We start from the raw sequence: 57110 nt of genomic DNA on the forward strand, positions 1-57110 counted from the left end.
TTTATGAACGCTGATAAACCAGGCATCAGGGTCCACAAAATAAAACTTGATGTACCAATTTTTAACTTTAATCACATGCACCGTGATCTCCTTGACCACATGGTGAGGCGATTCCGTGTGCATACTTCCATCGCTACTGGCAATCAGTGTCGCGACTTCGATCGCCGAAACCTTACCGAGAGCAAGCAAATTCTTCACATCAATATCGCCACGAGACTCATGCTGATAATTTCCGTTCCGTAGCGCACGCAAGATTTCTTTTTTTGCTGATCTATAACCCACAGGCACGCTTAATGTACGACATATTTCGTACAAAGTCCAATTCAATAAAGGGTGAATTATAGAAAAAAGGAATTAAGCTGCAGGAACCTTGTTTGAAGAAACTGAATGCAGGGTTGCTTCTGGAATGAACTGTCAACAACCTTCGGTTGGGGCTGGTTTGGATGCCACCGCAGAATCACCTTCCGCAGAACCAGCAGGTAAATAGGGTGTTTTGTCAGGGTGCAGTTTGAAAAACTTGCCCAGCAATTGCTGCCGGGTGTCGGGGTGGGCCGGGTCTTTGGGAATGCATTCAACCGGGCACACCACCACGCATTGTGGCTCGTCGAAATGCCCCACGCACTCGGTGCACTTGCCGGGGTCTATTTCATAAATTTCTTCACCCATGCTGATCGCGCCGTTCGGGCACTCGGGCTCGCACACGTCGCAATTGATGCACTCATCGGTGATGATTAAAGCCATATGTTCACTTTACTTGTTGATCACCTGCGGCGGGGTCAGCCCCAGCTTCTGGTTCAACCAATGTTCAACCGACGGAAACACAAACTTGCTGACATCGCCGCCCAGTGAAGCAATTTCACGCACGATAGTGCCGGAAATAAACTGGTACTGGTCCGATGGCGTCAGGAACATGGTTTCTACATCGGGCAGCAAATAGCGGTTCATGCCCGCCATTTGAAATTCGTACTCAAAATCGCTTACCGCACGCAAGCCGCGAATAATCACATTGGCGTTGTTGTCGCGCACAAAGTCTTTCAGCAAGCCGCGAAAACCCTTCACTTCGACATTGGGATAGTGGCTTAGCACTTCACGTGCAATTTGCACACGCTCGTCCATTGAAAAGAAAGGCTTCTTGTTGGGGCTGTCGGCCACACCAACCACCAGTTTGTCGAATATTTTTGCGCCGCGGCGCACCAAATCTTCATGACCACGGGTTAACGGGTCAAATGTTCCGGGATATACAGCAATGCGCATCGCTGATCTCCATATCAAAGGGTTTTATTCGCGTGATACTGCTCTATCCCCGCTTTGTATCACACAGCAGGCAGGGCAAACAAATGGGCATGCACTTGGCCTGCTTTTAAATGTCGCAAAGCATCAATTTCTTGAACATTCAACGCCTTGCACAGCACGGCCTCGTCAGCAAGCAGGTTTTCATGCCATTCGGCATACACCAGCCCCTCTGGTTTCAACACTGCTTTGATCAGCGGCAGGGTGGCCAGCATCAAATCGCTTCGAAAAGGGGGGTCTAGCGCCACCAGGTCGAATTGCTTGCCCCCACTGGCCAAGCGTTTCAGGCAAGTGAGCACGTCACTGGATTCAATTTGAATGGAAGGCGGGCTGCCCTCTGCGGCGAGCCATTTCGACAACAGGTAGGCTTTGTTCTGCTGCAACTGGGCGACCACTTGGCGGTTTTGCTCCACCAGTACCACCTGGCTTGCCCCGCGCGAGGCCGCCTCAAACCCCAAAGCACCCGTGCCTGCATACAAGTCGAGCACTTGCATGCCAGTGCAGTCTTGCCCCAACCAGTTAAACACGGTTTCACGCACCCGGTCGGGCGTTGGCCTTAGGCCCTCGACCGGCGCAATCGGCAGCAGGTGTCGGCGCCACACCCCGCCGATGATTCGTAACTTATTCAACGTGCTTACTCAGCCTTCTCACTCAGCCTTCTCACTCAGCCTTCTCACTCAACTTTTCCGCCCACCACCACGGTCACCAACTTGTCCGCTTTCACATGCTTGGCAAAGGCCTCGCGCGCGCTTTGAACAGTGACCTTTTCAATCTCGGCGGTCCAGTTGTCCAGGTAATCGAGAGGCATGTTGTGCAAGCCCATCATGGAGATATTGCCCAGCAACTTTCCATTGCTGTCGATTCGCAAGGGAAAGCCACCAATCAGGTTTTGTTTGGCTGCGTTCAGTTCTGCTTGTGTGGGGCCCTTCTCGATAAAATCCAGAATGGTTTTCCGCATAATTTGCACAGCTTGTGCAGTGGACTCTTTCTTGGTTTGCACGCCTGCCTGGAATGGGCCTGCATCGCCTGCTGGCATGAAGTAAGAATAGGCGCTATACGCCAAGCCACGCTTCTCACGAATTTCGTTCATCAAACGCGACACAAAACCACCGCCACCCAACACATGGTTGGCCACCAGCAAATCAAAGTAATCCGGTGCGCCACGGCGCATGGCGGGCAAGCCCATCAAAATATGGCTTTGGGCAGCCGGGTGGTCAATTTGAATGGTCTGGCCTTTCATGGCCGCCTGTAATTCTTGATAGTCGGCACCTCCCAAGGCGTTGCCTTGTAGCTCACCTTTGGGCAAGCCAGCGGTCAACTCATTGGCAAGTTTCTCAGCTTGTGCGCGGGTAATATTGCCCACCAGCGAAACCACCGCCTTGTTACCCAGGTAACGGGTTTTGTAAAACTGCTCCACATCGGCCAGGGTAATCGCCTTCAGGCTGGCTTCCGTGGTGTGCGTGCCGTATGGGTGATTCGGGTAAAGCGCTGTGGCAAATGCCCGGTCAGCCAAGGTGTCGGGCTTGGTCAAAGCCTCTTTCAGTCCAGCCACACTGCGTGCGGTTTCACGCGCCAGAATGTCGGCATTGAACACCGGCTTTTGCAGCACGGTTTTCATCAAGGAAATTGCTTTTGAGAACTCAGGCTCGGAGGTCAGTGTGCGCAATTGCACCCCGGCAGAATCGCTGCTGGCACCGCCGGAAAACTGTGCACCCGTGTCGGCAAAACCGTCTGCAATGTCATTCTCGGAAAGGCCTTCTGCACCACGACCAATCATGTCGCCGGTGGCGCTGGCCAGGCCTTCTTTGCCTTTGGGGTCAGCGCGGCTGCCCGCGGGGAAGTCCACCCGCACATCCAGCATGGGCAGCGCTTCAGCGCGCATGAACATCACTTTCGCACCACTGGCCGCAGTCCAGCTTTCAATCGGCAATGCGGCATTGGCAGGCGCTGCAAATACTGCTGCTGCGGTGGCACCCGCGGCAAACAAGCCGCGAATGAATACTTTGTTCTTGCTACTCAACATGGTTGTAAATCCCTGCATAACTTGTTGGTGCTCAATGAGTCAAACCCTTGGGCGGCGCGTCTTTCTTGTTCGGGTCGATCGGCAAGGGGAACAAGGTGCCCACGGTCAGCTGGTCTTGATCAAAGAATTTCTGCGCGGCGTACTGCACTTCCTTCGCAGTCACGGTTTTGATCTGCTCGATCATTCGGTCAATGTCGCCCACCTCAAAACCAATGGTCAGGTTCTGGCCAATTTCCACCGCCTGCCCGTACACGGAGTCGCGTTTGTACACCTGGCTGGCAATCAACTGCGCTTTCACGCGGGCCAGTTCTGCTTCGCTTACACCTTCATCAGCCACTTTCTTCACCTGGGCCAGTAAAGCCTTTTCCAACGCCTCTACGGTTTGGCCGGCGGCTGGCGAACCGTCCAGATAAAACAGCGAGGGGCCACGGCCTGTCATGTCGTAACTGGCACCCACCTGCAAAGCCACTTTCTGGTTTTGGACCAATTCGCGATTCAAACGCGCACCGGAATAACCATCCAGCACAGCACTCAACACGGCCAGTGAATACGCATCACGGTCTTTCAGCACATCAGTTAACTTGGGTACTTTAAAACCCATGATCAAATACGGGTTCTCGGCTGGTGCCTTCACTTGTACACGGCGTATTCCCTCTTGCTTGGGCTCTTCCTGCGGCTTACGCTCTTCCAGCTTCTTGGGTTTGACCTTGCCATAGGTTTTTTCAGCCATGGCTTTTACCTGCGCGGGTTGCACATCGCCCACCACCACCAGTACTGCATTCTGGGGTGTGTACCATGTGTCATACCATTTGCGTGCGTCCTTGTACGTCATGGCTTCAAGGTCGCTCATCCAGCCAATTACCGGTGTGCGCGTGGGGTTGGCCTGAAAAGCCGTGGCCATGAATGCCTCGTAAAGCTTGCCTGTGGCCTGGTCGTCGGTGCGGTAACGGCGTTCTTCCATCACCACCTTGATTTCTTTCTCAAACTCGCTTTCGCTGAGAATAAGATTGGCCATGCGGTCAGCTTCAAGCGCCATCACTTTGCTCAAGTCTTTGGCCTGAAGCTGCTGAAAATAAGCGGTGTAGTCACGGCTGGTGAACGCATTGTCGCGCCCACCCAGGGCCGCCACAGTTTCGGAAAACTCGCCCACTTTCAGGGTTTTGGTTTCTTTGAACATCATGTGCTCAAGCACGTGGGCCACACCGGTGGTGCCGTTGTACTCGTCCATCGAACCGGCCTTGTACCACACCATGTGCGCCACGGTGGGCGAACGGTGGTCTTCCTTCACCACCACACGCAAGCCGTTGTTCAGTTTGTATTCAGTCACATCGCCATCAGCGGCATTCGCCGCGTTGACCATCAGCAATTGAGCACTTGCAATCAGCAAAACGCCAGCAGCCAGTGCCGCCCAACGCCGATTCAGTTGAAAACCTGTTTTTATCATTCAAGACACCTTTTACAGCAAACGTCCGTTTTAACCTCAATGGTAGAATAAGTCATTCAACATCTCGCTGTCTGACAGTCGTTCACACCGCTTAGTTTCCTCAATTGGAGTTTTACATGCAGATTCCTGGGCAGAGACAGGACTGGCTTGGTCGTTTGAAATCGGGTTTGACCAAAACCCGTTCCGGCCTTACCTCCATGTTCACCGGCGAAAAGGTCGATGAAGCCTTTTTCGAAGAAATGGAAGAACGCCTGCTGCTGGCCGATTGCGGCTTGCCCGCCACCGAACTGCTGATGCAGAAAGTGCGCGACACGGTGTACCAGAAAGGCCTCACCCGGCCCGAAGACGTGCGCCTGGTGCTGCGCGATTCAGTGTTCGATTTGCTGCGCCCCCTGGAAACCAGCATGGGCGTAGACCGTGCCCGCCCATTGGTCATGATGGTGGTGGGTGTAAACGGCGCAGGCAAAACTACCAGCATCGGCAAACTGGCCAACCACTATGCTGAAATTGGTTATTCCGTTCTGTTGGCCGCTGGCGACACGTTTCGTGCAGCAGCCCGAGAACAACTGGATGTGTGGGCCCAACGCAGCAATGTCGATGTCATTTCTGCCGAGGGCAGCGACCCCGGCGCAGTGGCATTCGACTCAGTACAGGCCGGTATTTCACGAAACAAACACATCGTGATTTGCGACACCGCAGGCCGCCTGCCCACGCAGCTTCACCTCATGGAAGAGCTGAAAAAAATCAAGAAAGTACTGGGCAAAGCCAAGGTGGACGCACCCCACGAAATTGTGCTGGTGGTGGATGCCACCAATGGTCAAAACGCCTTGCAACAAATCAAGGCATTCAACGATGCACTTACACTGACCGCGCTGGTGGTCACCAAACTGGACGGCACGGCCAAAGGCGGAATCCTGGCAGCCATGAGCATGAGCACCCGCGTGCCAGTTGCCTTTATTGGCGTGGGCGAGAAGCTGGGCGACCTGCGCCCTTTCAGCCCCCGGGAATTCGCCAACGCCTTGGTTGGCATCGACACTGACGGAAACCAAACCGCATGATCCAATTCAAAAACGTCACTTTGAAGTACGGCACCCACGCCGCCTTGAAGGGCGTGAATTTTCAGCTACCCAAAGGTTCATTCACACTGCTGGAAGGCCATTCCGGCGCGGGCAAAAGCTCTATATTGCGATTGCTGGCCACGTTTGAACAACCCAGCAGTGGCGACATTTTGGTGGGCAAAAGCTCCATAGCACGCCTGAACCGGCGAGAACGTGCGCACTACCGGCGCAATGTGGGCTACACAGGCATGGACGTTGAACTGCTGCACAACCGCAGCTGCTTTGACAACGTGGCCCTGCCCCTGCGCGTGGTGGGCTTGAGCGATACCGACATTCAAAGCCGCGTGAAGGCCGCGCTGGCCCGCGTGGGCTTAAGCCACACCGACCGCATGCTGCCCAGTGAATTGTCGGGCGGGCAACAACTGCGTTTGCAAATTGCACGCGCGGTTGTTAATCGGCCAGCCCTAGTACTGGCCGACGAACCCACCGCCCAGCTCGATGATGAATCGGCCGCGCGCGTGGTGGGCTTGCTGGAAGAATTCAACCGCGCGGGAGTCACCATTATTGTGGCCACCCACGAGGCACACCGTTTTAACCGAGTAACACATCGTTTGAAACTGGGCGAAGGCGCAGTGTTGCCAGCACCCGCCGATTTGTCGCACAACGGTGGCCGCGAGGCAGGCGTGCAAACTTTTTCCAAAGACTTTCTGAACAAGGCCTACGGGGCTTGATCCACTTTTAAGAGACAACACATGCGTTGGTTACGTTTGCAGTGGTTTTCAATTTCTGCCGGTTTAAAGCTGTGGCTTGATGAACCACTTGGTCACCTGTTCAACGCCCTGGTACTTGCCATTGCATTGGCCATGCCCTGGACGATTGCACAGGGGTTAAGCGCGATTGTGCCCAGCATGGACCGTTGGGTGGGCGACCCTGAAATCAGCTTGTACTTCAAACCGGATGCCACACTTGATTCCGTAAAAAGTGCAGCCGCACAACTGAAGCGCGATTTCGATTTGGACAGCGTGAATATCGTCACGCCCGAGCAGGCCATGGAACGTTTGCGCACGCAAAGCCAAACACCCGATTTGGCGCAAGCCTTGCCTGAAAACCCCCTGCCCTACACCGTGGTGGTGGTGCTTGAAGTGGACGCCACCACCGACACCCAAGCCATAGAAGCAAAAATTGCGCAGTGGCAAAACTTCACAGGCGTGGAACATGTTCAATACGACGCGCAGTGGGTTCGCCGCCTTCAATCGGTATTGAACGGCACACAAATTATTGCCATGGCACTGGCTGTGTTGATTGCAGGCATGGTGTTGGTGGTTACCTTCAATACCGTGCGCTTGCAGCTGATTCGCAACCAGGCTGAAGTGCATGTGTTGAAATCGCTGGGGGCCACCGACACCGAAGTGGGCCGCCCCACCCTGTGGTGGTCAGTCAGCCTGGCGCTGGTCGCCTTTGGTTTGGCTTATGCCGTGGTAAGCGGTGCCATGGGCCTGGCCGACGATGCCGCCGGCACCTTCATTCGTGAATTTGATCGCGACTTCCGCTTTGAGCAACCCAGCGGCATTACCGCGCTGGGGCTGATTCTGGTGTGGGTGGTGCTGGTCATGGTGGGCGCTTGGGCTTCTGTGAAAAGCACAGTGCTGCGCATTCATTGAAACTGGCAAAGATATCCCTAACCACCTATATCACGACAAAGTTATACTTTTAGCATCACAAAACACGACAAAATTCGCATGTGTGCACAGTTAACTACTAAAAACGCGACAACTCTTGATAGCTCACTGATTCTTTACTCCGAGCTGAACTCCGCGCAAATTCGCGCTGTTCAGAGGCAATTGAAAGCCGGAAAACTCAAACTGGTCGCCAAAGGTATTGCAAGCAATTTGTCGGATACAAGCTGGCCTGCACTACTTGCACGTGAACGAATCAGAGTTGTTTCTGCCCTGTTTCCGAATTCAGTCGTATCGTTTCGCAGCGCTTTTAACGGCGGCTTGCCAGAGCAGGGACTACTGTACATTACATACACCAGCAACCGAAAAGTACAACTTCCCGGCTTACAAATAGTTGCAGTGAAAGGGCCCCCACCCCAACCCGGTGACATACCAATGCAAGGGCGGGCAATTTACTTTCCATCAGAGGCGAGGTGCCTGCTGGAAAATCTTTCACCTAGCCGAGGGACTTTCAAAAAAGCTGTTGGGCGCGAGGCGGTCGAATCTCGCTTGTTGACCCTATGCACTGCGCGCGGAGAACAGGCTCTTGCAACACTTCGGGAAGCAGCGCGTTCACTTGCTCAAGCACTGAAGCTGCCGAAGGAGTTCCTTGTTCTTGATTCGCTCATAGGCAGCATTCTAAAAACTCGCCTCTCTACACTGACCACGACCCAAGGGCGCGCACTCACAGCTGCGCTTCCTTACGATGCTGACAGGCTAGAGTTGTTTGAAAAACTGGCTGCTGCGTTGCGATCACAACCCTTGAAACAAGCTGAAGAAGCGGCATGCACGCCCGAAGCAATGATTCACTTTGCTTTTCTTGAATCGTACTTTTCCAATTTCATTGAAGGCACTGAATTTGATATTGAGGAAGCGCGCGAGATTGTACTCTTCGGCAAACCCATGTTGTCTCGCCCCAAAGACTCGCACGATATTCTTGGTGTATTTCGTCAAGCAGTGACCCCGGCCTGGATGCATCAAGTATTGGCCTCAGGCATTCCCGTCGAAACTCAACTTCGCAAACGGCATTGGGATCAAATGCAAGAACGGCCCGAGGTAGAGCCGGGAGAATTCAAGTTAAAGCGCAACCGTGCGGGCAATACCGAATTTGTCGAACCCCAGTTAGTACGCGGTACTCTGGTTCAGGGATCCATGTTGCTGCCCACTATTCCTGCAGGTCTTGCGCGCGCATTATTCACCATGTTTCTTGTGTCAGAAATTCATCCATTCAACGATGGTAATGGTCGCTTGGCAAGATTAGTCATGAACTCTGAATTGTCGGTAGTGGGTGCGTGTCGAATTATCATCCCTACGCTTTTCCGGGAGGAGTATTTAGACTGTCTGCGTGAATTAAGTCGCGAGGGAAATCCGATTCCGTTTATTTCGGCAATGCAGAGAATTCAAGCGTGGACCGCTGCTTTTGTCTACGATGATCTTGATGCAGTGATTGAAAAAATGAAAAGGTGCAACGCATTTGAGCGTTCACTTGTTCAACATCGCCTGCTTGATCCTCAGCAGGATCTCAATAATTGAGCACAAAGTTTCTAACACCTTTCGTCCACTCCGGTGGGTTTACGCGGAAGGTGTTCATTAACTTTGTGTTGTCCAACACCGAGTAAGCCGGGCGTTGTGCCGCAAAATTCATGTCGGCAGTTTTTACACGTTCAATGTTGGGCATGCGCTGAACAACGCCTTGCTTGTGTGCATGTTCAATCGCCAAACACGCATAGTCAAACCAGGTAGTTACCCCTGCCGCACTGGCGTGAAAAATTTCACCGCTGGGAATTTCAGAGGGAAAGTCGGGCAGAAAAGTGGGCGCCAACTTGCCCATGGTTTTGTAACGGTGCATGGCCACAACACCTGCCACGGTAAGCCCCAGTTCAGCCAGCCAGTTTGCGGGTGTTGGCGCACCAGTTTGGTCGTCAACCACCTTCAGTGTGTCTCGCTCTTGCGCGAGCTTGATCATGGTTCGGCAAAAGTTATTGCCACGCTGGCCGTACACCCAACCCGTGCGAAACACCACCCAATTCCCGCCCACTTCTTTCAGGTATTTTTCGCCTTCCAGTTTCGATTTCCCGTAAGCGCTGAGTGGGTTGGTGACCTCGGTTTCTGCGTAGGGCTTGCTGGCTTTTCCATCGAATACATAGTCGGTGCTGTAATGCACCAGCGCCACGCCCTGCTTTTTGCATTGCTCGGCCAAAATGCCCACTGCCTTTGCATTAATGGCGTGTGCAAGTTCAGTTTCGGTTTCTGCTTTTTCTACGTTGGTGTAGGCAGCAGCGTTGATAACTACGTCGGGGCGTACGTCTTTCAGGGCATTGATCAGGGTGTCGGGTTTGGCAAGGTCCGCTTTGTCGCGGCCGTAGCTGATGCAGGCGTCCATCGTTTCCATCAGAGCAGGCTTGGCATGTTGTCCGATGGTGTGACCAAGCTGGCCTTGTGCGCCAAGCACGAGTACGCGAATTCCCAAAGCGAAGTTCTCCTGAAAACTGTTGCGATAGTTTAACCGTATTGATTGCAGGCTTGCTTAACCGTTGGTTTGTTTGGCCCGATCGGCGCGAATTTCAATCTCTCGCCAGAAAACCTGTATTTCCCTTTTTGAGATTCACCCTGACTCACCTCGCTCGGCAAAAAAGCGAGCCGAGTCTCGGTGCCGCCTTCGGCCGACCGTGGCGGGTGAATTCAAACGGGCAGGTTTTCTTGAAGGCGAGGCGATCGAAACACCGCCGCCGATTGGGCTAAAACAATCACCTAGCAGCGGTTACTTCTGCAACCCATGCTTGGTTTGCCAAATACCACTGCACCGTTTTCCGAATGCCAGTCTCGAAAGTTTCAACCGGCTTCCACCCCAACTCGCGTTCAATTTTTCGCGCATCAATCGCGTATCGGCGATCATGCCCTGGGCGGTCGGTGACAAACGCAATTTGCGTTGAATACGAAATACCATCTGCTCGGGGTTGGAGTTCATCCAGCAAGTTGCAAATCAATTTCACCACGTCGATGTTGGCTTTTTCATTCCAGCCACCAATGTTGTAGGTTTCGCCCAGCATGCCGTTTTCAAGCACGGTGCGTATGCCGCGTGTGTGGTCTTCCACAAAAAGCCAGTCACGAATTTGCTGCCCATCGCCGTACACGGGCAACTGCTTTCCATTCAAGGCATTCATGATGCACAGCGGGATCAGCTTTTCCGGAAAGTGGTAAGGCCCGTAATTGTTGCTGCAATTGGTGGTTAGCACGGGCAAGCCATAGGTGTGGTGCCAGGCGCGCACAAGGTGGTCGCTGGCTGCTTTGCTGGCCGAGTAAGGGCTGTTGGGTTCGTAACGGTTGGTTTCAGGAAATGGGGCGTCTTTTGGTTTCAGCGTGCCGTATACCTCATCGGTACTCACATGTAAAAACCGAAAACCGGCCTTGGCCTCGCCTTGCAAACCATTCCAGTATTCGCGTGCGCATTCCAGCAAACGGTAGGTGCCTACCACATTGGTTTCAATAAATTCGCCCGGCCCAAGAATGGACCGGTCCACATGGCTTTCTGCGGCAAAGTTCAACACCGCGCGGGGTTTGTGTTTCTCAAAAATAGCGCGCACGGCATCTACATCGCCAATGGAGGCGTGTACAAATGTGTGCTCAGGTCGCTTCAATACCGGGCCCAGGGTGCTCAGGTGGCCGGCATAAGTCAAGGCGTCCAGGCTTACAACGGGCTCAACGCTGTGCTCAAAATGCTGGCGCACATAACATGAACCGATAAAACCTGCGGAGCCCGTAACAAGTAAAGTCATGATCTATCAGTAAATTGCTTAGAATAAAACCTGAACTAAAAAAATACACAATAAGTCACAATATCAATTGTGCAGATCAGGGCAGTATTTCAATTATCACAGGCATCAGCCAGCTTTTTAATTTATTAGGGACAGAACATGACTATCAATGGGAAACTCATCACACGCTTGGGCCTGATTGCAGCGGCCTCTTCACTGGCCGCCGCATGCGTGGCCGTAGTACCAACACCCAATAACAATGAAGGCAATACCGCTGAAAACAGCGGCACTTCAGCCACCCTGTGCAACATCGAAGGCAAGCAGGAACAAGATTTGTCGGACGGCACCACCAAAGCCAAGGTGACACAGTCTTGCGAAGAAACCGTCATTTACGTTGAAAACCAACACAAAGAGCACCCCAAACGTTGCCGCGTGCTGGTGGGCGCACAGCTGACCGAACTGTACATCATGCCCGGTGAAAACCGCACACTGACCCAAACCGGCCCTGTGGCACGCAACACAGTGCAAGTGGGTTGCATCAACGACTGGAACCGCACCAAGTAAGCACAGCGTAAGCCATGGTTAACTTTGGTTAAAAGTTGTCATTAACATTTCATGCTGATTTAACATTCCACTGTAACAACCTCGGTGAAATGGGAAATCAGTATGAAAACGGTCTTGTTGCTTGATGATGCGCGCTCCATTCGCAGTGTTTATGCGGAAGTAATTCGTCAAGCCGGGTTTGACGCCCAAACCGCATCCAGTGCCGAAGAAGGGTTGCAATACATTGTCGACCACGGCACACCCGACCTCATCGTGACTGACATCAATATGCCAGGCATCAGCGGCCTGGAGTTTTGTAAACGGGTGCGGCATGTGGCCAAGCACACGCCAATCATTGTCATGAGCGCCTTGTCTGACAAAGGTATGGTGGCCGAAGCAAAAACCGTAGGTGTTCAAGGCTGGATGTTAAAGCCCGTCGAGCCCGAGTATTTTCTCAACAAGCTGAGGTCAGTTCTAGGCGAGATTCAGGCTTTGTCCAGCTGACTGCGGGCCAATTCCACATTGCGTTCAGCGCCCAGCACATTGAGCAGCACGACAACGCGTTGATCACTTTTTTGGGATGCAATTTTGCCCATCATGCCTTCGAACGGGCCCTCGGCCACACGCACCTCACCACCTATTTCAAGCGCATTCAATTTCAGCAAATCGATCACGGAATCGGAGTCGACTTGATGTTGAATCAACTCAATCAACTCAACAGGCACCACTGAAGGTTTGCCGCCAAACTTCACCAAATCCACACAGCCTTTGGTTGAGCGCAGCTTGGAAAAATCGCTCACCCCCACCTCCAGGTGAATAAACATGTAGCGGGGAAAGAGGGGTTCAACTACCTGCACAGTGCCCTGCCCCGCCTTGCGCTTTTGCACACGGGCTTGCGGAAAAAATACCTGGTAGTTCTGGCGTTGCAGGTTTTCCAGCGCCACGGTTTCCTGGCGGGGCTTGGTGTACATCACATACCACTGGGCCATGGTGTTGCATTCTTCAAAATAAGGCACAGGCCGCATTCTAAACCCTTCAAAGCGCAGGATAAACAACAGTTTTGATAATTGATATTAGAAATGCGAGTCATTATCGTTTAGTATCCTGTCTTCATAAAAATTCCAAATCCACCACAGCAATCATCATGAAACTCAAACCTGTTGCACTGGCCATGCTTGGCCTGGGCCTGCCAGCTTTGGCCATCGCCCAAACCACCAACAATCAGCTCGAAGAAGTTGAGGTTCAAGCCCGCGAGCAAGGCAGCTACTCCAGTAACGCCGTGCAGGTGGGCACCTTCCGCGACACAGCACCCATTGATGTCCCGCTCACCGTGAACTCGGTCACCCGCGAGGTGCTGGATGCACAATCAGCCACCACCCTGTTCGGTGCACTGCGCAACACCGCCGGTGTTACCCGCTCGCAACTAAACGGCTCAACCTACGACAACATTGCCATTCGCGGCATTCTGGTAGAAAACCGCGGCAACTACCGCCTCAATGGTTCACTGCCCATTATCAATCTGGTCGATGTGCCCCTTGAAAACAAACAACAGGTGGAAGTGCTCAAGGGCGCATCCTCCCTGTATTACGGTTTCATTCCCCCCTCGGGCGTGGTGAATCTTGTTACAAAACGTGCGGGCAACAAACCTGTACTCAGCCTGAGCCAAAGTGTGAATGAACATGGCGGCGCCACCACCCACCTGGACTGGGGCCGCAAGTTTGGCGAGAACAACAACCAAGGCCTGCGCGTTAATTTGGTGAAGGGCGCTGAAGACATTGGCGTGAACAACTACAGCGGCGAACGCGAATTGGCCAGCATTGCCTACGACTGGAAAATCACCGATCGCTTAAGCTTTCGCTTCGATGTAGAACACTATGAGAAATCAGTCAGCGAGCAGGCCGCAATTGCGCTGCTGCCTGCAGTCAATGGCAGGGTAACCCTGCCCCCAGTGCCCGACAACAAAACCAACCTGGCTGGCGAATGGCAACAATACGATGCCAACGCACAAAACTACCTGGCTCGCGTGGACTATGTGTTGAGCGATTCTTGGGGAGTGTTGTTTGAAGCCGGTTACGCCGAAACCACTCGCGATCGTGCCTTTTCCCAATTCCAAAACTACGACCTGAACACCGGCGAGGGCGAGCTGCGAATTTTCTACAGCCGCGACCAACAATTCGACAACACCAACTACCGCGGTGAAGTTTACGGCGAAGTGGTCACTGGGCCAATTACGCACAACCTGTCTTTTGGCTACACCACCAACACCCGCGCCAGCAACACACCGGGCGTAACCGGCACACAAAGCCTGTTCAACCAAAACCTGTACAACCCCCGTGAAATTGCACCACAGAACGTAAGCTTAACAGGTGCATATTCCGCTGTAACCATTGATGACCAAGGCCTGTATGTATTTGACCGCATGCAGTTGGGTGAACTGTGGCAGGTATTGGCAGGCCTTCGCCGTGGCGACTACCGCACCGAAAACCTGAGTGTTCTGGCCGATGGTACACGCACTGTTCGTCTTTATAATGCACAAGAAACAACCCCTTCTCTGGCGGTAATGTACAAGCCACGCCAGGATGTGTCGTTGTACGCCAGCTATGTGGAAGGACTTGAGGAATCGGGGCAGGCACCTGCCAATGCGGCCAATGCATTCCAGTTGCTCGACCCCGCAGAATCAGAACAGCGTGAGGTGGGTGCCAAGTTCAATATTGGTCAAAACAGCTTGGCACAAATTGCCTATTTCGACATTGATCGTGCATCTACATTTTTACAACCCGCCCCAGCAGGCTCACCCCCCGGAACACCAGGTGTATTTGGCCTGAACGGCAAGGCGAATTACAGCGGGTTCGAGATGGCGTGGACCGGCGAATTGAACAAGCAACTTTCGATTGCCGCCTCAGCCTTGTTGATGGATGCGGAATTACAAAACGACGGCAACCCAGCCACTGTGGGGCGTGTGCCTGAAAACACCGCCGAAAAAACAGCCAGCCTGTTTGCGGAATACCGCTTGATCAGCATACCGGGCTTAAGCTTCAGTGGTGGTTTGTACTACACCGGCGAGCGCGCTGTGAACGATCAAAACCAGGCGTTTATTGGCGGCTACACCGTGGCCTCGCTGGGCGCACGTTACTCGACTGTAATTGGCAGTACGCCCACGCAGTTTCAGTTGGTGGTCGACAACCCCACCGACAAAAACTACTACAGCACCGCAGGCAACGGCTTGATTGGTGTGGGCACACCCCGAACCATCAAGGCGATTGTCAGCGTCGATTTGTAATCAACTCAAGCTTGTAAAAGCCATACCCTGTTCGTCTTTGGGCGACAGGGTTGGCTTTGCAACACCAGCCTGCTTCAATGGCCAATCAATGTTCAACACCGGGTCATTCCAGGCAAGGCAATGTTCGTGCTCGGGGCTGTGGTGCTCGGTCACCTGGTAACTGGTAATTGCGGTGTCGGTCAGCGTTAAAAAACCGTGTGCAAAACCAGGCGGTATCCACAGCTGAACATGGTTGGCGCTGCTTAATTCACAACCATACCACTGGCCAAATGTTTCCGAATTTTCACGCAGGTCCACGGCCACATCAAACACTGCACCGTGCACCACACGCACCAATTTGCCCTGTGCCTTGGGGGCAGTTTGCCAGTGCAGGCCGCGCAATACCCCGCGCCTTGAAAGCGATTCATTGGTTTGCACAAACTCGGGCTGAATGCCAGCCACCTGCTTGAAAGTTTTCGCGTTGAAGCTTTCAAAAAAAGTGGCCGCGTGCATCGGCGTGCACCGTGGGTGTTAGAAGCAATAAGCCTTTTAAAGGAGTAAGGTTACAATTCATGCATATCACCAATTAATTATTCCAGAATGATCCTAGAACTCAGCTCCTTCGACAATGCCATACTTCGACTCGATGAAGGTATTCAACGCTATCAGAAAGACATCACCGACACACAGATTCGGGATGGATTGATTCAACGCTTCGAATTCACGTATGAACTGAGTCACAAAATGCTGAAACGATTTCTTGAATCAACTTCTCCCAGCCCAGCCAACATTGATGAAATGGCTTTCCAAGACCTTATTCGCACCGGCAACGAACAGGGGCTGCTTTTGAGCGACTGGACACAGTGGAAAAAATACAGGGAGATGCGCTCGCGAACCAGCCACACCTACGATGAATCCGTAGCCCTGCTAGTGGTAGCCGAAATTCCAGCTTTTTTGCAAGAGGCCAGATTTCTGAATGCGCAACTTCACGCGAGAAACAAGTGAAGCTACAGGACAAAGAACTCGCCCTGATTCAAGAAATTCTCGGCGACATTGTTCCTCAATGTGAAGTGTGGGCTTTTGGTTCGAGAGTAAATGGCAACCCAAAACCATTCTCAGACCTTGACTTGGTCTTGATTGATCGCCAGGCCATTCCCTTAGGCACTCGTGCAAATTTGGCAGAGGCTTTTTCTGAATCAGACTTGCCCTGGAAAGTAGACCTGGTTGACTGGCACAGTATTTCGCCAGAGTTTCAGAAAATCATTCAAACAAATTACGAGCTTATTCAAAGCCCCGCCTCCAGCAAGCCCAGCAAGTAATCGCCATAACCGCTGTTGCGCAATGGCTTGGCCAGCGCAGCCAACTGTGCCGAAGTAATCCACTGGTTGCGCCACGCAATTTCTTCAGGGCAACTTACCTTTAAGCCTTGCCTGCGCTCAATGGTTTGAATGAAGTTGGCCGCGTCCAGCAAGCTGTCTGCGGTACCGGTATCCAGCCAGGCCTGCCCACGCCCCATGTGTTGAACTTCAAGCTGCCCCATGGTCAAGTAGGTTCGAATGACATCGGTGATTTCAAGCTCGCCTCGTGCTGAGGGTGTCAAGCCTTTGGCAATGGTAGCGGCCTGCCCGTCAAAGAAATACAAGCCGGTCACCGCCTGTTTGCTTTTGGGCTGCGCAGGTTTTTCTTCCACACCAATCACTGCACCCTCAGCATTCAATTCAAGCACGCCATAGGCTTGCGGGTTGGCCACGGAATACGCAAACACGGTGGCACCCTGTTTTTGCCCGTAGGCATATTGCATTTGCCGAACCAGGTTTTGACCATAAAACAGGTTGTCACCCAACACCAAGGCACAGGGCGCGCCCTGCAAAAAAGGTTCTGCCACAATCAGTGATTGCGCAACACCACCGGGTGTGGCCTGCACTGCATAATCAATTCGCATGCCCCAACGGCTGCCATCGCCCAGTAATTGTTCGAATCGCGGTGTGTCGTGCGGGGTTGAAATCACCAGCACCTCCCGTACACCTGCCAACATCAGCGTGCTCAGGGGGTAGTAAATCATGGGCTTGTCGTAAACGGGCAGCAGCTGCTTGCTCACAGCGGCAGTGGCCGGGTACAAGCGGGTGGCTTGCCCACCGGCCAACACAATGCCTTTGCGGTTCATGTTTTCACCTTGGTTAACCTTGCATGTTTCATATCTTATGTGAAGTAAGCCAGGAAAACCGCTGTGCACCTACAACAGCTTCGCCAACCTTGCCAAGGCATCCAGGCCTTTGCCCAACAGGCCTAGTTGTTCGCTCGGGACTTCCAGTTCAGCCAACTGCGTACGCATGGTTTTTACATGCCCAGCCAATTCGCCAAGTTCGCTTTTCGCCTTGGTGCTCAAAGCGGTATAGCGGGCATTCTCGGCGTTCACAAAGGCAAGGTAAGCAGCCGCCAAAACCTGTTGGTGTTGTTTGCGTTCCTCTACGCTTAACAGGTCTACATCAATCAAATACAAAGCCGAAAACACGGCATGCACATCGGTTTGCAAAGCTTCAAAATCACTGGGGGTCATGGGTGTTGCGCTCATTGTTGTTGGCTGCCTGAATGTTGGAATTGAGTTGATCAAAAACGCCCTGCAAATGCTCGAAACTGCCTTCTCCGCGCAGCACGTTCACCCAGGCCTGTTGCATATCGATGCTGGCTGCTTTGGCCTGCTCCAACAGTTCAATGGTGGGCACCTGCTTCGTGTGTTTCATCCAGGCGTTCTTCCAGGTTTCGCCCAGCTTTTTCTCTTCCACAAAGGGCTTCAATACTTTCTCGCGGTATTCAACCTGGCGGGCCAATTCCTCGCGTTGGGTAATCCACTGTATTTGTTCTTGCAAAATGTGCTGGTTCAACAACAAGGCGTGCGCCACGGGTTCTGCGCTGCGTTGCAATTCTTCGCGCACTTGCGCACTGTGCTTCCAACTGGCCACATGCCCAGCCAGGCCTGCCACCGCCTCTTTGCTTACGCGGGGTATACCACCCACATCAGGCGCTTTGTTCAATGCCTCTACCAGCTTTCGCAATGCCCGTGTGGTGCCGGTGCTGGTGTCTCCTTTGGCCAGTGCGCTTAGCTCGGCAAAATAAAGCGCCTGCGTGTCGAAGTATTCGCTGGTGGTTTGCAGCAAGGCCGCCCTTTGTTGCATGGCTTGTGTATGCACCAACAACGTTGCATGGTCGCGGGGTAAGTTCGGCAACAAGTCGGCGGTGAATTCAAGCGTGTGGTCTAGCGCAAAACTGTTTACTTTTTTCAGGGTGCTTGTGTACTGCTTCCCGGTGGTGGCCAAGCCATCCACCTGCAGGGGTGTTTTGCTGGCGCATGCTGCGGTCAGTACCAGTGCAACACACACCGCAAAGCGTGAAATTGATTGACGCAAAAAAACCTCCAGTGCCTGAAATCGAATGGGGCACCCAAGATACGTGGAAACTTTCCAGGGTGATAACCACTAATTTGGGTTACAAAAACTAGGGGTCACCCATTTAGACATTGCCTGCCAAGCGCATCACCACTTATGCTTAGGGCAAACTACTTATTGCTCTCTCTCATTGCTCTATTTATGAAAGCCGAAGACCCGCACCAACTCACCATTCTGCGAGAGCAAACCAAACTTCTGTTTGAGCACTTGCCTTTTGTTTTGTACGGTGTCATGGCTTCTTCAGCTGGCTTGGTTGCAGTGCTTTGGCACACTGGCCAGGGCAATGCGCTGCTGCTGTGGCTGTTGGCGGTGTACATGCTCACTGGTTTGCGCTGGTGGGTGCGCCGGCATTTCAACAAGCTGGGGGCACATTTCGACCCACAACACTGGATACAGGTAGCCGTTCAGTTCACTACGGCATCGGGTGTTTTATGGGGCTTCGCGGGGGTCGTGTTTTTCTCAACCGACCCCATGGTACTCATGGTACTGACCACTTTTTTGGCTGCCATGGTGGCGGGTGCAGTGTCCTCCCATGCCTGCCACACACCGGCTTACGCTGCGTTTGCACTGCCAGCCTCCATGCCTTTCATCGCTCGCTGTTTTTGGGAAAACACACCCTTCTTCTGGGTTCTGGGCAGCGTTGCCTTCGTGTATGTGTTGATCAACATCAACTATGGCCGTAACTTGCAGAACATGGTGATCCAGTCCATTCGTCTGCGATTTCAAAATGCAGAACTGATTAGTGAACTGACATTGCAAAAGCGTGTAGCAGAACAAGCCAGTGTGGCCAAAACCCGCTTTTTGGCTGCAGCCAGCCACGATCTTCGGCAGCCCGTGCAAGCCATCGAACTGTTGGTCGATGCACTGGGCGAAGACCTGGCCAACCACCCCAGCAAAGGTTTGCTGGATCGAATTCAGGAAGCAGGCTATGGCTTGCGCAACCTGCTGAATGCCTTGCTGGATTCCGCAAGAATAAACGCGGCTGCCATTACTGCCAAGCCACGCCACGTTCAGTTGGCCCCACTGCTTAAACGCATTTGCAATGAAATGGCCACCCAGGCACAACACAAAGGCCTTGATATTCGCGTGGCCAAAACCAAAGCTTGCGCCTACACTGACCCCGCCTTGCTTGAACTGATTGTTCGCAACTATGTAGAAAATGCGATCAAGTACACACCGGAGGGGCGTGTGCTGATTGGTTGCCGCAAACAGGGCGGGCACATCCGGATTGAAGTGCACGACACCGGTATTGGCATACCCGCCAGCGCACAAGAAACCGTGTTTCAAGAGTTCTACCAACTGGGCAACCCCGAGCGGGACAAAGCCAAAGGCTTGGGGCTGGGCTTGTACATTGCACACAGCCTGGGCAAATTGCTGAACCACGACATTGGCGTGAACTCTACCGTGGGCAAAGGCTCGATGTTTTATGTGACTGTGCCAGCAGGTAATGCCAGCCACTTGATGGATGAGCCCGGCCGCGTGCAAGCAGGCGGAAAAACCCCATTGACCGGCAAAACTGTGTTGTTGATTGACGATGACGATTTGGTACGCGCCAGCGTCACCGAAATGCTCAGCCGCTGGCAATGTTCAACCATTGCCGCAGAAGATGCGGAAACTGCCTTGCGTATACTCATGGCCCGGGGCCGAATGCCAGATGCAATTGTGGCTGACTACCGCCTGCGCAACAAAAGCACCGGCGTGCAAGCCATACAATCATTACAAGCACAACTTGGAAATGTACCCGCTGTAATATTGACCGGAGACACCGCACCCAGTCGAATTCAGGAGGCCAGAAACTCAGGCTTCCTGATTTTGCACAAACCGCTCAGTGGTGTGCAACTGCGAAGTACTTTGAGTGAATTGATGAGTACCCAAACCACGGGATAAAAATTAAGCGGGATAAAACTGAACGCCGTTTTTCAGAATATTTTTTTTCAAGGCTTCGTTTTCCAGTTTCTCAAAGTGAATGCAGTCAACTTTAAACACCAAGGGCAAAGCATCTATTTCATTCCACAGGGAATTAAAATTCGACTCGGTCATTGCGGACGCAACCACTGCAAGGTCGATATCACTGCCATCTTTAAAGTGACCCGAGGCACGCGAACCGAACAAATAGACCACTTCAATAGTCGGATATTTGGAGAATACAGTCCTCAACTGTTCAATTACCTGGCTCGACAAGCCATACCTCACAGTCAATTTTCACTCCAGCGCCGTACTTCACCGGCCAAATTCTGAAACATCGTGTCACCACGGTTTTTCACAAACTCGTACACCTGATCCGCCAGTTTCTCGTCGTAAGTATGGCTGGACAAATTCCGCATTCGTTGGGCCTCGCTCCAGGCGTTACCATCGTGTATCAGCCCCGCAACCAAAGCCTCTTTGAAAACATCACGGGGGTTCAGGGCCACAATACCCAACTCTTCAAGTCGCAATTTTAGTGTTTTCCAGGCCAGCTCCCAACAAAACTCGAAGCGTTGAATCACCGAATCTCGAATGAACGAATCCAGAGGCCGCTCACAAGCCTCGGTTAACCTCTGACTGGCTTTTAGAAAATCGGCTGATCTTTCATTCAAACGTTCCATATTTGCCCAATACCCTAAATACTCGCCCTGGTGGCTTTAATTCTAATTCAAGCCCGCCCGTACACATCGTCAAAACGCACAATGTCGTCTTCTTCGAGGTAGTCGCCACTTTGCACTTCAATCATCACGAGGTTCATTACGCCCGGGTTGACCAAGCGGTGTTTGTTTCCTGCGGGAATGTAGGTTGATTCATTCTTGCGCACCAAAAACACATTCTCGCCATTGGTGACCTCGGCAGTGCCACTGACCACGATCCAGTGTTCGCTTCGGTGGTGGTGCATTTGCAAACTAAGCGATGCACCCGGCTTCACTTCAATGCGTTTGATTTTGTAGCCTGCGGAATCTTCAAGCACAGTGTAGGTACCCCAAGGCCGGTGCACGGTGGGGTGAAAGTTCACCAGTTCACTGCCCTGCGCCTTCAAGGTTTCAACCACCTTTTTCACATCCTGATGGCGGCTTTTGTCAGCCACCAGCAAAGCGTCGGGCGTGTCCACAATCAACAGGTTCTCAACACCCAACGTGGCCACAGCCCGGTTACCCAAGCGCACGTGGGTGTTGCTGCTGTCAATTGAAATCAACTGGCCTTCGCCTTCCTGCTGTACCGTGTTGCCCTGCGTGTCGGGTGAGCATTGTTCAGCCAGGGCCGCCCAGCTGCCAATGTCGCTCCACTGAAAACTGGCGGCCACCACCGCCACATTGCTGGCCTTTTCCATCACTGCATAGTCAATGCTGATGTCGGGCAATCGTGCAAATGCATCTTTGTTGAAGGTAAACACGCTGCCGCTTGCCTTGGCGTTTTTGGTTTCCTTTGCACTGGCCCAAACAACACTCGCCTGGCTGGCCACGCTGGGCTCGTTGTTTTCGAGCGCCTGTAACAGGTCGCTTGCACGCAGCGCAAACATGCCGCCATTCCACACATACTGGCCACTGGCCAAATATTCCATGGCCACTTCAAATTTTGGTTTTTCAACAAAGCGCTGCACAGCAAATGCACCGTTGATTTCGTCGACAGGCGTACCTTGCTGAATGTAACCAAAACCAGTCTCGGGTGTGCTGGGCGTAATACCAAAACAAGTGAGCCAGCCCTTGCGTGCAGCGGCCACAGCTTGCTGCGCCACACGCACAAACTCAGCCACGGGATTGATTAAATGATCAGCGGGCAGCACCAACAACACCGGGTTTTCACCGGGGTAACGAGCCTGCGCCCACTGTGCAGCCAGTGCAATTGCAGGTGCGGTGTTGCGGCCTTGCGGCTCCAAAAGCTGGTGCAAAGCAATCCCACCACCTTCGCTTTTCAACACAGGCATGCATTCATCTTGCAGCAGGAATTGATAGCTCTCATTGCTCACCAACAACACATCGCTCGATTCAGCAGCTTTTGCAACAGAAGCAGCACGCCGCACGGTTTGCGCAATCAGGCTTTCAACACCTACTTTCAAAAAGGGCTTTGGAAAGTTTTTGCGTGACAAGGGCCAAAGGCGCGTGCCTGCGCCGCCGCATAGAATGACTGGGATTACTCGATTCGTTGGAGTCATTTTCAGTTCGATAAGTGTGATGCTGATTTACGGTTGATACTTTCGTTGATACATAGTAAAGCCACCCACAGTTTTGGTCGACCATGTGAACCCATTAACCTACCTATTGTTAACAAAAAAACCAGCCGCAGACACACAACGGCCCTACCCCACAATTGCGGGGGCCATGAAATATTTAAACATTTAATTAAAATCATTGTTCAAACTTTAACAAAACTTGTTTAAGCTACGAGTTAACCTGCGCTTGCTGATCGTTACACAGCAGGGCGGTAGCGTGCCAAAAACCCCAAAAAATGACTAGCCGACAAGCCAAATTACAAGAAGATACCTACTACCGCGTAATGCGGTTGCTGGAAGAAAACCCTGACCTTACACAACGCGAGCTAGCCCAAAAGCTGGGGGTTAGTGTGGGTGGGCTCAACTACTGCCTAAAAGCCCTGACTGAAAAAGGCTTGGTGAAAATGCAAAACTTTGCCAACAGCAAAAACAAGTTTGGCTATGTGTATGTACTTACACCCCGAGGTATTGCTGAAAAAGCGAGGCTCACCAGCAACTTTCTGAAAAGGAAAATGGAAGAATACGAGGCATTGAAGGCTGAAATTGAAATATTAAGGGTAGAAACCCTGAAAGCAACCTCTACATCCACAGTAAAAATGCAAAAAAACAACCCAGGACAACTCTAATGAAAACCGTTTTAGTCACAGGAGCGGATGGTTTCATCGGCTCTCACCTCACCGAGCTTCTCGTCAGGGAAGGCTATCGCGTTAAAGCCCTTTCTCAGTACAATTCCTTCAACTACTGGGGTTGGTTAGAGGACATCAACTGCCTGAAAGAGATTGAAGTGTTAAACGGTGATGTACGCGACCCTCACTACTGCAAGCACATAACCAAAAATGTAGATACCGTTTATCACCTAGCAGCGCTAATCGCAATTCCATATTCGTATGTCGCCCCCGACAGCTACGTAGACACCAACATCAAAGGCACCCTGAACATTTGCCAAGCTGCACTCGAAAACAACGTAAGCCGTGTTGTACATACCTCAACGAGTGAAGTGTATGGTACAGCGCAATATGTGCCTATCAATGAAAATCATCCGCTGCAACCACAGTCCCCGTACAGTGCATCGAAAATTGGTGCGGATGCCATGGCCATGAGTTTTTACAATGCCTTTGATTTACCGCTCACAATCGCCAGACCGTTCAATACCTATGGTCCAAGACAATCAGCACGTGCCGTTATCCCAACAATCATCACACAAATTGCCGCTGGCAAAAAACAGATCAAACTGGGTGATGTCTCCCCCACGCGCGACTTTAATTATGTCGCCGACACTTGCCGCGGTTTTCTCGACCTCGCCAACTCTGACAAAGCCATTGGGCAAACTGTCAACATCGGCTCAAATTACGAAATTACAGTCGGAGACACACTTAACTTGATTAAGGAACTCATGAACAGTGACGTTGAATTCATCACAGAAGAGCAACGAATTCGCCCCGGAAAATCAGAGGTACATCGGTTGTGGTGTGACAACACGACAATTCGAGAACTTACCGGATTTGAGCCCAAATACTCTATCCGTAAGGGACTAGAGGCAACGATTGAATGGTTCACCAAACCAGGTAATTTAGCCAAGTATAAAGCCGACATTTACAACGTCTAAAACACCATGTTTTCTCAGTTAGTGGAATTCATCCGCGCCAAGTACGAAACCAAGGAATTTATTCCGTTACATGCTCCGGTGTTTAATGGTCGGGAAGAAGAGTATGTGGTGGATACCATTCGTTCCACATTTGTTTCTAGCGTAGGCGCTTACGTTGACCGCTTTGAAAGTGATATGGCCAAGTACACAGGCGCCGAAAAGGCTACAGCTGTGGTCAACGGAACCGCAGCACTTCATACCGCGCTAATCTTGGCTGGTGTGCAACAAAACGATCTTGTACTTACCCAATCACTCACGTTTGTAGCCACCTGTAACGCAATCAGATATTGCGGTGCCGAGCCCGTGTTTCTCGATGTAGACCTTGACACCATGGGCTTAAGTCCGTTGGCCACAAGCCAATGGCTTGCAGACAACGCCCACCTTGATTCAGATGGTACTTGCAGATTGAAAGGAAGTCATCAAGCCATTCGCGCCTGCCTGCCAATGCACACATTTGGGCACCCGGTAAAACTTGATGAACTTATCGAAGTATGTAAGCAGTGGAATATTCACTTGATTGAAGACGCCGCTGAATCGTTGGGTAGCCTTTATAAAAGTAAACACACTGGTACTTTTGGTCTACTGGGAACGTTGAGTTTTAACGGGAACAAAGTAATGACCACCGGAGGAGGTGGCATGGTGCTAAGCAATGCTGAGCTTGGATTCAAAGCCAAGCATCTAACTACCACTGCAAAACGCGCTCATCCTTACGAGTTTTTTCATGATGAAGTAGCCTTTAATTACCGCATGCCCAATTTAAATGCGGCGTTGGGTTGCGCGCAGCTTGAAATGCTGAATACGTTCGTACAAGCCAAGCGAAAGCTTGCACAACAATACAAAAGCTTTTTGCAGCACAGCGAACTCAAGTTTTTTCAAGAGCCCAACGATTGCAAATCTAACTACTGGTTAAATGCCGTGATTTGTGAAGATAGAGCGCAGCGCGATGCGTTGCTGAAGGCTACAAATGAATGCGGGGTGATGACGCGCCCGATTTGGACATTAATGAACAAGCTTCCGATGTATCAGACCTGCAGATCAGATGGCCTCAATAATGCTAATTGGCTAGAGGCACGTGTCGTAAATCTGCCCAGCAGCGTAATTCAGGAGTTAGCTTAATGAGCAAAAGGATTGGAATCTTCGGCACGTCTGGCTTCGCTAGAGAAACTGCAGATATAGCCTACGACCAAGGCTTGAGCCCAGTTTATATTGCCCAAGACATATGTGATCTGGAATTGAACGCGAATATCGGAGAAATAATTCTCGAGACTGATCTTTACAAGTATAGAGACATGACTTACACAATTGGAATTGGAGAAAACTCTGTTCGAAAAAAACTAGCCTCGAAATATATGAGCTCCCTCAAGTTTGTAAACCTAATACACTCTAGCGCAACCTTTGGTCTCGGGCAGCGAGAGAGACTGGTTGACAGACAAGGCCTAATCATTTGTGCAGGCTCACGGTTTACCAACAACATTTGTATTGGGAATTTCAGCATCTTCAACCTGAACTGTACCGTAGGCCATGACACGATAATTGAAGATTACGTCAATATTGCCCCTGGGGCATGCATATCAGGCAATGTGCAAATTAAAAACTTGTCGTGGATTGGTACCGGGGCATCAATAAACCAAGGTGAAATTGATGAAAAACTCTGTATTGGCCCAAACACAATTATTGGCTCAGGCTCTGTGGTTGTAAAGACTTGTGAACCCGATGCGGTTTATGTTGGAATTCCTGCCAAGAGGATTAAATGAGAACACTAATAATCGCTGAAGCTGGAGTTAATCATAATGGGCAAATCGAACTAGCAAAACGGTTAATAGCCGAAGCTGCTCTTGCAGGAGCGGACCTCGTTAAATTTCAAAGTTTCATCACATCCAAAAGTATCTCGTTAAAAGCACCAAAAGCTGAATACCAAAAAGCCACGACTGCTGAGCGTGAAAGTCAATATGAAATGGTTAAAAAGCTTGAGCTTACGCGGGCTGATCACGAAATACTGATAGAAGAATGTCGTCGCTACAAAATTGGCTTTTTCTCAACCGCCTTCGATGAAGAAAGCTTTAATATGCTTCGAGAGCTGGGCATTGACCAAGTCAAGATACCTTCGGGAGAACTAACTAACCTTCCCCTCATTCGCTATATGACCCAATTTGGAATGCCAGTAATTTTATCGACTGGCATGGCCAATCTGGGTGAAATTGAAGCGACTATAGAAGCCATTGAAAAGGCTGGGACACCGAGATCAAGAATTACCGTACTTCATTGCAACACCGAATACCCTACCCCAATGGCTGACGTAAACCTACGCGCAATGGTTAATATGAAACGGGCCCTTGGTGTTGAAGTTGGGTACTCCGACCACACTCACGGCATCGAAATACCGATCGCTGCAGTTGCATTGGGAGCGCGAATCATCGAAAAACATTTCACGCTTGACCGTAACCTACCCGGCCCAGACCACAAAGCTAGCCTAGAACCCCATCAACTGAAGGCGATGATCGAGGGGATCAGGAATATAGAAGTTGCTTTAGGAGATGGAATAAAGCGCCCAAGCACCAGTGAATTTAAGAACAAACCTATTGCACGCAAATCTATTGTTGCCGCAAAAGAAATTAAAGCTGGCGACCTACTTACCGAAGACAATCTGGCAGTGAAACGGCCAGGTACTGGCATTAGCCCAATGCAATGGGACCTGGTGATCGGGAGAACAGCCAAGCGCAACTTTGGCATTGATGAGTTAATAGATCTATGACGCGAAAAGTATGCGTAGTAACAGGAACACGTGCCGAATTTGGTCTGTTGCGCTACCTTATGAATGATATTCAAAACGCACCCGGCCTTCAACTACAAACAATTGCAACTGGCATGCACCTGTCACCCGAATTCGGGCTTACCTATCGAGAAATAGAGGAGGCCGGTTTTCAGATAGACGCGAAAGTAGAAATGCTGCTAAGTGCCGACACCGCGGCTGCCATAACAAAGTCCATGGGCTTGGGTTTGATCGGTCTTGCCGATGCTTACGAACGACTTACACCCGACATAATAGTATTACTGGGTGATCGCTTCGAAATTTTTTCGGCTGCGGCTGCTGCTTTAATCGCCAGAATTCCGATTGCACATCTTCACGGCGGCGAGACAACTGAAGGTGCATTTGACGAAGCCATTCGCCATTCGATTACAAAAATGTCGCACCTTCACTTCGTGGCTGCCGAGGAATACCGGCGACGTGTTATTCAGCTCGGTGAATCTCCGGACAGGGTATTTAATGTTGGCGGGTTAGGGATTGACGCAATTAAACGCATCACATTGTTGAGCAAAGAGGAACTAGAAGCGAGTCTGGATTTCAAATTTCAAGCCCGCAACCTGCTAATTACCTTTCATCCGGCGACTCTTGACTCTGGTAGTTCAGCTCAACAAATGCAGGAACTGCTTAACGTACTGCACGAACTAAAAGACACTGGCTTGATTTTCACAATGCCCAACGCCGACACAGGCGGGCGCGAACTAGCCCAGATGGTCGACGACTTTGTATCTGTTCACTCTAATTCGCGAGTGTATTCATCGCTTGGACAACTCCGCTACTTGTCTTGCATGAAATATGTTGACGGGGTGGTTGGCAATTCATCGAGTGGCTTGGCAGAGGCCCCCAGCATGGGAATAGGTACAGTCAACATAGGGGACAGGCAGAAAGGAAGATTAGCAGCTTCGAGCGTTATCCATTGTGAACCCATCAGAACGAAGATCACTGATGCTGTCATTACGCTGTATAGCCCCGCCTTTAAGGAAAATCTTAGAAATACATTAAATCCTTACGGGCAAGGTGGAGCAATTCAAAAGATCATCGAGGTGCTTGATAAACATCCTCTGGAGAAGTTGATGAAAAAACATTTCCATAATCTACCGTACGAAAAAGATCAGAGTCCACAATGAATACCCACGAAATAAAAGCTTGGCGACATGCGCTACTTACCAACTCCGCAACGCTTCAAGAAGCTATCAGCAACCTTGACAAGGTTGCCATCAAAATAGTGCTTGTCGTCGATGGCAACGGTAGGTTGGAAGGTACTATTTCCGATGGAGATATTCGCCGTGGGCTACTACGAGGGCTAGACATGAGCAGCCCTATCACCACGGTCATCCACAGAAATCCCTTTGTCGTGCCGCCAGATATGGCGCGCGAAACCATCATTCAGTTAATGGTGGCGAACAAGATCCAACAGATTCCAGTGGTGGACGAAAACCGGCAGGTCACTGGATTACATCTTTGGGATCAGATCACCACTCAGCAGGCAAGACCCAACGTCATGGTAATTATGGCTGGCGGCAAGGGGACAAGGCTACGCCCCCATACAGAACATTGTCCGAAACCAATGCTTCCAGTAGGTAATAAACCTATGCTTGAACATATCATCGAGCGAGCCATGGCCAATGGATTCAGCCATTTCATTCTCGCTATTCACTACCTCGGCCACATGGTCGAAGACTATTTCGGTGACGGCGCAAAGATGAACGCACGTATCGAGTACATCCGAGAAAATTCACCTTTAGGAACCGCTGGAGCGCTTGGTCTTTTGACTCAACCACCAGAAGCGCCCTTTATTGTGACGAACGGCGACGTACTTACAGACATCAACTACGGAGAACTACTGGACTTTCACATCCGCCATCAGGCGGCAGCGACTATGGCAGTACGAACGCACGAATGGCAGCATCCTTTTGGGGTGGTACAAACTCAAGGGTTAGATATCATTGGCTTCGAAGAAAAGCCAATTGCGCGTACCCACATTAATGCTGGTATTTACGTACTATCACCTGAATCTTTGAATGTTCTTAACAGCAATGAGAGCTGTGATATGCCCACTCTGTTTGAACGATTGCAGGCCAGTAAGCAGCGGACTGTGGCATATCCAATGCACGAGCCTTGGCTAGATGTTGGGCGCCCTAGTGACTACGAAACCGCGCAACGCACGGGCAGCACCACATGAAACTATTAGCGCTTATTCCTGCCAGGGGCGGCTCCAAACGCATCCCAAACAAGAACATTCGGGAGTTGGGAGGTAAACCACTGATTACCTGGACCATTGACTCTGTGCGCGGCTTGCCTGAACTGGTAGATATTCTGGTGTCAACTGACAGCCCCGCCATTGCCGAGGCTGCCGTTGCAGCCGGTGCACTCGTGCCGTGGCTTAGGCCTGCTGAATTGGCAACCGACACAGCAACATCAATCGCAGTGTGCATGCACGCCCTAAACTGGTACGAGAAAGAGAAAGGCCCCATCGACGGGCTGCTGCTATTGCAGCCCACATCGCCCTTCCGCACCACCGCCAGCGTACGTAGCGCGATCGAGTTGTTCCAGAAGCACCCTCAAAGATCCATTGTGTCATTCTCGCCCGCCGAGTCGCATCCAATGTGGAGTTTCTATTTGGAAGATAACAATGTTCGACCATTCATGGAAAATACCAAAGAACAAACCAGATCACAGGATCTCACCCCAGCTTATGTACTGAATGGGGCCATATACCTAACCAGTCCAAATTACCTAAGACAACGGGAAAACTTTATCGGAAGCGATACTGTTCCATTAATAATTGAGAACCCAAAAGAAAATCTCGATATAGACACAGAGTGGGACTGGACACTAGCGGAGCACACACTTTCACAACAGAGATGACCATGTGACCGAGATGCGATTAACTTTTTTAAGATTAACAATTAGGCTCTAGAAAAAAATCCAATAATTACAAAACTCAACAAGCGGTCACATTTTCATAAAACAAACTTAGAATCTTTAAAACAAATTACAACACGAAGCCAAAGAACAAAAGAACGATGCATCAACCAAAACCTCAGTAAATATATCAATATGTAAGTCGTCTTGAAAATTTTTCGACTGAGTAGACTAACTAACTTATGCCAAAATTTGATTTTCTAGTAGTTTTTAGAAGGTGGGGCGTACAGCCACTTTTATGAGTTCATTTTCGCAAATGTTAAACTTTATGATGGAGGATATTCGCGTCACTCGCACGCGTCCCATCAAAGTCTGGTTCAATATGCCCTTGCGCGCTGTATTGGCCTATCGCTTTTACAGTCATATTTATCATGCTTGGTCACCTGTGTTGGCTTATATTCTACACAACCGCGCCAGATGCAAATACGGTGTTGATATTTACCCGCAGGCGCGAATAGGTCCGGGATTGTGCCTGGTACATCTTGGCGCTATTGTAGTTGGACCAGGCAGCGTGCTGGGCGATCGCGTCACCTTACAGTCCTGCGTAACTTTAGGACAAAAAGACCAGAATAGCGGTGAACCGACCCTAGGTTCGCATGTGTATGTTGGCACAGGAGCAAAGTTACTAGGTAACATCCACGTAGGGTCGGGGGCGGTAATTGGTGCGAATGCAGTGGTGCTCCACGATGTCCCGGACCAGCATATTGCGGTTGGAATTCCCGCCCGCTGTTTCCCCCGACAGCTAGAACCCGCAGAGCTATAGCGCATGTCCGGACGCTTGTTCAATCTCGGTTTGCGCATCGCATCGCTAGGCAGCAGATTTCTATTGGCTGTTTTGTTGGCAAAATCTATGCGGGTAGAAGACTTCGGTTTTTATGGTCTATTTGCCGCCGCGCTCACTTATCTAGTTTATGTAGTAGGACTCGATTTTTACACATACAACGTGCGAGATCTGGTCACAAGGCCTATGTCCACTTGGCGCCCACTGTTACGGGACCAGTGCTTAATTTATTCCATGACCTTCGCCCTCGTGTCGGCATGCGCTTTCTCATTTTGGGTAGCTGGTGTAATAAGCGGCAAGACTTTAATTTGGCTATTGCTGCTACTGGCTAGCGAACATATGGCACAGGAGCTAAACCGCCTTCTGATTATTTCAGGAAAAGTACTGCAATCCAGCATTGCGCTATTTATTCGTAGCGGGCTCTGGGTGCTGATATTAGCGGTATTGTGGATGACTAATCCAAATACCCCATTGCAGTTGTATCAGGTCTTTAGTCTTTGGTTATGCAGTAGCATTCTGGCCATCGTATTGTCACTATGGTGCATGCGTTCATTCTTGACCGATGACAATATAAATGTGCCAGTAGACTGGGTACGCTTGCGCACAGGTATACGAGTTTCCGCTATCTTTTTCGTCGGAACGTTAATGCTCAAGCTTTCTTCGTCAGCTGACCGTTTCTTAGTTGAGTATTTCGTCGACTTATCTGCCGTGGGCCCATATGTTTTATACGCCGGTTTAGCTGGGGCCATTGTTGCATTGGTTGATGCCGCTGTCGTGGTCTACGACTATCCCGGCCTAATTCGAGCTTGGCAGGCAGGCGACGAACAGCAATTCCAATCCTTGTACCGGGCTTTTTTACGCCGAGTAATGCTTTATGCTTTAGCTATTGCGACGGTGCTCGCGGTGTCATTAAATCCAGTGCTTGATTTTATCGACAAACAAGAGGTGCTTGAGGCCTGGCCACTGGCGATACCGCTAATTCTGGCTAATGTTCTATTGGCATTAGCCAACGTACCTCATTACGCACTGTATGCAGCGGGACAAGACCGCACCATCCTTACCGCGACAATTATCAGTACGACTGTTTTCCTACTTGCCGCCATAATGATGGGTCCGATGTTAGGGACTACTGCAATAGCTTGGTCATTTTTTCTCAGCTCCCTTGCAGTATTGCTTAGTAAAGCCACGCTATGGCGGAACATTCGGCGCAAGCATACCTGGACGATTACATCACTTCAATTTAACCAACTTTCCCATACGACTACCTAAACAAAATACGCCGGAAACAATGCAAAAGAAAAGAGTAGCAATTTTTGACTATTGGGCTTACTACAGCCCCCATCTTGAGGTGATGGCAGCCATTGCGCAACGCGAAGTGAGTGCGGGAGCTGACGTGCAATATTACGCCTGTGATGGCAGTCTGCTTGCCTGCGAGGTTGACCCTTGGGGAACTAAAATCGCATGCGTCAATTGTCGTAAGCGAATGGCCTGGGCAGCTAACACAATTGCACTAGAAAGGACCGCTGTGTCCTTACCTCCTTCCGGAGACTACAAGATTGAGAGTTCTCAATTGCAGTCACTTCAGACCTATCGCTACCGAGATGTTAACGTCGGCATGGGATGCGCCTCGTCTTATATTAGTCGCACGCGAGATCAAGAGATTACCCTTAATAGAGTCACCACTCCGCTACTCAAGAACCAACTCATTTCTTCAAAAATGATTGTTGATGCCTTAAATAATATATTCGATCAAAAAGCACCAGATACCGTATACCTTTTTAATGGTCGGGGTTTCATCAATCGCGCCATAATAGGTGTTTGTGATGCCCGCCAAATTCCTTACATTACTGTAGAGGTTGGCGCCAATGACGAACGCGTAGAAGAATACACCGCGTCACTTCCACATTCAATTTCAGCACGCACTCGCATGATGCAAAAATTGTGGCACTCAGCAGACACAAATGAAAAGTTTAGCGTTGCTTACTCGTTTTATGAACGCAAGCGCGCCGGTGATGTAACTAACGATCAATCATATGTTGCTCAACAGTCAAAAGGGCTTTTACCAAATTTGCCGCACGATAAGCCTGTTGTCGCAATCTTTAATTCCTCTGACGATGAGATTAAATCGATCGGTGACGAATGGAGTTTTAGCGCAGCTATTAATCAATACGAGGTTGTAGAGGCATTGCTGAAAGAAACTGCGAATCAAAGTGTATTTTTCATCATTCGTATGCATCCCAATTTGGCATCAGTGAGTGCCCCTTGGGTAAAAAACTGGGAGCGTATCAAAGATTACAACAATTGCCTTTATATCGAAGCGACATCACCGATCAGCAGCTACGAAGTACTGGATGTCGCTGATAAAGTATTGGTCTTTGGTTCGACAATTGGCGCCGAGGCAGTTGCTGCGGGGAAGCCCGTCATTCTTTATGGTAATTCGTACTATGAGCATTTGAATATTTGCTACCGCGCTACCGACCTTAAATGTCTAGTCGAGCTGTGTGGGCGGTCGCTCACACCGCTGGATCCAGAACCAGCACTAATGTACGCATATTTCCTGCTTCGTTCAGGGGTAGCACTTAAGGGTTTTACCGGAAACAAACAAGAGCAGGACTACCGCTTACTCGGCCACACAGTGCCGATTAGTCAGAACAGAGGCTGGCGAACAAAAGGAAGCCTGTTGTACGCCATGAACTGGTTAGGAAATCGATTAACTGAATGGCGAATCCGCAGATCGCTAAATCAAATGTAAATCTATTTGGTAAATAAACAGCTCAAAATGAAAATAACAGTATGAAATACTTAAAATTAGTAGCCACATCACACCATAAGTGGCAGGTCGAGCTGCGGAACGTTTATTTAAACAACAAGATTTAATAAGTTTATTACTAACAAGTAAAATTTTAAATTTCATCCAGAATCAACCGGTATAACTGGGTAAGAGATATTTGCTCAAGATTTAGAATTCAAAAAAATAAAATTTATAACCACTCTATAAAGACATTACAACTCATTCCCAACATCGAGACTGATTCAGCTGGAGTGAGCACAGAACCAAAACAAACAAACAAACAAACAATAACTACATCGAAAAATAATTAGAAAGAGCATTAAATATCTGATTGAGGTCAATTTTTTATCAAATATCTGTCAGTAATCTTAGCGATCACCCAAAGCGCTCACAAAAACGCTATTTTTTTATGCGTCTGCTTTAATCATTTTTTTAGGAATAGAACAGCAAGTTTTGTCAACTTATAGAATTACCCCTACATTTCTGCTAATCTCCTACTTAATCGCTGCAGTTTAAGGGCAACATGATTATTTATATTATTTTTTTTTTCCTACTTGCAATCCCCACTGTTGCGTTAACCCGCAGTCGCAGAGCTGCGTGGTACATGGCATTTCTAATCTTTCTGATTTCCGCTTTACGCTATAACGTAGGATGGGACTACGAAACCTATTTCGAGTGGGCGTTTAATGGCCTCAATTCATACATGGAAATGAGCATGGAGCCACTGTCAAAAGGGATGCTTGACATAGCGCTGTATAGTGGCGAACCACAAACATTTTTTGTGATGAGTTCGGCTGTAGTAGTTGGACTATTTTCTTACAGCTATATTAGGTGCAGCCCTTTACCGACATTAAGTATCTTAGGATTCTTCTGCCTACCACTACTTTTCCTCGTATCTCTAGCGATAGTTCGGCAAAGCATGGCAGCAGCCGTAGTTTTTTTTGCGTTAACAGTACTTGAAAAACGCCATATATCTGCATTAGTTCTACTTCTTCTAGCGGGATTACTGCACTATTCTGCATGGATTGCTTTACTCTTCTGGCCATTCCTTAGATGGTTTGAGCGCCCAGTCTCGACTACGTGGTACGTCGCAGCCATGGCGATTGGTCCAATGATCTCCACAATACTTGTGGGAATTATTGAACCATATTTACTCTTGTATTCAGGGCATCTTGAAAAAGATGGAACTTCGGGGTTACAGCTAATCCTACTCTACTACTTATTCGCTTTTTTAATACTTTATCTACGACACTGCTGTGCAACACTTCCGACACGTCAGCTTAATTTTTTTATGCTCGGTGTAGTTATGTTAGGTACAGGCGGAGTTATAAACGAAGTTGTCGGTCGTCTAGCGTATTATTTCTTACCTTTCGCAGCTCTATTACTCCCAGCCTGCATAGCGAAAATAAAACCTCATATATATGTTCGTTTATTAACATTAAGTACATTGGGAATTCTGCTAATCATGCAGATTTATATAGCTGGTCAGAACCCAGAAAAGGATCCCTATAGACCATATCAACTCTACCCTGGTTGGATTAGTTTATGAGCTTTCAAAGAAAAAATGCTAGACATTAAGCGCAATCTAATAATAGACACTACCAAGGCTTATGGAATAGTTCTCGTTGTAATCGGGCACGCACCTGGTATACCGGAATTATTAATATCATTAATTTACAGCTTTCACATGCCGCTGTTTTTCTTTATTTCCGGCTACCTACTAAGCAGCAATAGATTACGACTAGAATCGTGGAATGGTTGGCTCTGGCGTAGCGGCAAGACCCTGTTCTTGCCATGGCTCGTCTTTTATGTGCTCTCATGGGGTTATCAGCTAATGGCGTCCATAGTTCGTCAAGACTCACTAAAAGGCTTGCTGGACATGACACCTATAAGAGGGTTTATCTCGGGGACCAGTGAAAGCATGACAGTAAATCTGGTGCTTTGGTTTTTCCCCGCTTTGCTTCTAACGAGTGCTTCGTTTCGTCTTCTTTATCGAGCTATTGGAACGAAAGGTACATTAATAATTACAACTCTTCTAGCGTTAATATGGTTATATGGTAGTTCCATACTGAAATCTCGTTGGCTTTGGTCAGCAGATTGCGTGCCGATTGCTTTATTTTTCTATAGCTGGGGATTTACAATAGCAAGGTATGGAGATCGGATAGTGCTGCTTTTCAAACAGCATACACATCCTCTTTGGGGCGGAGCTTGGCTAAGCGGTCTTTTTTTCTTAGTTATGTTGAATGGTAGAGTCGACCTTAATGGGTTGAGTTGGGGGGAGCACCCACTGCTGTATTTACCAACAGCATTCTGGGGAATAGGAGGCTTATTGTGGCTAGCAACTCAAACGACACGATTCAACTATACAAATTGGTTATCGCAAAATAGTTTGATAATCTTTCCGCTACATCCACTACTTTTTGGAGGAATTACCGGATTTGGCATGAAGATTTTAAATTTGCCCACAGATTTTCAATACACCAATCCGGCAATCGGAATGATATATGTTATTTTAGCTCTGATGTTAGCCTATCCAGCTGCAAGTCTTCTGCGGCCACTTTTGATACGTTGACGCGCTCAAACCTTGATAAAAAAATTTTAAGTGATTAAATCTTAATATTTTTTAATTTCTTCTTTAATATATCACTCGAGCGTCTCGATCTAAACATTAAGATAATTTTATATTATGACTTCCAATATTTCATCCTTTCAAAATCAACCACCTGAGCGATTAAACTTGCAAGTTTTGTTTTTAACTACAGTAAGTTTTTCCGAGCACACGGGAGGTATTACATACTCACGAGCTATTCGTGATAATTTGACAAGTATTTGTACGGTTACAATGGCAACATTATCAGAACTTCAGCGAAACTCATCTCGCCTCGTTCGCTGGCGCCATGCATTACTCAAAACGCTACTCACCGGAATCCCTCCAAATGTTCTCTTTCATTCCGGAAATTTGACTGTTGCAGGCATGAACCTTATCGCTAAAAACTGGGATCTTATAATTATTGACCATCTAGAAAGTGCATACGCCTGTCGCTCCAGTAATTCACCTGTTGTTTACATATCGCACAACAGAGAGTCGACATTGATTTCCCAAAAGATTCCGAATGCACCAAGCTGGATTCAAAAAATATTAACAGCATGGATAGATCACTACGAAAAGAAAACTGTAAAAACAGTTAATGCCGTTATTACAATATCAAGTGACGAAGCTAATTGGTATAGATTATTCAATTCACTTGTAATCATATTGCCTCCTACCTTTAATTCAACAGTCACACCAGTTAAACCAAGAAAAGATGGCCGTCTACGGATTGGGTTTTTAGGGGGTAGTAAATGGAAACCAAACCGTGACGCGATGGAACTTTTATTGTTACATATACTGCCGCTTTCCCAGCGCCCAATCGAATTAGTAATTGCCGGTAGTGATTGGAGCATGCCATTGCTCCAATCACAACTTCAAAAATCCATTGGAGATGACCGAGTAGCGTTACGCTATATGGGGTACATTGATGATATAAATAAATTTTGGACAGATGTTGATGTTTTCGCCGCACCAATTGCCAACGGTGCCGGCGTTAACGTTAAGGTATGCGAAGCACTTTCAAACGCACGCCCAGTTATCGCCTATCCGCACGCCATGCGAGGACTGAAAGGTATCGATCAAAGCTTCGTATTTCTTGCTTCGAATCCAATCGAATTCGCACAAGCACTGGACTCTTTTGACTTCGCAGCAATCACAAATAATCCACCTCATGAATTTACGCCGTCGTATGCCAAAAGCAAATTATCAGATCTGCTTCAAACAATTATTAGTAGATTTTGAACATGCCGCGGTAGTCCGCCATCCTTTTTCAGTAATTCATCCCGTCCGCAACACTTCAAGTTTTTCAGAAGCTTGATCTGTTAACGATCTCCCTGAAATTGCCCCCTAAATGACAGTACCAGAGGTCTTTCTTAAACTTGGAATTTGGAACACATCTATGTTTACGACCATGAGTTCAGATGGCAAGTCCGAACGGGTCGAAGTGATTGCGGGTGTCCAGCGCCGTCGGCGCTTGACACCCTCCAAGAAGTTGGCTTTGGTTCAGGAAACATACTAAGCTAGTAAAACGGTTTCCTTTGTAGCCCGCGAAGCGGACATCACTGCAAGCCAGTTATTCCAATGGCGCAAAGAATATACCGAGTCGGCCCTGTAATACTGGGGCAAGTCCACTCCCTATTTCACAGTGGTTATCGGCTCGATTTAAATTAGTTGCAACATTTAAGAAATTAGGTTAGACCGACTATTTAGGTTTGCTTCTCCAACGGTAAACTATTTCAAAAACACTTGGTGGCAGCAATCTTATACTCGCTGAAATCAATGCAATGCATAAGTAAAAAGGCCTTTGGTAAAAAGGAAGAAGCTTTAACGAAAGATATTTAACCAAAAAATCACTTTTTGAATAATTAAATCCAACTCTTTTGAGAATCGAATTCTTATCTTGTCTGTATTTTACAAGGGAACTACTTATGTTTCCAAGTCGATAGCCATGAAGTAAGGCTCTTACCCAGAGATCATAATCCTCGGAAACACTCAGTGCAGTATTATATTTCAATTCTTTAAATAACCTAGCTTTTCCGAATGCTGACGGATTATGCATGGGACATCTTATCGCAGCCATCTTTCTTATGTCTGCATGACGATAAGGAACTCGACGTATACCTGTTACATCACCATTTGAATTAATTATCGATAAATCGCTACTGACAAGATCAAGATCATTGTCAATTAAAAAATTCAATTGCTGCCTGAGTCTACAAGGCATGGATATGTCATCGGAATCCATAATGGCGATATAGAACCCACGAGCAGCATCAATCCCGGCGTTCCTTGCTGTAGATGGCCCTGCATTTTTCAGAAGGTTTATTGTGATGGTATTATCTGGCAGGGACTCTAAGTACTCTTTTCTTATAGAATCCACTGGACCATCACAAACAATTAAAAGCTCGAATTCAACATATTTTTGACTTAGTATACTTTGAATGGCGATCTTCAAATGATCCAGCCTGTCGCCCTGATATGTTGCCATGACAACAGATATAAGTTTATTACTCATCTAATAATGCCAAAACCCCAAAAAATATACTCTTGTATTTTTTTTGAATATTTATTCACCAAATAATTACACAAAATCTAAGTTCAAAAATCGGAAGAAAACTTCTTCATAAAAATCCAAGCTGCAAGTTATTTAAAAAAATAACGATCAAATATCTAAAAATATCATTTAATAGATTTACTCTAGAGCCATGTAAACACTCAGTCGCCAACTATCATTAACAAAAGATGACCTTACATCTATAACTTTCAAAATAACACTATATTACAAATCCACAAGATCTCATTCGGCTAAAAATTCATTCATGTTACGTTTTCTTAACTGACCCAGGGCTTTAAACAAGCCTTCACAAAAAACAAGACGCGCAACTAGGCTTGGTTTAAATGTTCAACAAATAATTTGGTGCTTATGGTATGTTAACGCTGACTCAATTAGAGATTGGTGTGTCAATCTAATTGGCTGGTTTGAACTGTAGCATTCTCGGACTCCTTACACTAGTTTCTTCAAACAAACTCAGCGCCCTTCTCAACTTCGCCCCGCCATCTCGCGTTACCTGCACCCAGTTGAAGCTGGCATCACCCGGCACCGTGCTGGTAAACAGTGCATCAAACGGCACACGCAGGTAAATTCCCTTGTCAAAACTTCCCTCACCGAAATCCTCGGCGGATACATTGGTCTTCGTAGCGTATGCGCCAATGCGCACGCCGTTATCAAACACGCGAGAAAGATCAACTGTTACGCCTTTGTCACCTGCCAAATACTGGCCCACAGAAACGGTGGCCAGTATGTCTTCAAAGCCAGTGTCCACATAAGCCGTAACATGGCCTGTGTTCACGGTGTAGTTTCTAAAACCAAAGTCTTGTTCAAATGCGCGTTGCTTGACACGGTTAACGTCTACACCAAGCGCCCAGCGTGAATTCATGGGCGGTACAAGTACTCGCCCCCTACCCCACCAAACATGCTTTCAAGGTAGCCGCCGTACAGGCTGTAAAAATGGTTTTGCGAAAGCTGGCCCACGTGGTTTAACTGCAAGTTGCTTAGCTTGGTATCCGACGCGGTGGAGTATTCCCTGAAGTTGGTGCGCACCTGTGGCAAACGGCTTGTACCCCGCTGTGTAAATTTGTCAAAGGTGCCGCCAAGTACATGGTCAATTCTTCCGGTTACCCATGTGCTGTCGGTAAACTCTACTTCGCCTCGTGCGTACCCGGTAAACTGAAACAGGTAACCATTGGCACCGCCAAAAGTTTGCTCGTAACCCAAGCCCACGCCGCCGTTGTACCAGGGGTCGTAATCGGTGTGCACTGGCCTGTAGGCGTAGCTGTTCGGCTCTACAGCAGCCACCGGGTTGCTGTTGGTTTGTTCAACAGGTAACTCAGTTTTGTCGGCAGCCCATTGTTTGCGGTTTACTACGTGTTGAGCTACGTCTGCGCCACGGTTTTTGTAAGTGAAACTGAACCAGTTAATGCCTTCCGCCACGTTTTCATGAAGGGCTGCGGTGGCTTTGTCCACTGCCTTGGCCGGGTAGGTTACATCGGCATTCTTTACCGTTAGCTGTACTTCACTGCCACGCTGTTGGACACTTTCAACATTCCAGGTGGTTTGCTGCTCCACCAGTTTTAGCGTTTTTTCCCAATCAGTGCTTGTGGGGCGTGGGCCTTGGGTAACCACCACTGGTTTGGGGTCGGTAATTTTAGGTACGGCGTACTTGCTTACGTTTTCTTTGAACGACAAGGCAAAGCCCATTGTGTTGCCGCGCTGCACACTCACACTGAAGTCGATGTAATCGTTGATGCGATAAACCGCACCATAGTTAATGTTGCTGCTTTGGGCTTGGGGGTTGTTCAGGGGCTCGTTGGAATAATCGTTGCCGTCTACCTCAACTTTTAAAATCAAATCTTGCCAAGGGGTTTGCCATTCAACACCACCAAAAAGGGCTGCCTCGCCGCGGAAGTAGGCGCTGCTGTTCGCCTGGCCACCTGCCCCAACATCAGGCGCAGGCCGGGTATCGAATTCATCAGTGATAAACCCAAAAGGGTTTGAAATGCCGCCACCGGTGGCCATGTTGCCGAAGCCCAAGCCCAGAGTAAAGTCGAACTTTCCAGCACGTTTGTTGACCACAAAATATTCGCTGGAAAACAAGCCGGTTCCGCCGACATCCCTAAGGCCTAAGGCCACTTCAGGAACATAGGCAGTTTCGTCCAGCAGGCGTACCTTTAGGTCTACGCTTTTGTCCTGGTACTTGCGGTCGCCGCTGAAGGCATCTGAACCAAAACGGCGGTTGGTAATAATTGAGTACCGAAAACCGGCCTCCAGCCATTCAAAAGGCTGATAAATAAACGAGTAGCGCGAATACGGCTCAACCCTGCTGGCTGTAATGCTGATAGTGCCTTCCTCGGCCATGCGGGCGCTGGGCATTTGCAACAAACCTACGGTGCCCCAATCGCTACGAGTGGGGCGCACTGTGTAGTCAAAGGGAGTGTTGTTGGCTGCTATTGCATCCGCTGCAGGTGCTTTGACCACAGCAGCTTGAACTGCAGTGCTGGCAGGCTGATTGTAGGCCCCTTGTGTTTGTAAAAACTGCACCAACTGTAAGCTTTCTTGCTCAGCCCAGCCGCTGTTGCGCGCAGGTGCCCACACCCACGCACCGGGTTGTGGCAAGGTTTGCTCAGTTTGGTTCCACAGCCCTACATTGAGTTGGGTTACCTCACCACTGGGTTGAACAAGCCATGCTTGGTCAAAACCCTCGCCAAACTTGTACCAACTGCTTTTGGGGAAGCATTGTTCCAGGTAAGCAAGCACGCTTACCTCAGGTTTAAACTCAGCAATACATTGCCCCTTGGTACCTAATACTGCGATGGTGTTGCCCAAGGGCTGAAGTACCAATTGGTCATTGTTTTGCAGAATGGGGTCCAGGTTAATTTTACCGGCTAGCACGTGCCCGTCTTGGCTAGGCAGCAATTGCCGGCCCGTTACTGGTAAGCCATCAACCAATGGCTGCAAATAGGCGGGCACCTTGCTGGGGCCCATCACGGCCAGTTGGGTTATCAGCTGGGTTTTTTGCAATTCTTGCTTGCCGCGCAGGGCTGCGCGTTGCAACACCATGCCTTCAAGTTGCAGGGCTTGCCCCTGTGCATTGCGTGCTGTGCCAGGTAGCAATTGCTGGCGCATCAACAATTCAGAAAGGCGCTCACCCTGCTTGGGCGTGTAAAGGGTTTCGGCTTGGGCCCAACCCAAGTGGGTAATCAACAAAGCCAGGGCTGCGGTTGTTTTTAGTTTCATGGCTTGGGAATTGGGTTGGAGCGGTACAGCCATTCAATACATGTGGCTGAAGTAAGGCACTGGCTACCGTACACGGGGCTACCAGTGCTGGTAAATGCATGCAGGCTGTAAGGAATATCACTATCGGCTTGCGGTATTTCCTGAAACCACAACAGTGTTTGTTTCTCGTTTTTGGTGGCTTCAACAAGGCGTTTGCGCAGCACGCTATTCTTGGTATTCACCTGCGCTTGAGGAATTGGCGCAAACCTAAGTGCTACTGTTTTATTGAAAATTTGCTGATCGGGCTGGCTGTATGTTTTGCTGCTGGGCAGCTGCACACCTTGCAGGTTGGGCGCAGCCCAAGTGTACTGGGTGGAGCTAATGTAATTCTTAACACCAGTTAACCCCACCATGAACCGTTTTGGGTTCGCAGTAATTCGCGTTGCGAGTCGTACCAGGTTTGCACGGGGGGCTGCTGTTCTAGGGTAACCACGTAGCCAAGTACCATCATGGCTTGCGCACCCACGGTGTGCGCCTCCAAGTACTGTAAGTTTGGGTTCATTTCAAATTGCTCAAACCGATCGGGACTTGGCGAACCCACGGCCTGAATCATCTCGTAAGCAGCTTTGAAATTTGTAGTGCACGCACTTAAACCCACACAGGCCAGGGGAAATACCAGAAGTCGAATAATTTTCAGCACAATCGATGAGTATAAAAACACGATAACAACGGGCAAAAAAAAACGCCCCCATCAGGAGGCGTTTTTGTGTGCTGTGGCTTAGTTTGACTGAGAAACAGACACTGGGGCGTTATTGTCGTCGTTTGTAACGGCAACAACGGTAGCCAGGCCAACAGCAATACCCACTGCACCGGCCACACCCAAGCCACCAGCAGCAGCACCTGCACCGGCTGCGCCCGCACCGGCGCTTGCGCCAGAACCTGCACCAGCGCCGCCACCCGCACCACCAGCCTGGCCACCGGAAGCAGCCTCACCAGTAGCAGACTGTGCAATGGCTAAACCACTAAACGCCACCATGGAAATCATGGCCAAAAATTTCTTCATAACAATTCTCCCTAATTAAGGATTCTATAAACGCGCGTCTTTAGAAAATACATCAGATTTCACAATTGCGCTACCTTTAAAGGCTTGTTTTTGAACTAAAAACAACCCTACACCCTGTTTTGGTGGGGCACACCTTTATCGTTTAAAACTCCAGGCTTTCTTCAGCGCCTGGAAACCCTGCTGGCTGTTTTCATCGGCGGCGGCCTTGCGCATGGCAGCGCGCACGAATGCCAGTAACACGGCAAGGAAACCCGCAGCCAATACACTTAGCACCACAATCAAAGCGCGCTTGGGCTTGCTTTTGCGCTCGGGAACCGTAGCCACATCCAGCTGCTGCACATTGCCACCGTCTTTGGCTTCATCGACTTTGGCCAGCTCGAACTGCTTGGCCATAATTTCAAACACCGCTTCCTGGTACTTCACCTCGCGCAGGGCGCGAACATATTCCAACCCTTGTTCGGGCAAATTACCCGCCGACACCAAACCCAATTCACCACCAGTACCACCTTTGTCCAACTTTTTAAGCTCAGCACGCAGGCCATTCAACTCAGCTACCACCCGGCGGTAATCGGAATTCTCAGGGGTGGCAAAAGTGCGCATGGCACTAAGCTGCACCTCACGCTGCGCAATTTCAGCACGCAGGCGCGCCACTGCCTCAATAGTGGCCTCTGCCTGGCTTTTCAATTCCACCAAACCCGTGCGCTCTTGGGTTTCTTTCAGTTTTACCTCGGCGTTGGAAAGTTCTTCTTTGGCTTTGGCAAATTGATCTTCAAAAAACTGGCGACGTTGCTGGGCTTCGGTAACGGCCACACGAGTCATCAAGCTTTTCAGTACCTCGTAATAGGCATTGGCCATTTTGGCGGCCAACTCAGGGTCTTTGTCATCCACTTCAACGGTAATCAAGTTCGATTTTTTGTCGCTAGTTACGCGAACCACATTGTCTAAGGTGCGGTAAACATCTTCGCGAAGCTCGGCTTCGTAGTACTCCACCAAATTGAACTGATCAATAATTTGATCTTTCGCGCTGCGGCTTTGCAGCATGGCAATTACAGTGTCTGCCGTAGTACCCCCGGTACTAATGCCTGCCAGCCCTGCCAAACCACCCAGGCTGGCCAAGGCAGCCGCTGCCCCGCCGCCACCACTGTTTTGTGGAGGTAGCAGAGTGGTTTTTGCTGTAAATATCGGGGTTAAAAACAAACTAACCACAATGGCAGCAACGCCCACTACAAAAGGCAAACCGAATACCAGTTTTTTTTCTTCGCCCAGGGTGGTGGCAAGTTCGACCAAGCTTATTTCATCGTCGTCAAATTGCTCAGTTTGCCTGGGTTCCATGTGTGAATTCATACCTGCTTACCGTTAGTCTTGAATGGCATTAACAGCAGCCGCGCCAAGGCCAACCTGATAAAAAATTTGGGAAATATCGATCAAGGTTTTTGTGAGCGATACGCGCTCAAAGTCTTCAGGCACATAAATGGCGTCGCCCGGCAGGGCACGCTTGCCATACAAGCCGCTGACGAAGGGCACCCAGCCTTGTTGCGCACTGTCTACGGTGCCATTGGCTCGAATGACGAATATGGAGTCATCATCAGCGCCTTTCGCAGCACCACCGGCCATGCCCAAATAGTCGAATACCGTGTTGCCTGGCTTGAAAGCATATACGCCTTGGCTATACACCGACCCCAATACCGCCACCTGCCCGGGCAGGGATGGCACAGCCACGACGTCACCATCCACCAATTCAATGGGGGGAAGTTCGGCAATAGACTGTGCATCGGGTTTAACATCCAACACCACCCGGCCTTCCGGCTTCATTTTACGCAAGCGCTCCAGGTAGGCGCCCTGCACTTGAGCCTGCTTTTGGGCGTTTGCGGCATCAGCGGCCGAAATGGCCGATGCAGCGTTGCTCGCCTGTGCCGACACCAACATGCGCTCGGCCTGCTCCAAAGCCTTTTGCTTTTGTTGTTCCTGCTCAGCAGCAATGGCGCGCCGGTTCAGTTTGGTGCCAAACAGGTAAGCGTCTTCGGCAAGGCCACCTGCTTTCACAATCACATCACGCAGGGTTTCGCCGGGCGCAATTTGATAGTAACCAGGCGCTTTTACTTCCCCGGTTACCTTGATCAATGCCGTTTGGCGAGAGCGTGGAATTTGTGCATCGTTGGCACTGAAAATGGTTACCACATCGCCCGCTTGAAGTTGCATGTTTTGAGCGGGGTCGCCAGCCATGGCTTTTCGCAAATTAAAGGGAATCAGCCTGGTTTGAAGTTCTTGCCGATCAAGGCGCTCGATTACAGCGTATTCCCAGTTAATTTGCGCAAGCATAGAGGTAATGGTTTCCTCGACCACCTCAATTTTTTGCTCGCCCTCTTCACCCTGATCTGCCTTGTTAAAAAGCTTTGAATCGTCTTGATTTAGCTGGCCACGCAAATCGGGATCGCTAACCGATTTGCGGGCATCGGCTTTATTGAATTGCACCAAGGTGCCCTTCTTTTTGAAGTAGCTGTCTTGAATCAAGGCATCGGTGTTGGGGATCAAGTCGGCAATTCGCATACCTTCAAAGTAGGGGTAGCGCGCTGGCGCTGCCACATTCCCTTTCAAGGTAACTGCATTTGCGAATTCTCGCCTTGTTTGGAATACGGTGACAATATCGCCGTCTTGAAGCGTCGCTTGATTAAGGGCCCGGGTATAACTTAGTTGTTCGACGGCTCTGGGTGCTTTGGGGTTGTCAGTGTTAAACCCCTCAATCAGCACGGTGTCTTGCCGCAACAAGGTGCGGTCTACACCCGACATATCCAACACATCGGCCAGGTTTTCACCGGGTTTCAATTCAAAAATTGCAGCCGCAGGGCCCTCTACATTCAGGGCTACGCGTGCACCAGCCTGCGCAATAAACACAACATCGCCAGCGCGCAACTTGCGGTCTCCGTTCAATTCACCTTTGCGAAGTAAATCGTAAAGGTCAAACGTGGCCACAGTTTCGCCACCGCGTTTTAGTTGCACATTTCGAAAACTACCGTTAACGCCTGGCTGAGCAACAGAAAACACCACCGAGGCCAAGGTGCTGGTGCTGTTCACGGTGTGCAAACCTGGGGCAAGAGCCTGGCCAGCCACGTAAATATTAACCCCGCTTAGCTTGCCCAGCGTGGCGCTTAAGCTGAAGTTTTTGTAGTACTTGCCAATTTCAGCTTTCAGGAATTCGTCCAGATTACGTGCGCGCACACCTGCCACGGGAAAGGTTCCCACGGTTGGAATGGTGAGCTGACCGTCACGATCGACTGTGGCTGTGTGGTTCACATCAATGCCACCCCACACCCGCACCAAAATTTCATCACCCGCACTGATTTCATAATCCGCCGACACCTGGGCATTGTTTTCCCCGCCCACAGCGAATTCGGTTTTCAGGCTTTACTGCCGAATGGGTACAGCAACTTGCCGGTGTTTTCAAACACGAAACGCTGAAAACCGCTCAGTGGGCGCTTGGGAGCCGGCGAGGACTGATCGTTCAACGATTGACCGCCACCCGGTTGACCCTCCCGATTAGCACTCGACAACGCTGGGGTTGATTGACCCGGAAGTTGTTGAGCGCCGGTTGACTGGTTACCGACATTTAAACTTGCTGCGCCGCCTTGCTGAAGCTGAATGGCGCGCTGTTGTTCTTGAGGCAAATTAACAAAACCTGCAAGCCCCAACCCCTGTTGGGCCCAAGCAGAGGTAACAAAAACTGAGACGGCAAGAATACCCAGCAAACGGCCAGTGCGACCTAGCGTTAAACAATACATTGTGTATAACCTGATTGGTAGAGCAGTAAAGATTAGCAGAAACCTGCGTTAATTCAGGGCTTTGGCCTGTCGACGGAAGTAAATACTTAAACGCAGCATGCGCCGGTACATGCGCTGGTACACCACAAAGCTGATGACCAGCCACGCCACTACCATTCCAATGCTTTCAGGCCAGAATATGGCGCCCAACATGGGAATAAACGAATACACCCACAAAAAGGGTGACGTGTAGGCATTGCGCTTCCAGGCCGGGGCGCCCGGCATCAGCTTGCGACTGACCACACGACGGTAGATGAGGCTGTGAAGGTGGCTTGCATCGGGGCTGCCGGGGTTGTGCTTGCGTTTGCGGCTTGCGCGCCGGTATACACTGAACAAGGTTTCAATAAACGGGTAACCGCACACCAGCAACATGGCCCATGGGCTTACCTGGTCAGGGTTGCGAGTTGCCAACGCCACAGCCAACACAGCCACGTAGTAACCCAAAGTGTAAGCACCCGCATCGCCAAGGAATATATAACCACGGGGATAATTCACGGCCATAAAACCCAGCACCACGGCAGCACCCAACAAAGCCAAATTCAGCACTGCAGTGTCACCAACGCTGTAAGCAATAGACCCCAAGGTGAGCAGCATGAGCACTACCACACCACTGGCCAAGCCATTAAAACCATCGATAATGTTGACGCTGTTGGCGATGCCGGCAACCGCGAAAGCAGTGAACAACAAACCCACCGGGGCTAGCGCCAGAAACCAATCGAGACCAGGCACATCAACGCTGCTGACCCAATAACCTGTAATTACCGCAGCCAAGAAACCACTCAACATGGTAGCCAAAAGGCGGGCTTTGACTGAAACCCGCTTAGTAAAGTCTTCGAGCAAGCCCGCGGCAAATGCTGGAATTGCGCCAATAAGAATGAGTGTAAGCAAAGAAGCAGTGCCTTTGCTAAACCCATGGGGCAAGGCAAACCATACACCCAAAAAGCCAGTCAATAAGGCAATACCGCCAATTCGAGGGGTTGGCGCAGTGTGGAATTTTTGAACGCCACAAGTGCCGTCCATACTGATTGCACCGTGCCAGCGTTTGGTTGCAACAATAATTAAACTGGCCAGAAAGGAGCACACAAGCCCGCTAAATAATGCTGGCCAGAATATTTTGATGGCCTCGATGGTTTGCATGTTTATATCTGCTCTGTGATTGGTTTTGCCACGCAGAATCGAGGCAAAAAAACAAAAATACGCGTTCGTAAAAGCCAATAAATTTTCAGTAAGCGAATGCAATTGTATTCGAATCAGCCCGAATTGTGCACTTGCAGCATTTCAGCTTTATTAATTTTTACACCCTCTCGTCAAATACAAGACTGATTGTTAAATAATTTGTCATGTATTTGACGTGTTGTGCATATTACCTTGCAGCAACCATCGCGGATGCATTTTTGGTCCCCTGCAAATGCGGGGGACGTAACAATGACTACTACAAATTAATGAATGCGCCTGCGAAAGAAAATACCCAGCACCAGCATACGGCGGTAGAGCCGCACATAGGCCACAATGCTGAAAGCCAACCACACCAACACCATGCCCAGACTTTCAGGCCAGAACACAGCACCCAGCATGGGCACTGCGGCGTAAATCCACATAAGGGGCGACGTAGCGGCATTGCGCTGCCAGGCTGGCGCATAAGGCAACAACTTGCGGCTCACCACGCGGCGGTACACCAGGCTGTGCAGGTGGCTGGCGTCGGGTGTTCCGGGGTTGTGCCTGCGCTTGCGGGTGGTGCGGCGGTAAATGCTAAACAGCGTTTCAATTACCGGGTAGCCACACACCAACAGCATGGCCCATGGGCTTACGTCGATGGGGTTGCGCGTGGCCAGCATTACAGCCAGCATGGCCACGTAGTAGCCAAGGAAGTAGGCCCCAGCATCGCCCAAGAACAAGTGGCCCTTGGGGTAATTGATGAACAAAAAACCGAAGGTAACCGACACGCCCAGCAGGGCCAGTTGAATGATGACAAAGTCGTCGACCCGCCAGGCAATGGTGGCCAGCGTAAGCAGCATAAGCACCACCACGCCACCGGCCAAGCCGTTAAACCCATCCACAATATTCACGCTGTTGGCAATGCCACCCACTGCAAAGGCAGTGAAGATTAGGCCGATTGGGGCCATCGCCAGCAACAGGTCTATGCCCGGCACATTCACAAAACTGACCCAGTAACCAGTCAGCAAGGCTGCGATTAAACCGCTGGCAATAGTGGCTAGCAGGCGGGCTTTCACGCTAACGCGCTTGGTAACGTCTTCAGCCAAGCCAAAAGCAAAGGCCGGCAAAGCACCCAGCAACAGCAGGCCCAACAGGTGCTGGCGGTTGCTGCCCACCGGCAGGAAAGACCAGGCCGCAATTAAACCCACGGCCAGCGCGATACCGCCGATGCGGGGCGTTGGAATGGTGTGAAATTTCTGGATGCCCTGGGGGGCATCGAGTGTAAGGCGGCCATGCCACTTTTTAGTTAACACAATAAACAAGGCCACAAGAAAGCTACATAACAGCCCTACCATGGCCGAGGGCCAGTTCAGGCTTAGCGCCGCTGCTGTTTGCATGATGCTCCACACACATGAAACAGTGCTTGCGGGCGGGCAAGCACAATTTGATTGGATAAGTAAAAGCGCCCTAGAGGCGAATTGCTACAGGTAATATTTCGTAATTATTGCACCTGCTTCATGGCAGGTTTGTGACGACGCACCCTAACTGCAAGTATACGCCCGCCTTTATTACACGTGTTACAGCCTTTTGGATTCAGCTAGAGGCCATTGATTGCTAACGGGCGAGTGGAGAATTGGTTGGCAGGAGAATTGAATACCGCCACCGTATTGGCTTTCTAATAACCCTGAAACAAAAAGTCGAGAGCTGAAATGATCTTGATCTGGTCATCTACCAACGACACAACAGGTGTTTTTAGTACGCGTTTGGGTACTGCGCCCATTTTGGGCACTTCAAGCAAATACTCTTTCCCCATGATGGTGAGCACAGGGGTAAGCCTTGTGGGCAACTTGACGTTGGGGAAGTTATCCATGCTGCGCAAAGGAATAACCATGCGACTGTCCAGGCTATCGAATAAATCTGCCTGAACGTCCAATAAATACGGAGTGGTCAGCTTGTGGTTACCGGGGTTGGAGTACACATCAAAACGCGCCACTAGAAACTTCTCCATTGGTCCAATGGCAAACCCTCTTCCTCAACGATTGAGTTGTATGCAGCAATAAATTCAGAATGATCTTGCTTCCATCGGCGCTCTTGTTCTTTGCGAACCACTTCTCGAAGGTAGTTGTCGCAAACCTGAGAAATATTGATCCCCAAGGATTTGGCAGACTCCAAAACATCCGCGCTTAAGGTTAAGTTTGCCGCCCGCTTGCCCGATGTCCCGGGCCGGGAGGGAAGCTTGCGTTTGATCACGGTCATCGAAACCTCATGCGCATTATTGTATGCGTATATTTTAACCCTCATTTCTTCAAATGAAAACAAGCAGCAATAAGCTTGCGAAACTTACCGCCCCACTAGCTGAATGGCCTGTTTGGCCATGGTGTTGACCGACAGGTGCAGCAGGTTGAACACCCAGCGAATGGTGGCCACTGAGGCATCGGCCAATACATGGGTTGAGCGCCCCAGGTAAGCCATGATGGCGTTGAGCATGCCGGCCACCTCTTTGGCTTGTTTGTGGCTGGCCTGGGCGTAGCGTGCGAGTATTTCGGCCATTTGATCGAGCACCGTGAATGCGCCTGTGCCGTAATGGCCCACACTGAGAAGGCTTTGTGCGCCCAGGCGAGAAAGCATGTCGTGAATGGCTTTGTTGATCAGTTTAAGCAAACGCCCACTGAACATGGCCCCAGGCATTTTGGCGAGTTGTTCAAACTGCCCTGCTTCCTTGTTGTTGGCGGGGTACAGGGAGTTTTCCAGCTGCTGTTGTTTGCCTTGTGTAAGGCTTTGCATTTGCTTCCAGCTGCCGTTGACCATACTGCTATAGCCAATGGCAAGCTTGTGCTGCATAGGGTTGATTTTCAGCATGCCGCCTTCGAACAAGTAGGTGCCGTGCACATAGGGCGAGTGCACAAACGGATAAGTGGGCAGCATAGTGACGACATCGGCTTCATTGGCTACGCGGTACACATGGGCGGCTTTCATTTTCTTACTCAGGTGCTCGGCATACGGCACCATGCCCACGCGAGGAGCGGCCACCGTGTACAGGTAGGAATTCAGGCCCAGTTCGGCGCAAGCTGCTGCATTGAGGTTTGCCAGAGCGCCGCCCAGGCTGTGGCCCATACAGTGCACTGCGATGGGTTTGAAACCCAGATTTTGTTGTTTGATGAATTCGTTGAGCTGCTGCACATAGCTTTTAAAAGTGGTGTTGAAACCTTTGTGAATGGCGTGGCCTGTGGGACCGAGGGTTGGGATTGCGTTGATGTCGGTTCCGTAGTCTGCGCGTGAATTAGTAGTGCCACGGGTGGCGATAACAATTTCGCGGGAGCGACCACCGTTGAGTTGGGCCATGAAGCCAAAGCCGCTGGAGACGGGGGTGATGAGGCCGGAGGTGGCGGTGATGATTCGCAAACTATCAATATTTACGAAAGGCAACTCGATATCCAACTCTCTCCTAAGCAATACAGAATCCCCTTTCTTCGTGGTGTATGCATTCTTGGAAAGTTGAAAGATTTGGCCAGGATTAAGCTCATTCATATTGTTGTACTCCATTGTGTTTGCAGCGCACGATTCTTCCGTAAGAGTTTTGTTCGTACTTAGACAGATCGCACTCGATATTCAAAACTCCACCCTTGGCCTCAGTCCCGAGTTCAAAGTTTTGCTTTTGAAACGCCCAAAAGGTGTGAGGCTGACCGTCAAAATAAACCTCAAGAACTTGCGAAACATGGGGATTGGCAGACAACAAGTCAGGCCTTAAGAATCGGCGCTCAGCTACGGCTTGAAATTTAAAATGACCTTCTGAATCTGTTTGAACCTCGTCTTGATATTCGCCATTCTCGAACCCGCCACTTCGCAACAAGCGAGTTACCTTCAAATTGCCCAACGGCTTTCCCTGCCAATGAATGAAACCCTCGATGGGCGAGCAGTACACAATTTTTCTGAACACAAAGGCCTCCGAAGGAGCGGGAGTAAGGGGCAGCAGCAAGACCAGGGCGAACAAGATGCGGTACATGGTTGAAGCCTGCGCGTATTGAACAAACGAGCACGCTAGCACCGGGTGAAGCGGGAGGCAAAAACTAGGCTGGGTACGTAATCAGGATGGGGGGGTTGAATAATTTTGATTTTTTACCTTCATACTGCATATTTGATTGATTAATGATACATTAAGATTATAAAGTTCGATTTAACGATCATGAAAATTCCGCAAAACAAAGTTGTCACACCTGAACAAGCCATGGAAACTCAGGAAATTGGGCGAAAACTGGCGAGGCTACGGCTTGCACGCTCAATTACCCAGCTTGAGGCGGCCTCCCGGGCAGGTTTGTCCAGAAACACGGCTTACCGCCTGGAGAAAGGCGACCCCGGTATTGCACTGGGGCAGGTAATTCGCTACCTGCAAGCAATAAAACCTGGGGGTACTTTGCTTGATTTGCTTCAGGAAAACGACCCGGCTCTTGTCCGCCTGCAAGCGACAGAGCAAACACAACGCGTGCGCCCGAAAAACCTGAGCGAAGACGAACGCTATGACTTCTAAGGCGAACACCGAAAACCTGGTGGTATTTGCACACCTGAACCCGGAGGGCTTTGTACCAGCCGGGCTACTAACGATGACCGAAGCAGCAACCCAGTTGCTGGGCAGTGAATTCGGCTATGGACGCCGATATGTGCAACGGAGCAACAGCCTTGAAATTGACCCGGTCAGCCTGGGCCTTAACAACGATAACGCTGCGCTTGACCGCACACAGTTACCTGCCGGAAATTTGCCGTTGTTCGGGGGCATTCGCGATGCAGCCCCTGATTCCTGGGGGCGACGAGTAATTGAGGCCAAACTGAAGGTGCCAGCCAATAGCTTGCCGGAATCAAGGTACTTGTTGGAGGCCGGTTCGGACCGGGTGGGCGCTCTGGATGTGCGCCCAACTTTGGAGTCAGCCGAAGCGTTAAACCCTGTGCCAGTTACCCAGCTTCAGTATTTACTCGATGCTGCACAACGCATTGAACGGGGCGAACCCATACCCACAGCTTTGATGCCAATTTTTGATGCAGGCACTGCTTTGGGTGGCGCGCGCCCCAAAGCCAGCGTGCGAGAAGCGGATGGCGGATTATGGCTGGCCAAGTTTCCGGGCATGAATGATTCTGCGTTAATTCCCGAAATTGAAGCCGCTGCCCTGTACATGGCGCGGCATTGTGGAATGCGGGTGCCAACAACAAAAGTTGTCCAGATTGGCAAACAACCCGTGATGCTGATTGAACGGTTTGACCGTTACTGGGCAACTGTGGATAGTGGTACCGCCAGAAAAGAATACCGGCTCGGCTTTAACAGTGCCTTGACTTTGTTGGGCTGCACAGAGCAGGAAAATGGCGAGAAAAGTTACGCTGACATTGCACAGGCTATTCACAGGTATGTGGCGTTCAAATCGATTGCTGAAGACTGCGAAGAACTGTTTCGCAGAATGGTGTTCAATATTTTTGTAACCAACGACGATGATCACCTGCGCAACCATGGTTTTATTTTCAGCCCCGAATCAAGAGGCTGGCGCCTGAGCCCACTTTATGACGTAATGCCAAGGCCAACAGTAACTAATTCACAAACCCGCTACCAAAGTATTGGTGTGGGCGAACTGGGCACACTTTCAACGTTAGACAACGCACTTACCCAATGCCTTCGGTTTCGAATTCAGCCCGACAGGGCTTGCGCATTGATGAACGAGGTGTGGACTGTTGTACGGCAATGGAAGCAGTACTTTGAAGAGTTTGGCGTAAGCGCCAAAGCAATCGACCAGGCTACATTGGCCATGCGGCATATTGATGATGTGGCAAGCCCGGAATTGAAACGGAAAGTGTTGAAAGCAGATTGAAGTGCGTGACTTTCATAGGCTTTGGCGAGTGAGGCTTCGTTAATGACTCACCATTTGGATAGCCTGTTTGGCCATGGTGTTGACCGACAGGTGCAGCAGGTTGAACACCCAGCGAATGGTGGCCACTGAGGCGTCGGCCAATGCATAAGTTGAGCGGCCCAGGTAAGCCATGATAGCGTTGAGCATGCCCGCTACCTCTTTGGCCTGTTTGTGGCTGGCTTGGGCGTAGCGTGCGAGTATTTCGGCCATTTGATCGAGCACCGTGAATGCGCCTGTGCCGTAATGGCCCACACTGAGAAGGCTTTGTGCGCCCAGGCGTGCAAGCATGTCGTGAATGGCTTTGTTGATCAGTTTAAGCAAGCGCCCACTGAACATGGCACCGGGCATTTTGGCGAGTTGTTCAAACTGCCCTGCTTCCTTGTTGTTGGCAGGGTACAGGGAGTTTTCCAGCTGCTGTTGTTTGCCTTGGGTGAGGCTTTGCATTTGCTTCCAGCTGGCATTGACCATGCTGCCGTAGCCGTTGGCCAGCATGTGCTGCATTGGGTTGATTTTCAGCATGCCTCCCTCGAGCAGGTAAGTGCCGTGCACATAGGGAGAATGCACAAAGGGGTAGCAAGGCACCATGGTGACAATATCTGCCTCGTTGGCCACGCGGTACACATGGGCGGCTTTCATTTTTTTACTGAGGTGCTCGGCATACGGCACCATGCCCACGCGGGGAGCGGCCACCGTGTACAGGTAAGAATTCAGGCCCAGTTCAGCGCAGGCCGCCGCATTGAGGTTGGCTAGCGCGCCGCCCAGGCTGTGGCCCATGCAGTGCACTGCGGTGGGTTTGAAACCCAGGTTTTGTTGCCGGATGAATTCATTGAGCTGCTGCACATAGCTTTTGAAGGTGGTGCCAAAGCCTTTGTGAATGGCGTGGCCTGTGGGACCGAGGGTTGGGATTGCGTTGATGTCGGTTCCGTAGTCTGCGCGTGAATTAGTAGTTCCACGGGTGGCGATAACAATTTCACGGGAGCGACCACCGTTGAGTTGGGCCATGAAGCCAAAGCCGCTTGAAACTGGAGTGATGAGGCCAGAGGTGGCGGTGATTAACTTAAGAGAATTGAGATCAATGAACGGCATCGAAATCCCCAACTGATCTTTAAGCGCAATTGAGTCCCTACCTTTGGCTTTGTATGCGCCTTCAGAGAGCAAGTAAATTTGATTGGGTGTTAGCTGATTCATATTAGACATTCCCGTTGTGTTGACATCGGACGATTCGACCGTGGTCGTATTGCTCATAGGTAGACAGATCGCAATTTATTTTTATTACACCGTCTTTTGCTTCACTTCTTTCACCGAAGTCGTGCTTGGTGTATGACCAAATTGCATAGCGCTGCCCCTCGTGAAAAAGCCATACGAGCTGCGAAATATTAGGATTCGCCGACAACAAATCGGGCCTCAAAAACCTGCGTTCCTGAACAATTTCAAACTTGAACCGTCCGTCGCTGCCAGTCTTAGATGTGTCGCTGTATTTCCCACCCTCGAACCCACCGCTGTAGAGTTCTCGCGTTACAACTACGTTGGCCAGCGGCTTTCCCTGCCAATGAATAAAACCCTCGATAGGCGAGCAGTACACAATTTTTCTGAACACAAAGGCCTCCGAGGAAACGGGAGTAAGGGGCAGCAGCAATACCAGGGCAAACAAAATGCGGTACATGGTTGAAGCCTGCAAGTATTGAACAAACGAGCACGCTAGCACTGGCTGATGCGGGAGGCAAAAATACGGCTAGTTACGTAATCAGGATGGGGGTTATGTCGGCAGGTTGTTGCTTGAAAATACCTCACCAATTAAACTAGTTATATAACTAGTCATTAAGGGTAAATTTATGCAAACATGGCCCGTACAGGATGCAAAAGCCAGATTCAGTGAACTACTGGACACCTGCCTGCGTGATGGTCCACAAGCAGTAAGCAGGCGCGGCCAGGAACAAGCGGTTTTGGTACCCATGGCTGAATGGGTACGGCTGACCCAACAAAACCAGCCGGGCGTGAAAGATTTGCTACTGGCCGAGGAAGCGCGTACGGAATACCTTGTACCCCCGAGAGGGCAGCTGAAGCGCCGAAAAGCCACCAGACAGGAAGGCTGAACCATGTACCTTCTGGATACCAACGTTATTTCCGAACTACGAAAAGCAAAACCCCATGGAGCAGTGCTGGCGTGGATCAAGAACATTCCCGAGCATTTGCTTTACCTTAGCGCATTTACGCTGGCTGAAATTCAAAGCGGAATCGAGAGAACCAGAGAACAAGATGAGGGCAAAGCCGAGGAAATAGAGCTGTGGCTGAACAAATTGGAAGCCACGTTTAAGGTGCTACCCATGGATGCAAAATGCTTCCGAGTGTGGGCAAAATTAATGCACCGGGAAACAGACACAGCATTGGAAGATGCCATGATTGCCGCCACTGCCCTTGCCAACAAGTTAACGGTGGTAACCCGCAACACGAAAGACTTTACCCGGTTTGATGTGCCGCTGTTGAACCCATTTTCGAGTTAAAGGCTGGCCTTGAATGCAACACTGTGAGCAGCGAAGTAAAGCGGCAACACTTTTATGCGCCAATTAGTGCGGATGATTACATTTTTATGCGCGTAAAATTTTAAGCAACAAAAAGCCAAACGCTTGCTGTGCGCCCTAAAGCCTGATAATGTACACACCAATATGTACACACCTAGAGGTGTCAATGGCTTCACCTGTTTCTACTACTCGGGTTTTCAACAACGGCAACAGCCAAGCGGTGCGCATTCCCGCCGAGTTTCGCTTGAATACTGACCGGGTTCAAATTAGCCGCAATGAACACGGCGACCTTGTTATTCACCCCATACCTGCCGAGCGCGGGCAGGCTTTGTTGCAGGCACTGCAAGCTTTGGGTGAAGTTGACGAGCAATTTATCGCTGCACTGGAAGCCGAGCAGGAGGACAGCCAACCCATGCAAGATCGCGAGACGCTGTGATTTACTTGCTTGACACCAACATTCTGATTTACCTGATCAAAAATCAACCACCGACCATTGCGCAGAAAGTAAATTCGCTACCAACAGATGCAAAACTGGCCATGAGTTTTATTACCTGGGCTGAACTGTTGAAGGGTGCAGAGCGCAGCAACCGCAAGCCAGAAACCTTGCGCAGGCTTGATCAACTGGCCCAGCAGATCCATGTGATGTACCCGGGCGGCC

General features: G+C 49.9%; 60 protein-coding genes and 3 pseudogenes (2 of these 63 running past the window's edge). 31 read left to right on the forward strand and 32 right to left on the reverse strand.

Going from position 1 to position 57110, the window contains the following annotated elements; genetic code table 11:
• The 6 genes and pseudogenes from BSZ31_RS02585 to BSZ31_RS02610 form a co-directional block, all read right to left on the reverse strand.
• Positions 1–282, reverse strand: partial view of a hypothetical protein gene (locus BSZ31_RS02585; RefSeq protein WP_240605626.1) — the 5' portion only. The gene continues 3 nt to the left of window position 1, outside the view; only the first 282 of its 285 coding nucleotides appear in the window; it begins with the start codon at positions 280–282; the stop codon falls past the left edge of the window.
• A 231-nt stretch (positions 283–513) separates the two neighbouring features.
• A pseudogene (locus tag BSZ31_RS02590) lies at positions 514–741 on the reverse strand (YfhL family 4Fe-4S dicluster ferredoxin); the annotation flags it as partial.
• A 9-nt stretch (positions 742–750) separates the two neighbouring features.
• Positions 751–1254, reverse strand: coding sequence for a pantetheine-phosphate adenylyltransferase (gene coaD, locus BSZ31_RS02595; RefSeq protein WP_105027419.1), 504 nt, complete (start codon positions 1252–1254; stop codon positions 751–753).
• A gap of 59 nt (positions 1255–1313) precedes the next feature.
• Positions 1314–1919 carry a 16S rRNA (guanine(966)-N(2))-methyltransferase RsmD gene (gene rsmD, locus BSZ31_RS02600; RefSeq protein WP_105027420.1) on the reverse strand — a complete coding sequence of 202 codons (606 nt, stop codon included), beginning with the start codon at positions 1917–1919 and terminating at the stop codon, positions 1314–1316.
• A 44-nt stretch (positions 1920–1963) separates the two neighbouring features.
• Complete coding sequence (locus BSZ31_RS02605; protein WP_105029708.1) at positions 1964–3313, reverse strand: pitrilysin family protein; 1350 nt, start codon at positions 3311–3313, stop codon at positions 1964–1966.
• A gap of 31 nt (positions 3314–3344) precedes the next feature.
• Complete coding sequence (locus BSZ31_RS02610) at positions 3345–4757, reverse strand: pitrilysin family protein (RefSeq protein WP_105027421.1); 1413 nt, start codon at positions 4755–4757, stop codon at positions 3345–3347.
• Between the two features lie 116 nt (positions 4758–4873).
• Between BSZ31_RS02610 and ftsY the strand changes: the two genes are divergently transcribed.
• From ftsY to BSZ31_RS02630, 4 genes are all read left to right on the forward strand, one after another.
• Positions 4874–5815, forward strand: coding sequence for a signal recognition particle-docking protein FtsY (gene ftsY / locus BSZ31_RS02615; RefSeq protein ID WP_105027422.1), 942 nt, complete (start codon positions 4874–4876; stop codon positions 5813–5815).
• Positions 5812–6546: a cell division ATP-binding protein FtsE gene (locus BSZ31_RS02620; protein ID WP_105027423.1), complete on the forward strand. Its 735-nt coding sequence runs from the start codon at positions 5812–5814 to the stop codon at positions 6544–6546. The genes ftsY and BSZ31_RS02620 overlap by 4 nt, the downstream gene beginning before the upstream one ends.
• A 21-nt stretch (positions 6547–6567) precedes the next feature.
• A complete protein-coding gene (locus BSZ31_RS02625) occupies positions 6568–7476 on the forward strand; it encodes an ABC transporter permease (protein ID WP_105027424.1) in 909 nt (302 codons plus the stop codon).
• Between the two features lie 78 nt (positions 7477–7554).
• On the forward strand, positions 7555–9063 hold the full coding sequence (locus BSZ31_RS02630; protein ID WP_105027425.1) for a Fic family protein: 1509 nt from the start codon (positions 7555–7557) through the stop codon (positions 9061–9063).
• On the opposite strand, the gene rfbD is transcribed toward BSZ31_RS02630, so the two are convergent.
• Positions 9053–10000, reverse strand: coding sequence for a dTDP-4-dehydrorhamnose reductase (gene rfbD, locus BSZ31_RS02635; protein ID WP_168426818.1), 948 nt, complete (start codon positions 9998–10000; stop codon positions 9053–9055). The genes BSZ31_RS02630 and rfbD overlap by 11 nt on opposite strands.
• A gap of 277 nt (positions 10001–10277) precedes the next feature.
• Positions 10278–11306, reverse strand: a complete 1029-nt coding sequence (gene rfbB / locus BSZ31_RS02640; RefSeq protein WP_105027427.1) for a dTDP-glucose 4,6-dehydratase — start codon at positions 11304–11306, stop codon at positions 10278–10280.
• A gap of 138 nt (positions 11307–11444) precedes the next feature.
• Here rfbB and BSZ31_RS02645 point away from each other — a divergent pair, with 138 nt between their 5' ends.
• Both BSZ31_RS02645 and BSZ31_RS02650 read left to right on the forward strand, forming a co-directional pair.
• Positions 11445–11849 (forward strand): hypothetical protein, encoded by a 405-nt coding sequence (locus BSZ31_RS02645; RefSeq protein WP_105027428.1) that lies wholly within the window; start codon positions 11445–11447, stop codon positions 11847–11849.
• 102 nt (positions 11850–11951) lie between these two features.
• Positions 11952–12332, forward strand: coding sequence for a response regulator transcription factor (locus BSZ31_RS02650; protein ID WP_105029709.1), 381 nt, complete (start codon positions 11952–11954; stop codon positions 12330–12332).
• Here BSZ31_RS02650 and BSZ31_RS02655 read toward each other — a convergent pair.
• Positions 12314–12844 (reverse strand): transcriptional activator RfaH, encoded by a 531-nt coding sequence (locus BSZ31_RS02655; protein ID WP_168426819.1) that lies wholly within the window; start codon positions 12842–12844, stop codon positions 12314–12316. The genes BSZ31_RS02650 and BSZ31_RS02655 overlap by 19 nt on opposite strands.
• A 128-nt stretch (positions 12845–12972) precedes the next feature.
• On the opposite strand from BSZ31_RS02655, the gene BSZ31_RS02660 reads away from it, so the two are divergent.
• Complete coding sequence (locus tag BSZ31_RS02660; RefSeq protein WP_105027430.1) at positions 12973–15108, forward strand: TonB-dependent siderophore receptor; 2136 nt, start codon at positions 12973–12975, stop codon at positions 15106–15108.
• On the opposite strand, the gene rfbC is transcribed toward BSZ31_RS02660, so the two are convergent.
• Positions 15109–15600: a dTDP-4-dehydrorhamnose 3,5-epimerase gene (gene rfbC, locus BSZ31_RS02665; protein WP_369907256.1), complete on the reverse strand. Its 492-nt coding sequence runs from the start codon at positions 15598–15600 to the stop codon at positions 15109–15111.
• Positions 15601–15687: 87 nt separating this feature from the next.
• On the opposite strand from rfbC, the gene BSZ31_RS02670 reads away from it, so the two are divergent.
• Positions 15688–16092, forward strand: coding sequence for a nucleotidyltransferase substrate binding protein (locus tag BSZ31_RS02670; RefSeq protein WP_105027431.1), 405 nt, complete (start codon positions 15688–15690; stop codon positions 16090–16092).
• On the forward strand, positions 16089–16406 hold the full coding sequence (locus tag BSZ31_RS02675; RefSeq protein WP_105027432.1) for a nucleotidyltransferase family protein: 318 nt from the start codon (positions 16089–16091) through the stop codon (positions 16404–16406). Before BSZ31_RS02670 ends, BSZ31_RS02675 begins: the two co-directional genes overlap by 4 nt.
• Here BSZ31_RS02675 and rfbA read toward each other — a convergent pair.
• The 3 genes from rfbA to BSZ31_RS02690 form a co-directional block, all read right to left on the reverse strand.
• Complete coding sequence (gene rfbA / locus BSZ31_RS02680; protein ID WP_105027433.1) at positions 16373–17251, reverse strand: glucose-1-phosphate thymidylyltransferase RfbA; 879 nt, start codon at positions 17249–17251, stop codon at positions 16373–16375. The genes BSZ31_RS02675 and rfbA overlap by 34 nt on opposite strands.
• A 69-nt stretch (positions 17252–17320) precedes the next feature.
• A complete protein-coding gene (locus tag BSZ31_RS02685) occupies positions 17321–17659 on the reverse strand; it encodes a hypothetical protein (RefSeq protein ID WP_146106562.1) in 339 nt (112 codons plus the stop codon).
• Positions 17631–18491, reverse strand: a complete 861-nt coding sequence (locus BSZ31_RS02690; protein ID WP_105027435.1) for a hypothetical protein — start codon at positions 18489–18491, stop codon at positions 17631–17633. The genes BSZ31_RS02685 and BSZ31_RS02690 overlap by 29 nt, the downstream gene beginning before the upstream one ends.
• A gap of 180 nt (positions 18492–18671) precedes the next feature.
• On the opposite strand from BSZ31_RS02690, the gene BSZ31_RS02695 reads away from it, so the two are divergent.
• Entirely contained in the window at positions 18672–20417 is a 1746-nt protein-coding gene (locus tag BSZ31_RS02695; RefSeq protein WP_168426820.1) for a hybrid sensor histidine kinase/response regulator, read from the forward strand.
• 3 nt (positions 20418–20420) lie between these two features.
• Here the strand turns inward: BSZ31_RS02695 and BSZ31_RS02700 are convergent, their stop codons facing one another.
• The 3 genes from BSZ31_RS02700 to BSZ31_RS02710 are packed head-to-tail and all read right to left on the reverse strand — an operon-like array spanning position 20421 to position 22650.
• Entirely contained in the window at positions 20421–20723 is a 303-nt protein-coding gene (locus BSZ31_RS02700; RefSeq protein ID WP_240605753.1) for a nucleotidyltransferase domain-containing protein, read from the reverse strand.
• 2 nt (positions 20724–20725) lie between these two features.
• Entirely contained in the window at positions 20726–21115 is a 390-nt protein-coding gene (locus BSZ31_RS02705; RefSeq protein ID WP_105027438.1) for an HI0074 family nucleotidyltransferase substrate-binding subunit, read from the reverse strand.
• 47 nt (positions 21116–21162) lie between these two features.
• Entirely contained in the window at positions 21163–22650 is a 1488-nt protein-coding gene (locus tag BSZ31_RS02710; protein WP_105027439.1) for a mannose-1-phosphate guanylyltransferase/mannose-6-phosphate isomerase, read from the reverse strand.
• Between the two features lie 293 nt (positions 22651–22943).
• Here BSZ31_RS02710 and BSZ31_RS02715 point away from each other — a divergent pair, with 293 nt between their 5' ends.
• The 15 genes and pseudogenes from BSZ31_RS02715 to BSZ31_RS17740 all read left to right on the forward strand — a co-directional run.
• Positions 22944–23333, forward strand: a complete 390-nt coding sequence (locus BSZ31_RS02715) for a MarR family EPS-associated transcriptional regulator (RefSeq protein ID WP_105027440.1) — start codon at positions 22944–22946, stop codon at positions 23331–23333.
• Positions 23333–24313, forward strand: a complete 981-nt coding sequence (locus tag BSZ31_RS02720; RefSeq protein WP_105027441.1) for an NAD-dependent 4,6-dehydratase LegB — start codon at positions 23333–23335, stop codon at positions 24311–24313. The genes BSZ31_RS02715 and BSZ31_RS02720 overlap by 1 nt, the downstream gene beginning before the upstream one ends.
• A gap of 6 nt (positions 24314–24319) precedes the next feature.
• A complete protein-coding gene (locus BSZ31_RS02725; RefSeq protein ID WP_105027442.1) occupies positions 24320–25468 on the forward strand; it encodes a LegC family aminotransferase in 1149 nt (382 codons plus the stop codon).
• Positions 25468–26106 (forward strand): hypothetical protein, encoded by a 639-nt coding sequence (locus BSZ31_RS02730; RefSeq protein ID WP_105027443.1) that lies wholly within the window; start codon positions 25468–25470, stop codon positions 26104–26106. Before BSZ31_RS02725 ends, BSZ31_RS02730 begins: the two co-directional genes overlap by 1 nt.
• The gene (neuB, locus tag BSZ31_RS02735) at positions 26103–27104 is read left to right on the forward strand and encodes an N-acetylneuraminate synthase (RefSeq protein ID WP_105027444.1); all 1002 of its coding nucleotides are present in this window, start codon (positions 26103–26105) and stop codon (positions 27102–27104) included. Before BSZ31_RS02730 ends, neuB begins: the two co-directional genes overlap by 4 nt.
• On the forward strand, positions 27101–28282 hold the full coding sequence (gene neuC / locus BSZ31_RS02740; RefSeq protein WP_105027445.1) for a UDP-N-acetylglucosamine 2-epimerase: 1182 nt from the start codon (positions 27101–27103) through the stop codon (positions 28280–28282). Before neuB ends, neuC begins: the two co-directional genes overlap by 4 nt.
• Positions 28279–29337 (forward strand): nucleotidyltransferase family protein, encoded by a 1059-nt coding sequence (locus BSZ31_RS02745; protein ID WP_105027446.1) that lies wholly within the window; start codon positions 28279–28281, stop codon positions 29335–29337. The genes neuC and BSZ31_RS02745 overlap by 4 nt, the downstream gene beginning before the upstream one ends.
• Entirely contained in the window at positions 29334–30023 is a 690-nt protein-coding gene (locus tag BSZ31_RS02750; RefSeq protein WP_105027447.1) for a cytidylyltransferase domain-containing protein, read from the forward strand. Before BSZ31_RS02745 ends, BSZ31_RS02750 begins: the two co-directional genes overlap by 4 nt.
• A 379-nt stretch (positions 30024–30402) precedes the next feature.
• Positions 30403–30843 (forward strand): serine O-acetyltransferase, encoded by a 441-nt coding sequence (locus BSZ31_RS17735; protein WP_369907279.1) that lies wholly within the window; start codon positions 30403–30405, stop codon positions 30841–30843.
• 3 nt (positions 30844–30846) lie between these two features.
• Positions 30847–32130 (forward strand): lipopolysaccharide biosynthesis protein, encoded by a 1284-nt coding sequence (locus BSZ31_RS02760; RefSeq protein WP_105027449.1) that lies wholly within the window; start codon positions 30847–30849, stop codon positions 32128–32130.
• 19 nt (positions 32131–32149) lie between these two features.
• Entirely contained in the window at positions 32150–33613 is a 1464-nt protein-coding gene (locus BSZ31_RS02765; protein WP_105027450.1) for a hypothetical protein, read from the forward strand.
• A 643-nt stretch (positions 33614–34256) separates the two neighbouring features.
• Positions 34257–35201: an EpsG family protein gene (locus BSZ31_RS02770; protein ID WP_168426821.1), complete on the forward strand. Its 945-nt coding sequence runs from the start codon at positions 34257–34259 to the stop codon at positions 35199–35201.
• A 15-nt stretch (positions 35202–35216) separates the two neighbouring features.
• Positions 35217–36224: an acyltransferase family protein gene (locus BSZ31_RS02775; RefSeq protein ID WP_105027452.1), complete on the forward strand. Its 1008-nt coding sequence runs from the start codon at positions 35217–35219 to the stop codon at positions 36222–36224.
• Between the two features lie 114 nt (positions 36225–36338).
• The gene (locus BSZ31_RS02780) at positions 36339–37484 is read left to right on the forward strand and encodes a glycosyltransferase (RefSeq protein WP_105027453.1); all 1146 of its coding nucleotides are present in this window, start codon (positions 36339–36341) and stop codon (positions 37482–37484) included.
• Positions 37485–37776: 292 nt separating this feature from the next.
• A pseudogene (locus BSZ31_RS17740) lies at positions 37777–37857 on the forward strand (hypothetical protein); the annotation flags it as partial.
• Between the two features lie 87 nt (positions 37858–37944).
• On the opposite strand, the gene BSZ31_RS02790 reads toward BSZ31_RS17740, so the two are convergent.
• The 14 genes and pseudogenes from BSZ31_RS02790 to BSZ31_RS02860 form a co-directional block, all read right to left on the reverse strand.
• The gene (locus BSZ31_RS02790; RefSeq protein WP_105027454.1) at positions 37945–38757 is read right to left on the reverse strand and encodes a glycosyltransferase; all 813 of its coding nucleotides are present in this window, start codon (positions 38755–38757) and stop codon (positions 37945–37947) included.
• 451 nt (positions 38758–39208) lie between these two features.
• Positions 39209–42069, reverse strand: a pseudogene (locus tag BSZ31_RS02800) (YjbH domain-containing protein).
• Entirely contained in the window at positions 42033–42428 is a 396-nt protein-coding gene (locus BSZ31_RS02805) for a hypothetical protein (protein WP_105027457.1), read from the reverse strand. Before BSZ31_RS02805 ends, BSZ31_RS02800 begins: the two are co-directional and overlap by 37 nt.
• Positions 42416–42751, reverse strand: coding sequence for a YjbF family lipoprotein (locus tag BSZ31_RS02810; protein ID WP_146106563.1), 336 nt, complete (start codon positions 42749–42751; stop codon positions 42416–42418). The genes BSZ31_RS02805 and BSZ31_RS02810 overlap by 13 nt, the downstream gene beginning before the upstream one ends.
• Before the next feature lie 42 nt (positions 42752–42793).
• Complete coding sequence (locus BSZ31_RS17000) at positions 42794–43078, reverse strand: hypothetical protein (RefSeq protein ID WP_206018529.1); 285 nt, start codon at positions 43076–43078, stop codon at positions 42794–42796.
• Positions 43079–43213: 135 nt separating this feature from the next.
• On the reverse strand, positions 43214–44422 hold the full coding sequence (locus tag BSZ31_RS02820; RefSeq protein WP_105027460.1) for a GumC family protein: 1209 nt from the start codon (positions 44420–44422) through the stop codon (positions 43214–43216).
• A gap of 12 nt (positions 44423–44434) precedes the next feature.
• Positions 44435–46459 (reverse strand): SLBB domain-containing protein, encoded by a 2025-nt coding sequence (locus tag BSZ31_RS02825; protein ID WP_105027461.1) that lies wholly within the window; start codon positions 46457–46459, stop codon positions 44435–44437.
• Between the two features lie 14 nt (positions 46460–46473).
• Positions 46474–46854 carry a hypothetical protein gene (locus BSZ31_RS02830; RefSeq protein WP_146106564.1) on the reverse strand — a complete coding sequence of 127 codons (381 nt, stop codon included), beginning with the start codon at positions 46852–46854 and terminating at the stop codon, positions 46474–46476.
• Positions 46855–46902: 48 nt separating this feature from the next.
• Complete coding sequence (locus tag BSZ31_RS02835; RefSeq protein ID WP_105029710.1) at positions 46903–48030, reverse strand: glycosyltransferase; 1128 nt, start codon at positions 48028–48030, stop codon at positions 46903–46905.
• Positions 48031–48332: 302 nt separating this feature from the next.
• Positions 48333–49445 carry a glycosyltransferase gene (locus tag BSZ31_RS02840; RefSeq protein WP_105027463.1) on the reverse strand — a complete coding sequence of 371 codons (1113 nt, stop codon included), beginning with the start codon at positions 49443–49445 and terminating at the stop codon, positions 48333–48335.
• Positions 49446–49723: 278 nt separating this feature from the next.
• Positions 49724–50056, reverse strand: a complete 333-nt coding sequence (locus tag BSZ31_RS02845; protein ID WP_105027464.1) for a CcdB family protein — start codon at positions 50054–50056, stop codon at positions 49724–49726.
• Positions 50041–50304, reverse strand: coding sequence for a type II toxin-antitoxin system CcdA family antitoxin (locus BSZ31_RS02850; protein ID WP_168426823.1), 264 nt, complete (start codon positions 50302–50304; stop codon positions 50041–50043). The genes BSZ31_RS02845 and BSZ31_RS02850 overlap by 16 nt, the downstream gene beginning before the upstream one ends.
• Before the next feature lie 84 nt (positions 50305–50388).
• Positions 50389–51576: a lipase gene (locus tag BSZ31_RS02855; RefSeq protein WP_206018530.1), complete on the reverse strand. Its 1188-nt coding sequence runs from the start codon at positions 51574–51576 to the stop codon at positions 50389–50391.
• The gene (locus tag BSZ31_RS02860) at positions 51569–52051 is read right to left on the reverse strand and encodes a DUF6795 domain-containing protein (RefSeq protein WP_105027466.1); all 483 of its coding nucleotides are present in this window, start codon (positions 52049–52051) and stop codon (positions 51569–51571) included. The genes BSZ31_RS02855 and BSZ31_RS02860 overlap by 8 nt, the downstream gene beginning before the upstream one ends.
• Before the next feature lie 180 nt (positions 52052–52231).
• Here BSZ31_RS02860 and BSZ31_RS02865 point away from each other — a divergent pair, with 180 nt between their 5' ends.
• Positions 52232–52573 (forward strand): helix-turn-helix domain-containing protein, encoded by a 342-nt coding sequence (locus tag BSZ31_RS02865; protein ID WP_105027467.1) that lies wholly within the window; start codon positions 52232–52234, stop codon positions 52571–52573.
• Positions 52563–53894, forward strand: a complete 1332-nt coding sequence (locus BSZ31_RS02870) for a type II toxin-antitoxin system HipA family toxin (protein ID WP_105027468.1) — start codon at positions 52563–52565, stop codon at positions 53892–53894. The genes BSZ31_RS02865 and BSZ31_RS02870 overlap by 11 nt, the downstream gene beginning before the upstream one ends.
• Before the next feature lie 39 nt (positions 53895–53933).
• On the opposite strand, the gene BSZ31_RS02875 is transcribed toward BSZ31_RS02870, so the two are convergent.
• Both BSZ31_RS02875 and BSZ31_RS02880 read right to left on the reverse strand, forming a co-directional pair.
• On the reverse strand, positions 53934–55121 hold the full coding sequence (locus BSZ31_RS02875; RefSeq protein ID WP_206018531.1) for a lipase: 1188 nt from the start codon (positions 55119–55121) through the stop codon (positions 53934–53936).
• Between the two features lies 1 nt (position 55122).
• Positions 55123–55596, reverse strand: a complete 474-nt coding sequence (locus tag BSZ31_RS02880; RefSeq protein WP_105027469.1) for a DUF6795 domain-containing protein — start codon at positions 55594–55596, stop codon at positions 55123–55125.
• A 169-nt stretch (positions 55597–55765) separates the two neighbouring features.
• On the opposite strand from BSZ31_RS02880, the gene BSZ31_RS02885 reads away from it, so the two are divergent.
• The 4 genes from BSZ31_RS02885 to BSZ31_RS02900 all read left to right on the forward strand — a co-directional run.
• Positions 55766–56026, forward strand: coding sequence for a type II toxin-antitoxin system Phd/YefM family antitoxin (locus BSZ31_RS02885; protein WP_105027470.1), 261 nt, complete (start codon positions 55766–55768; stop codon positions 56024–56026).
• Between the two features lie 3 nt (positions 56027–56029).
• A complete protein-coding gene (locus BSZ31_RS02890; protein WP_105027471.1) occupies positions 56030–56434 on the forward strand; it encodes a type II toxin-antitoxin system VapC family toxin in 405 nt (134 codons plus the stop codon).
• A gap of 184 nt (positions 56435–56618) precedes the next feature.
• Complete coding sequence (locus tag BSZ31_RS02895; protein WP_105027472.1) at positions 56619–56888, forward strand: antitoxin; 270 nt, start codon at positions 56619–56621, stop codon at positions 56886–56888.
• A gap of 5 nt (positions 56889–56893) precedes the next feature.
• Positions 56894–57110, forward strand: the 5' portion of a protein-coding gene (locus BSZ31_RS02900) for a type II toxin-antitoxin system VapC family toxin (protein ID WP_206018532.1). Its footprint extends 185 nt past the window's final position; the window shows 217 of its 402 coding nt (coding positions 1–217); the start codon lies at positions 56894–56896; its stop codon lies beyond the right edge, outside the window.

The organism is Limnobacter sp. SAORIC-690, assembly GCF_002954425.1.
Classification (GTDB): Bacteria; Pseudomonadota; Gammaproteobacteria; order Burkholderiales; family Burkholderiaceae_B; genus Limnobacter; species Limnobacter profundi.

Bases quoted from the DNA above. Each gene is read 5' to 3' on its own strand.
- coaD (WP_105027419.1), bottom strand. From the start codon at position 1,254: ATGCGCATTGCTGTATATCCCGGAACATTTGACCCGTTAACCCGTGGT.
- BSZ31_RS02605 (WP_105029708.1), bottom strand. From the start codon at position 3,313: ATGTTGAGTAGCAAGAACAAAGTATTCATTCGCGGCTTGTTTGCCGCG.
- BSZ31_RS02610 (WP_105027421.1), bottom strand. From the start codon at position 4,757: ATGATAAAAACAGGTTTTCAACTGAATCGGCGTTGGGCGGCACTGGCT.
- ftsY (WP_105027422.1), top strand. From the start codon at position 4,874: ATGCAGATTCCTGGGCAGAGACAGGACTGGCTTGGTCGTTTGAAATCG.
- BSZ31_RS02620 (WP_105027423.1), top strand. From the start codon at position 5,812: ATGATCCAATTCAAAAACGTCACTTTGAAGTACGGCACCCACGCCGCC.
- BSZ31_RS02625 (WP_105027424.1), top strand. From the start codon at position 6,568: ATGCGTTGGTTACGTTTGCAGTGGTTTTCAATTTCTGCCGGTTTAAAG.
- BSZ31_RS02630 (WP_105027425.1), top strand. From the start codon at position 7,555: ATGTGTGCACAGTTAACTACTAAAAACGCGACAACTCTTGATAGCTCA.
- rfbB (WP_105027427.1), bottom strand. From the start codon at position 11,306: ATGACTTTACTTGTTACGGGCTCCGCAGGTTTTATCGGTTCATGTTAT.
- BSZ31_RS02645 (WP_105027428.1), top strand. From the start codon at position 11,445: ATGACTATCAATGGGAAACTCATCACACGCTTGGGCCTGATTGCAGCG.
- BSZ31_RS02650 (WP_105029709.1), top strand. From the start codon at position 11,952: ATGAAAACGGTCTTGTTGCTTGATGATGCGCGCTCCATTCGCAGTGTT.
- BSZ31_RS02660 (WP_105027430.1), top strand. From the start codon at position 12,973: ATGAAACTCAAACCTGTTGCACTGGCCATGCTTGGCCTGGGCCTGCCA.
- rfbC (WP_369907256.1), bottom strand. From the start codon at position 15,600: ATGCACGCGGCCACTTTTTTTGAAAGCTTCAACGCGAAAACTTTCAAG.
- BSZ31_RS02670 (WP_105027431.1), top strand. From the start codon at position 15,688: ATGATCCTAGAACTCAGCTCCTTCGACAATGCCATACTTCGACTCGAT.
- rfbA (WP_105027433.1), bottom strand. From the start codon at position 17,251: ATGAACCGCAAAGGCATTGTGTTGGCCGGTGGGCAAGCCACCCGCTTG.
- BSZ31_RS02685 (WP_146106562.1), bottom strand. From the start codon at position 17,659: ATGAGCGCAACACCCATGACCCCCAGTGATTTTGAAGCTTTGCAAACC.
- BSZ31_RS02695 (WP_168426820.1), top strand. From the start codon at position 18,672: ATGAAAGCCGAAGACCCGCACCAACTCACCATTCTGCGAGAGCAAACC.
- BSZ31_RS02705 (WP_105027438.1), bottom strand. From the start codon at position 21,115: ATGGAACGTTTGAATGAAAGATCAGCCGATTTTCTAAAAGCCAGTCAG.
- BSZ31_RS02710 (WP_105027439.1), bottom strand. From the start codon at position 22,650: ATGACTCCAACGAATCGAGTAATCCCAGTCATTCTATGCGGCGGCGCA.
- BSZ31_RS02715 (WP_105027440.1), top strand. From the start codon at position 22,944: ATGACTAGCCGACAAGCCAAATTACAAGAAGATACCTACTACCGCGTA.
- BSZ31_RS02720 (WP_105027441.1), top strand. From the start codon at position 23,333: ATGAAAACCGTTTTAGTCACAGGAGCGGATGGTTTCATCGGCTCTCAC.
- BSZ31_RS02725 (WP_105027442.1), top strand. From the start codon at position 24,320: ATGTTTTCTCAGTTAGTGGAATTCATCCGCGCCAAGTACGAAACCAAG.
- BSZ31_RS02730 (WP_105027443.1), top strand. From the start codon at position 25,468: ATGAGCAAAAGGATTGGAATCTTCGGCACGTCTGGCTTCGCTAGAGAA.
- neuB (WP_105027444.1), top strand. From the start codon at position 26,103: ATGAGAACACTAATAATCGCTGAAGCTGGAGTTAATCATAATGGGCAA.
- neuC (WP_105027445.1), top strand. From the start codon at position 27,101: ATGACGCGAAAAGTATGCGTAGTAACAGGAACACGTGCCGAATTTGGT.
- BSZ31_RS02745 (WP_105027446.1), top strand. From the start codon at position 28,279: ATGAATACCCACGAAATAAAAGCTTGGCGACATGCGCTACTTACCAAC.
- BSZ31_RS02750 (WP_105027447.1), top strand. From the start codon at position 29,334: ATGAAACTATTAGCGCTTATTCCTGCCAGGGGCGGCTCCAAACGCATC.
- BSZ31_RS17735 (WP_369907279.1), top strand. From the start codon at position 30,403: ATGCCCTTGCGCGCTGTATTGGCCTATCGCTTTTACAGTCATATTTAT.
- BSZ31_RS02760 (WP_105027449.1), top strand. From the start codon at position 30,847: ATGTCCGGACGCTTGTTCAATCTCGGTTTGCGCATCGCATCGCTAGGC.
- BSZ31_RS02765 (WP_105027450.1), top strand. From the start codon at position 32,150: ATGCAAAAGAAAAGAGTAGCAATTTTTGACTATTGGGCTTACTACAGC.
- BSZ31_RS02770 (WP_168426821.1), top strand. From the start codon at position 34,257: ATGGCATTTCTAATCTTTCTGATTTCCGCTTTACGCTATAACGTAGGA.
- BSZ31_RS02775 (WP_105027452.1), top strand. From the start codon at position 35,217: ATGCTAGACATTAAGCGCAATCTAATAATAGACACTACCAAGGCTTAT.
- BSZ31_RS02780 (WP_105027453.1), top strand. From the start codon at position 36,339: ATGACTTCCAATATTTCATCCTTTCAAAATCAACCACCTGAGCGATTA.
- BSZ31_RS02790 (WP_105027454.1), bottom strand. From the start codon at position 38,757: ATGAGTAATAAACTTATATCTGTTGTCATGGCAACATATCAGGGCGAC.
- BSZ31_RS02805 (WP_105027457.1), bottom strand. From the start codon at position 42,428: ATGGTGGGGTTAACTGGTGTTAAGAATTACATTAGCTCCACCCAGTAC.
- BSZ31_RS17000 (WP_206018529.1), bottom strand. From the start codon at position 43,078: ATGAAGAAATTTTTGGCCATGATTTCCATGGTGGCGTTTAGTGGTTTA.
- BSZ31_RS02820 (WP_105027460.1), bottom strand. From the start codon at position 44,422: ATGAATTCACACATGGAACCCAGGCAAACTGAGCAATTTGACGACGAT.
- BSZ31_RS02830 (WP_146106564.1), bottom strand. From the start codon at position 46,854: ATGTATTGTTTAACGCTAGGTCGCACTGGCCGTTTGCTGGGTATTCTT.
- BSZ31_RS02835 (WP_105029710.1), bottom strand. From the start codon at position 48,030: ATGCAAACCATCGAGGCCATCAAAATATTCTGGCCAGCATTATTTAGC.
- BSZ31_RS02840 (WP_105027463.1), bottom strand. From the start codon at position 49,445: ATGCAAACAGCAGCGGCGCTAAGCCTGAACTGGCCCTCGGCCATGGTA.
- BSZ31_RS02845 (WP_105027464.1), bottom strand. From the start codon at position 50,056: ATGGAGAAGTTTCTAGTGGCGCGTTTTGATGTGTACTCCAACCCCGGT.
- BSZ31_RS02850 (WP_168426823.1), bottom strand. From the start codon at position 50,304: ATGACCGTGATCAAACGCAAGCTTCCCTCCCGGCCCGGGACATCGGGC.
- BSZ31_RS02855 (WP_206018530.1), bottom strand. From the start codon at position 51,576: ATGAATGAGCTTAATCCTGGCCAAATCTTTCAACTTTCCAAGAATGCA.
- BSZ31_RS02860 (WP_105027466.1), bottom strand. From the start codon at position 52,051: ATGTACCGCATCTTGTTCGCCCTGGTCTTGCTGCTGCCCCTTACTCCC.
- BSZ31_RS02865 (WP_105027467.1), top strand. From the start codon at position 52,232: ATGAAAATTCCGCAAAACAAAGTTGTCACACCTGAACAAGCCATGGAA.
- BSZ31_RS02870 (WP_105027468.1), top strand. From the start codon at position 52,563: ATGACTTCTAAGGCGAACACCGAAAACCTGGTGGTATTTGCACACCTG.
- BSZ31_RS02875 (WP_206018531.1), bottom strand. From the start codon at position 55,121: ATGAATCAGCTAACACCCAATCAAATTTACTTGCTCTCTGAAGGCGCA.
- BSZ31_RS02880 (WP_105027469.1), bottom strand. From the start codon at position 55,596: ATGTACCGCATTTTGTTTGCCCTGGTATTGCTGCTGCCCCTTACTCCC.
- BSZ31_RS02885 (WP_105027470.1), top strand. From the start codon at position 55,766: ATGCAAACATGGCCCGTACAGGATGCAAAAGCCAGATTCAGTGAACTA.
- BSZ31_RS02890 (WP_105027471.1), top strand. From the start codon at position 56,030: ATGTACCTTCTGGATACCAACGTTATTTCCGAACTACGAAAAGCAAAA.
- BSZ31_RS02895 (WP_105027472.1), top strand. From the start codon at position 56,619: ATGGCTTCACCTGTTTCTACTACTCGGGTTTTCAACAACGGCAACAGC.